Source organism: Xenorhabdus sp. BG5, from assembly GCF_015163665.1.
Classification (GTDB): Bacteria; Pseudomonadota; Gammaproteobacteria; order Enterobacterales; family Enterobacteriaceae; genus Xenorhabdus.
On record NZ_JADEUG010000001.1, the window covers coordinates 173,015 to 230,685 of the forward strand.

Sequence of the window (57,671 nt, forward strand, 5' to 3'; positions counted from 1 at the left end):
CATTTCCCCAATAACGCCAATTCCAATTTCCCTGATCGGGTATAAAATCCTTTGCAGCACCATCCAGATGTAGCTTAAATCTCCCCCAATAGCTGTCTTGTGCCGTCACAATAGCTTGAAGACGGCCGGTAAAGCCATCACGAGTCAAATAAATGCCTGCTAAAGGTAATCTGGCTTCCTTGACAGTCAATGTTTCACTGACCTTCCCCCATGCCCGAAACAGAGCACCTGGACGAAAAGTAATTTTAGGATCAACCAATGGCCCTGTAATAACGGCAGGCAATGACATCGTCATGACCATCCTGCCGCTATTCATTTGCCCGGTAAACTGAAACGGAATATGAGCATTGGTTATATTGATTGGAGTTGGTTCCACGGAAAGAACAACATTGCCTTTACCCTGCTCATTTTGGGTGACCAGATTTATCCGCCCACTGACAAACATACCTGATAGGCCTTTTTTCCATTGTTCAAGTTTAATATTTACTCGTCCAGACAACGCTTGATGACTCTCCAACCATTGCCATTTCCCATTGACAATCTGGAACTGCGATTCGTCGAATGACCAAGGTAATTCTGCCAATAGCTGCTGATTTTTTTCTTTAATAACGGTGAACAACCCGCGCTGTTTCTGCCAATTCAATGCCAGTTGCAACGGTTCGGGATATTGGCTCAGAGATATGTGCGCTATGATTTGGCCTTGTTTTGGTAGCGTTGCAATATTTAAGGGCAATGCAATATTTCCATTCAGGGAAATCACCTGTTCAGGTAACTTCACAAAAAATCGCTGCACAATGAGATCTTGTTTATCGGTAATATGTGCATTGAGTTTTAATTTTTCCCCTTGATAAGAGAACATTTGCCCTTGGGGTGATGAACTCAATTGAAGTTTGCCAGCAAACTCCTGCCAAGGCATAAGAGCCAGCCGATCAACAGTAAGATTAACCGAAGGTATTGCAGATAATATCTCTTGCACAGATAGAGGAGCTGATTGCTCTTTTACTACAGGTAATTGCACCTGGCATTGGCTCTGGCTGTCAATATTGGCGGTATGAATGTTCCAGTGGCGATTTTCACTATTTTCCCCAGATAAATATTCCACAGATAGCCCAGAGACTTTGATCCATTCACACTCTTTTGCTTGCAATGACAATTCATCTAACCACAATCCATTGTTCTTCCATCGAGGTTGGCTCAAAGAAAAAGTGATTCCCTGTGGCAACCAATAACTGGCAATCAATGGTAACCAGTGTGGAAGCGTATACCATCCCATCGACACCAATAACGCCAGCAGCACCATCATCACTGCAAACACGTTGAGTATTTTTGCCATTAAATCCTTATCTCTTCTTGTCAACCTGAGAACAACTTCCTGTTATGATAATCTCATATCAGGCTCTGAGCCGATTTATTATATAAGCTATCCCCATGAATAGCTTATCCGGCGATTTATTCGAGTATAGCGAAAGATAACGCTTAGAACCTTCAGGAGACGTCATGATTGCAGTTAGTTTTGCAGCAAAGTGAATTTAATGAATGGCTCGAATGATTCTATAGTTACTGTATAGTGGAGATGTTGTTATGAAACTGGTTGTTTACAGTACAAAGCAGTATGACCGTAAGCATTTTGAAATGCTCAACCAAAAGCTTGGCTTTGATTATCATATCGAGTTTTTTGATTTTCCTTTAAGTCCACAAACGGCCAAAAATGCCGTTGGTGCAGATGCCGTCTGCATTTTCGTCAACGATGATGGTGGCCGGGAAGTGCTGCAAGAACTGGCAGAGATGAATATCAAAATCCTGGCACTACGCTGTGCCGGATTCAACAATGTCGATTTGGATGCAGCGAAAGAATTAGGCATCCAGATTGTCAGAGTACCTGCTTATTCCCCTGAATCCGTTGCTGAACATACTGTTGGGTTGATGTTATGTCTTAATCGACGTATCCACCGCGCCTACCAACGTACCCGCGATGCCAATTTTTCCCTGGAAGGGTTAACCGGTTTTAACATGTATAAACGCACTGCGGGCATTATCGGAACAGGAAAAATCGGTATTGCTACTTTGCGGATTTTGAAAGGCTTTGGTATGCGTTTACTGGCACATGATCCCTATCCTAATCCTGAAGCCTTGAATATGGGGGTGGAATATGTAGATCTGGATACTTTATATGCTGAATCGGATGTGATCTCCCTACATTGCCCCATGACACCGGAAAACCACCATTTATTGGATGAAACCGCATTCAACAAAATGAAAGATGGCGTGATGATCATTAATACCAGCCGAGGCGCCCTCATTGATTCCGTGGCTGCTATTAATGCACTGAAACAACAAAAAATTGGTGCATTGGGTATGGATGTTTATGAAAACGAAAGAGATTTATTCTTTGAAGATAAATCAAATGACGTTATTCAAGACGATATCTTCCGCCGCTTATCTTCTTGCCATAATGTACTGTTCACCGGACATCAAGCATTCTTAACCGAAGAAGCCTTAACCAGTATCAGTGAAACAACTTTGCAAAACATTCAGCAATTAGTTTCTGGAAAAACCAGTCCAAATCTTGTTGAATAATTTTCAATAATTACTCACAACTGTTCCTATGATTGTGATTACCCAGTTGATACTGGGTAATCAGGCATCAAATAATAATAAAACCTCGCCAAAAGCGAGGCTTATAGTTAATTTTTCTTATGACAATATAATGCCAATTGCCAATGTTACAGTAATCCAAACCCCTACAAACGTTACATAGCTCACCAATCTGTTCTTCATTTTACTTTCCCTCATTATCAAACAAACATCCGTAGCTGCACGGTAGTGGCCCTAACTATCTGACATAAAATATAAACAGCATTTAATATATATTTGGTATGCAGCATAAGTTCCATACTAATATTTATTACAAAGGGTATTAAATTAGCCAGGTTGTTATAGCAATAAGACAATGCTTAGGTAATAAAACTGAATAGAATAAGAAAGTTAGCTCAAAAAAACCACAACACGTGGTTTCTTAACGAATTATTCACCTGAACCGGATTCAGTATGTGGTTTTTCGGGATATAACGATGCACTCCAGTTACTGTAAGTGCAAACAAATATCGCAGGATCTTTGTTTGAAAATGGCGTAGCCATAGATTTGATTTTTTCCGCCAACTGCACGGATTCCATCGTCGAATGACCAATATAAGTTCCACTGGGCAGACGATGCCATTTCCCATTAGGAAAACGGATAGATTGGCTGAATTGATTCGCCGTCATCCTTTTATGTAATTTTTCATAACCCTCAATACCCGTGCCATAAAGCTCCACGCGAATCAAATAACTTGCCATTTCTCTTTCCTTGTTTTTGATTTTTGACCAAACAAGTTATCAGTTTTTCTTTACTGTTTAAAGTCAGAAAAACGGGAGAAAAATCCGATATTAATGCCAATTCCGGTACTTACATTATATGCATTTGATATAAAATCCCTTTTATATCAAACAATAAGGTAATTACATGGGTTTGTTAAGAATATGCTCTTCCCAATCCACCACATCCGCTTCACGCACAGCGATATGCCTGACAGAAATACGCTCCGCATGCATGGCCGATTTTGAACCACTGACCAATGGATGCCAAGGAAGGAGTCTTTGCCCCTCGCCAATCAGACGATAAGCACACGTCTTTGGCAGCCATTCAAAGGTGTTCATATTCTCACGGGTCAATTTGATACAGTCAGGCTCGTATCTGAAACGATCTTCATAATTCTTGCACTGGCAGGTTTTAATATTCAGTTGATTGCAAGCAACATTGGTGAAATAAATTTCATCCGTATCCTCATCCATCAACTTATGCAGGCAGCACTGACCGCAGCCATCACATAGTGCCTCCCACTCTTGATCTGTCATTTGTTCTAAGGTTTTCACCTGCCAGAAAGGTTGAGACATAATTTCTGTCATTCCTCGTAGTTAAATCACTCTGGTTGTCAAAACGTGCTCATTGAGAGAAACATCTAACACATCACCAGATTGCAATGGCCCTACGCCTTCAGGCGTTCCCGTCAAAATAATATCGCCCGGACGTAAGGTAAAAAAACGCGACATGTAGCTAATCAACGGGATGATAGGCGTTCGCATGTCACTCGTATTGCCGTTTTGGCGCAATTCGCCATTGACTGTTAAAGAAAGTTCGGCATTTTGTGGATCACCAAAAGCATTGACAGGAATAAACCCCGATATCGGGCATGACCGATCAAATGCCTTACTTTTTTCCCACGGTTGCCCTGATTGTTTAAATTCACGCTGCAAATCACGTAATGTCAAATCCAGTGCAGCTGCAAAACCTGCAATCGCCTGGCTGACTCGCTCCTCATTGGCATTCTTAAGTGCTGAACCAATCAAAACAGCCAATTCTATTTCATGGTGCACAGCACCTAATTCCTGTGGGATGAAAACAGGCTGGCGCAGATCACACAACGCTGTTTCAGGTTTGATGAATATCACTGGCTCTTCAGTGGATTGGGAGCCCATCTCTTTCATATGCTTGTCATAATTACTACCGACACAAACAACCTTATTAGCAGGAAAATCCAACAATACTCCCTGCCAATCCCGATGCTGGTACATAACATGGTTCCTTTATCTGGTTTTCAGGATTTGATTTTCAGCGAGTGAGAAAATGAGTACGTTGCATAATACCGTCTGCCATCATACCAACACTGAGAGCAAAATAGTAAGAACGATTCCAGTGCATGATAGTGCGGAAATTTTGTGTCACCCAAAATGCCTGTTGGACTGAATCATCAGGGATGACTATCCAACCTTTGGTATTTGCAGGCAACTTAGCAAAATGTGGAGATGAAATTCCCAATGCCTGCCACTGGGCAATGGTTTTTCCCTGTTCGGGTTTGACGCCTTCTAAAGCGATATCAAAGCCTGTAGGTAACGAAATGACATATCCCCAAGGTAATCCTTGTGTCCATCCTTCCTTATGTAAGTAATTGGCAGTCGAGGCAAAAACATCTGCTTTATTGTGCCAAATATCAATTTGATCATCACCATCGCCATCGGCACCATACGTTAAGTAAGAGGTTGGCATAAATTGGTTTTGTCCCATTGCTCCCGCCCAAGAGCCTTTTAGCGCCTGATCTTTATCAATATATTGATTTTCAATTATTTCTAACGCTGCCAGTAACTGTTTGATAAAAAACACTTCTCGGCGTCCTTCAAAAGCCAGCGTAGATAAAGCCGAAATGACATCTTCTTTTCCCTGAAATTTGCCAAAACCACTTTCTAATCCCCACAAAGCAACAATATAAGTTTTAGGTACACCGTATTTGTGGCTGATTCTTTCTAACAGGGGCTTATTATCCTCATATTCCCTTGCACCCTGTTCAATCTTCCAGGCTGGCAAGACACGGTTCAGGTAATCATCCAGAGTCACTTTTTTTTCTGGTTGGTTACGATCGGCTTTAATGACACGTGGAATAAAATGGATATTGGTAAATGCTCGATCCAATGTTTTTTCACTTATCCCCTGCTCTCTGGCTTGCTGTTTTAGCAAGGCCACATAGGCGGGAAACTGTGATGGTTCACGGGAGCTCAATGGAAAATCTTGCTCCAATGCCCTGACTTCGGCTTGGGATCGTGAAGCCAGCACGGATGGAGGGTACAATTGCTTGCCATTTAATGTACCGCACCCTGTCAGCAAAGTTGCTGTCAATAAAGTCAGCCCAGTGATTAATTTCATAAATCGGCTCCTCCTCAATAATTCAGGATCAGGCAGTTACCCGCGATTTTTATTGCTTAGGCGGCTTATTTGGTGCCAGGTGCGCATTGAGCAAACTTTCCACTGGCGGTGGTACTTGCAGGTAAAAACCTTGCTCACTCAACGCGGTTTTTACTTTTTCAATATCAGCATTAGCCAGTTTTTTTCTTTCAGATAATGAAATCATCATTGAATATTGAGGTTCACCAAATGCTTTTAACAACGCTTCAGGAACGCGTGAAAAATTCCCCCTTTTTTCAATATACAGATATGTTTGGTCACGTTTTGGGCTTCTGTAGATTACACAAATCATTGTTATAAACTCTTTTAAATTAACGCTGTGACTTGCTTGAATAATTCACTAACTATAACATGCTTATTATATCTAAGAATATCGTCTCCCAGAGGCTTAGGAAAATGTTTGTGTAAACTACCTTGGGATACTTAACCTTGCTGAGTCAGAATATCGATGTCACAATCGCCAATTGAGCTAAAAGGCAGTAATTTTACGCTTTCGGTCGTTCATTTATATGATGACCAGCCGGAAGTTATTCATAAAGCTATGCAGGAAAAAATGGAGCAAGCGCCCGAATTCCTGAAAAATGCGCCCGTTGTTATTAATATATCTGCTCTCCCTGTTGATGCAGATCTCTCCACACTCCACCGAGCCATCGAGTCAGTAGGATTGCGCATCGTTGGCATCAGTGGTTGTCAAAACGAAGCACAGCGAGAAGTTGTTCTAAAATCTGAACTTCCTTTATTGAAAGAAGGTAAAAGTCAGAAAGTTCTTACTCAAGAAAATAAACCGGCTGAACCTATTTTCAAAAAAACTCGTATAATTAATACACCTGTTCGTTCAGGGCAAAGAATTTATGCACCAAACAGTGATCTTATTGTGACAAATAATGTGAGCGCTGGTGCAGAATTAATCGCTGATGGAAATATTCACATATATGGTGTGCTGCGTGGACGAGTATTGGCAGGCGCATCTGGTGATCAAGAAAGCCAGATTTTCTGCACCCATTTAAACGCTGAACTCACCTCTATTGCAGGTCAATATTGGCTCAGCGAGAAAATCCCAGAAAATTTTGTTGGCAAAGCAGCAAAATTACGTCTGATAAACAATGAATTAACTATTGAAACTTTAGTCTAGCCCTTATAACAAGGAATCGCTTCATGGCACGCATTATTGTTGTTACATCTGGTAAAGGTGGCGTTGGCAAAACCACTTCAAGCGCGGCCATTGCTACCGGTCTCGCCCAAAGAGGAAAAAAAACCGTCGTTATTGATTTTGATATCGGTTTACGGAACCTCGACCTCATTATGGGATGTGAACGCCGTGTGGTTTTTGACTTCGTGAACGTCATTCAAGGTGACGCCAGCTTGAATCAGGCAATTATCAAAGATAAACGCACAGATAATCTCTATATACTGCCCGCTTCCCAGACCCGCGATAAGGAAGCACTCACCCGAGATGGCGTTGAAAAAATTCTGAATGAATTGGATCAACAGGGATTTGAGTTCATTATCTGTGATTCACCTGCCGGTATTGAAAGCGGTGCATTGATGGCGCTCTACTTTGCCGATGAAGCAATTATTACGACAAACCCGGAAGTCTCTTCTGTTCGTGACTCTGATCGCATTTTAGGTATCCTGGCATCCAAATCACGCCGCGCAGAGCAAAGTGACGAACCTATCAAAGAGCACCTTTTGTTGACACGCTATAATCCAGGGCGTGTGAACCGCGGCGATATGTTGAGTATGGAAGATGTACTGGAAATTCTGTGCATTCCTTTGCTTGGTGTTATCCCGGAAGATCAATCTGTTCTCCGTTCATCCAACCAAGGGGAACCGGTCATTTTGGATAAAGACTCTGACGCGGGTAAAGCATACGAAGATACTGTTTCACGTTTACTCGGTGAAGAGCGGCCTTTCCGTTTCATCGAAGAAGAAAAAAAGGGCTTTTTAAAACGCCTGTTTGGGGGGTAACGCATGGCTTTGTTAGATTTCTTCCTGTCGAGAAAAAAACCGACAGCCAATATCGCCAAGGAGCGGCTACAAATCATCGTGGCAGAGCGACGCCGTGGTGACTCTGAGCCTGCCTATTTGCCCGACATGAAACGGGATATTCTGGCTGTAATTTGTAAGTATGTACAAATCGATCCAGATATGCTTTCTGTGCAGTTTGAGCAAAAAAATGATGATATTTCTGTACTAGAATTGAATGTAACATTACCAGAGGCTGAGGAATCGCCAAAATAGCAGTATCAAACGCCGCTATTTAATTTAAGGCGGTGATTTTTTAAAACAATTTGTTATTTAAATAATAGCGCAAGAAGTAAAGACAATATTCCCTGCCTGATATATAGGCAGGGAATAAAATTTACATCTTAAGTACTACATCTCATAAATAAGACCATAATGGTGACTGAATTAACACTATTCCTGAGAATAATTTGCCAATATTTCAGCAACAGGTTCAGCCAGCAACTTGCCTCGCCAGCCTCTGATTAACTCAGGTTGATACTCCGGTGCTTTCAATTTCCAATACCAACAAAGTAATTGATTAATTTGACGGCGAGAAGCCAGCAGTTCAGCACTGAAATGATGGGATTCCCCCACCTGAGTGACCAAAGATTTAATTTCTTTAAACGCCTGACGATAACCAGGATAATCAACCAAATTCACAATTTGAGCCGGACACTCTTCTGCTGGAATATCCCTGCTCTCCGCAACCATCGCCAACAACCGACGACCATGACAACGAATTTCTTGTCCACTCAATCCCAAAGCGTCCAATTCAGCCAAAGAAGTTGGCATATAACGGGCAACCTGCCATAAATTTTCTTCGCGGATCACGAAATTGACTGCCAGATCGCGCTCACGAGCCTGATTTAAACGCCATGCAGCCAGTTTTTTCAAACAGGCCAATTGCCTTGGACGCAATTGCCATGCGTTACCAATATCCTTATAAGCGTATTCCGGCATTAATACTTCTTTACGGCGTTGAGCTATCAAGTTACTTTCATCTTTTGCCGCATCCAAATATCCCACCTGCCCTGTTTTTTCCATCAAAATATCGGCCAATGGTAATAAATAGTAGACATCTGCCGCAGCATATTGACATTGCTTTTCGCTCAACGGTCGAGCCAACCAATCAGTGCGGGATTCACTCTTATCCAATTCGATATGCAAATACTCAGCAACCAATGTCGCAAAGCCACATGACATAGGATGACCAATAAATGCAGCCAGTACCTGAGTATCAATCATGGGTTCTGGCAAGCACTGGAAACTATTACTAAAAACCTCTAAATCTTCACTGCCAGCATGGATAAATTTTAATACGTTCGGATCTGTCAATAGCTCCCTAAAGGGCTGCCATTGCGAAATTTCAAGGGGATCAATCAGAGAAAGTTTTTCACCATCAAACAGTTGTATCAAACCTAATTGGGGATAATACGTCCGTGTACGTACAAATTCAGTATCCAGTGCAATTCTTGCGTGTTTTTTTGCCTGCTCACAGGTTGACTGCAATTGGGCATCGGTAGTAATCAACTGATAATTCAAAACATCATTCTCTTAACCATTCATAAGACATGCACAACAACGCCGGTAAAACCGGCGTTGTTGATGTGCAATGGGATATGGCAATAAATATGCTCAATTTGTAGCAGCATTATCCACTTTTGCCAATTCTTCATTGCGAAGTTCTCTGCGAAGAATTTTACCGACATTCGATTTTGGCAATTCATCGCGAAACTCGATGAGTTTTGGCACCTTATATCCAGTCAGGTAACGACGGCAATGCGTTTTAAGTTCATCCACAGTCAAACTGGGATCTTTGCGTACCACAAATATTTTGACAATTTCTCCTGAGTTCTCACTCGGAACGCCCAATGCTGCTGACTCTAACACTTTAGGATGGGAAGAAACAACATCTTCTACTTCATTTGGATAGACATTAAATCCAGAAACCAGGATCATGTCTTTTTTCCGATCAACAATACTGATAAAGCCTTTTTCATCCACGCTGGCAATATCCCCAGTTGCCAGCCAACCATCTTTCAATACCTCGTCCGTTGCATCAGGGTGATTCCAGTAACCTTTCATTACCTGTGGTCCACGCACCCACATTTCACCTACCTCGCCCGGTGAGACTTCATTGCCATCATTCCCTACCAACTTGATTTCTGTTGAAGCAATGGGGAAGCCAATGCTACCACTGTAATAGGTCAAGTTATGCGGGTTAGCTGAAACTAGAGGTGAACACTCCGTCAATCCATATCCTTCCAGTAGACGACGACCTGTCAGGTTTTGCCATTTTTCAGCCACTACTCGTTGTACGGCCATGCCGCCACCAACAGATAAACGTAATGAGGAAAAATTCAGCTTCTGGAATTCCGCATTATTCAGCCAGGCATTAAATAGCGTATTAACTCCCGATAGCGCCGTGAAGCGATAACGCGATAGTTCCTTGACCGTGCTGTTTATGTCGCGAGGGTTAGTAATCAATAAGTTTTGCCCACCCAATTCAATAAAAAACAGGCAATTTATCGTTAAAGCAAAGATATGGTACAACGGCAATGCAGTTACCACTAACTCTTGCCCAGGCTTTAATAACGGAGAATAACAGGCTTTGGCCTGCTCGAGGTTTGCCAGCATATTACGATGGGTCAGCATTGCACCTTTTGCCACACCTGTGGTTCCCCCTGTATATTGCAGAAAAGCCAAATCCTCGTTTTTCACATCCGGTTTGACATACTGCATACGGTAGCCTTTATGAATCGCACTACGGAACGAAATAGCATCCGGTAAGTGATATTTAGGCACGAGCCGTTTGACATATTTAACGACAAAATCAACAAGGGTTCCTTTGGGACGAGAAAGTTGGTCACCCATGCGTGTTAAAATAACGTTCTTGACTTGCGTATTAAAGACAATCTTTTCTAGGGTATGTGCAAAGTTAGAAACGATAACAATGGCAGATGTGCCACTGTCATTAAGCTGGTGTTCCAATTCACGCGGGGTATAGAGCGGGTTTACATTTACAACAATCATACCTGCACGCAGAATACCAAATAGTGCCACGGGGTATTGCAGTAAATTGGGCATCATCAATGCCACGCGATCCCCTTGTTTCAGCCCCAGACCATTCTGTAAATAGGCAGCAAAGGCACGGCTACGCTCTTCCAATTTACGGAAAGTCATTACCTCGCCCATATTGATAAATGCGACTTGATCGGCATAACGCGCTACAGCATTTTCAAACATTTCAATCAACGACGAATAACGATCGGGATCGATTTCTGCCGGAACATCTGCCGGATAATGTTTTAGCCAAACTTTTTCCAAGTTGAATACTCCTGAAATCTAATTGCGATGTAACCACTGACCATAAAACAAACCTGACTTGTATATTTAACAAATTATTAACTCAGCGTACCAGTTTGCAAAGCAACAATGTTCAGGTTGGCGATACACATCACTAATTTAATACTATCAATGACTGCAAAAAAATAAGGCAGCTTTTGCCGCCTGAATATTTTTTATTATTTATCAAGTAATTAGTTAAATTATTAGCACTTGGATTTATAATTAGTTAATTATACACTGATTTACTAATTTTTGGTTTGGAGTCTTACCATTATTCCAAACAGTTATAAATAAAACATATCAGTTAAAGGATAATTATTAGGAGTTCATGTCACAAAACCACGGAAAGTTATCTCTTTTACAGACAGGATAACCCCAGGTATCCCCAGTGGCAGACAAATACCTGCCACCAGATCCCCTTTGGTTGGCAAGAAGGTTTATTCAGTTAAAATTGTTTCAACTGATACAGGCTGGAGTGGTGAGTAACCGCGCCAAAACGGATCATAAGGGTTGCCATAATAGCCCCATAGATCAGTTCCTACAGCCGGAGGAAAAATCATTCTCTGAGATTCATACCAACGTTTCACCCCTGTTGCATTCATCACAACGTAATTATACGGACTATTGCCTATTTTTCCTTTTTCAAGACCAGTAATCAGACCTACAACAGTCACATAATGATCTTTAAAATCACTGGGTTCTAAAAAAGTATTCACGTAGGCATAAATTCGTCCGAAAGAAGGTGCATCCAAACGAGGGGAAGCATTGCCGGTTAGTGGCATGGCAGATATTTCTAATCGAGTCTGGCTTTTTTCATTCAAGACACTCAATACCTTGCCGCCAAATCTCCCTTCATGCCCAATGTATAACTCAGGCATATTCTGACAGAAAGCAGATTTTCCACAGGTGTTTTAGTCGTTCCTTTAATAACATCAGGAACTGACACACAGCCCGCAAGTACCAGGGTTCCTAATAATGTCACCACTTGCAATATGCTTCGATAGTGTGTCCCATTGAGCATAACGCCTCCAACGTCAAAAAATCTTATTAGATAGACTAACCTCCATCTAGTTAGCCATACTCTAGCCCTTTATACTCCATGGACACCGCTTTCTGCCACAAGTTACATGAATTTTATTGCACCAGGCAAAAGCGCCTTAACGGCCCGGCAATTTTTTCCATGTCACTTCATTACGTAAGTAAACGGGTTCAGCATGTTCAACCGCTGTCGCTTCCCCCGCTTCCCACATCTGAATAGCCAACGGCAGCATATCTTCCGCATGAGGCAAAGTAACATCGCTTGCTGTCAGAATTAAATGGCTGTCTAATAATTGAGGATAGGCTTCCCATCCCGTTCCAGCAATTCCCCATTCTCCTGACAAGGAATTCATAATCTCTTGCACTTGTTCAGGTTTCAAAACTGCTTCCGTTTCATCACCCTGCCATTCACCCTGTGAATTACGCGTGTATTGTCCCCAGTAAACTTCCCCCATCCGCGCATCAATAGCAACTAAAACGTTTGTTGCTCCTTTTAAACGAAAAGCTCCTTGTGCCATTGTTTTCAGTGAGGAAACACCAATCATCGGTAATTCAGCGCCCAATGCCAGCCCTTGGGCGATACCAATACCAATCCGTACACCGGTAAAACTGCCCGGTCCACGGCCAAACGCTAACGCATCCAATTGTTGCAGGTTCACACCACCTTTTGATAAAACCGCTTGAACCATTGGTAAAATACGTTGAGTGTGTTCCCGTGGGGAAATTTCAAACTGTGCCTCGATAGCACCTTCATTCCAAAGCGCAACAGAACAGGCTTCAGTTGCAGTATCAATAGCTAAAATTCGCGTGGACATGCCTTAACTCCGGCAAGATATAGGATTCAAAACAAGGGGCTATACTACCATAGCCCCAACATCATCGCCCTGACATTTTATTACCCAGACCGCGGTGGGCGTGAGTTCAGAAACGCAATTGCTTTTGATAAATCACGGGTACGGGAAGCAGGAGGCAGGCTGTTTAGAAAAACCTCACCGTATGGACGCATCACCAGCCGATTATCACAAATAACCACAACGCCATAATCATCAATATCGCGGATCAGGCGCCCAACGCCCTGCTTCAAATCAATCACGGCATCGGGAAGCTGGACCTCGTGAAAAGCATCTCCGCCCTTAAGTTGGCAATCCTCAATACGGGCCTTAAGCAAAGGATCATCCGGTGCAGTGAACGGCAATTTATCAATAACAACACAGGACAATGCATCACCGCGGACATCCACCCCTTCCCAAAAACTGCCGGTCGCCACCAGCAATGCATTACCCGCAGAGATAAATTGTGTCAGAAGTTGTGTCTTGCTCGTTTCACCCTGTACCAATACTGGTAATGTCATACTGGCACGGAACTCTTCCGCCAAACTGCGCATCATTTGGTGAGAAGTACAGAGGAAAAAACAGCGCCCTTTATTGCTTTCAATTAATGGTTTCAACATACGAGCCAGCCATTTTGCACCACCATTTTGATTCGGTGATGGCAAATGACGCGGAACACATAATAACATTTGACGTTGATAATCAAATGGACTCGACAAGAGTAATGTTTGGGCTTGGTTTAACCCCAAACGTTCAGTGAAATGACTTAGCTGTTCATTAACCGATAATGTTGCCGATGTAAAAATCCAACTACCTGATTGTTCACGGATCATCTCACTAAATTTGTCGGCAACAGATAACGGAGTTAGTGCCAGTAAAAAATGACGCCCATAACTTTCGAACCAATAGCTATAATTAGGTATACTGACATCAATCAGACGCTTAAGACGATGGCGGTAAACCGTTGCCCGTTCAAAAGCCGCATCCAACATGGTTGAACGCCCTAAAGAGAGTTTCATCACGTCGTAACAAAGCTCAAGGGCATCATCCAACCGAACTAATGCACGCTGAACTTGCTGCTGTTGCAAGGTTTCACGAAGATTACCCCGATAACTGTTTTCCCCCAATGACAAACGAAAATCTTGTGCACTTTGGCTGAGACGATCTGCACTTTTTTGCAATTGTGCCTGATCCCGCACTTCAGTACGGTAAGCCATGATGATATCACGCGATAAATCCATCAATTGGCGGCTACTTAACTGCTGACCAAAATATTGGCTGGCAATATCAGGGATCTGGTGAGCCTCATCGAAAATCACCACATCAGCCTGCGGGATTAATTCACCAAATCCGGTATCCTTAACCACCATATCTGCCATAAACAGATGATGGTTAACAATTACCACATCGGCTTCCATCGCTTTTCGACGGGCTTTCAGAACGAAACATTCCTGATAGCATGGGCAATCACTGCCAAGACAATTGTCATTAGTACTCGTGACCAATGGCCAAACCGTGCTATCTTCCGCCACTTGATGACAGGTGCTGATATCACCATCTTTTGTATGGCCTGACCAATGCTTCAATTTGATAACTTCCGCCAAGACTTCAGCTTCTAACTGGGAATTACCGATTGACTGTTGTTCAAGGCGTTCTAGGCATAAATAATTTGAGCGCCCTTTTAATAGCGCCAGATTGCCGGTAAAACCTAACGCATCAACGATAGTGGGTAGATCTCGATTGTAGAGCTGATCCTGCAATGCCTTAGAACCAGTAGAAATAATTACTTTTTTACCCGAGCGCAAAGCAGGTACCAAATAAGCAAATGTTTTACCGGTTCCGGTTCCCGCTTCTACGACCAATTGTTGCTGTTTTTTAATCGCAGCGGTAATAGCCGAAGACATTTCCCGCTGGGCATCGCGTGGCTTGAAACCTGGTATGGCTTTGGCTAGTATGCCATTTTTCGCAAAATCGTCTGACACAAACAGTCTCTTTCAATAAAATGTGGCAGAATTATGCCAATACTGAGTTGTAATAACTACTCAATTCGGCAAAAAACTGGATAAATTAACAGGAGATTTAATGACTATTAAACGCATTGATCCAGATACCCGTTGGTCAGAAGCGGTCGTTCACAATGGCACTATCTATTATACCAGCGTACCAGAACAACTGGACGGTGATATTACAGAGCAAACCGCCGATACTCTGGCAGCCATTGATACCCTGTTACACCGTCTTGGTTCAGATAAGAGCAAAATCCTGGATGCTACGATTTTTCTGGCGGATAAGGCTGATTTTGCAGGCATGAACGCCGCTTGGGGTGCATGGGTTGTTGCTGGAAGTGCGCCAGTCCGCTGTACTGTTCAAGCAGCATTGATGGATCCTAAGTATAAAGTAGAAATCAAAATTATTGCGGCTTTATAATCTGCACTTATCAAACAAACATGACATTGAATGAGTTATTGCTCGTTCAATGTCATGTTTAGAAATAAATTTACAAAATGAAATTTAAGGAATGGAGAGTAAAAATCAAGCCATCTTAATAATGATTATGCCTATCAATAGCAGCACAATACCGCTCCATCCCTTAAAATTCAGTCGTTGATTAAACATTATCCAACCCGCTGCCACTGTAGCAATAATGCCGAATGCACCCCATAAGGCATAAGCAATGGAAAGTTCTATCCCTTTCACTGCCTGGGCCAATGCACTAAATGCGCCCAAAACAGTAACCAGAGACAAAATACCCATCCAGAAGCGCTGAAATCCATTGGATAATTTCAATAAAATATTTGCCACAATTTCCAAAACAACAGCCAAAATCAGGAACGCGCCATGCCACCATTCAAATTGAGTTAGCATATCATGCCTCCCTGATTTGCTTGTTCGAAATATTATTTAATGCTCTTGATGGGTTATTTTGGGATGTACTGCTTTTTGCTGCATTGTTTGAAGCCTGACCTTTGCTCTTTTTCTCTCCCATCTTGATCAAGGCAATTCCAGCCATCAACAATACCAATCCACTCATTTTCATCAATGACAGTGATTCGTTGAACCACATTACACTAAAAGTGGTAATAAACAGGATCCCAATACCTTCCCACAGTGCATAAGCCACGCCTAATGCCACTTTTTTTACAGCAACGGCCAGCAAAATATAAGAAGTTGTGATCATGGTGTACATCACGATCATGCCTGTAAAATCACCCGAAACACTGGCTTGTTTCATTGACAGAGTACCAATCACTTCTGTCACAATCGCCAATACAAGAAACACCCAATAAATCATTTTTTCTCTCCTGAACATACTAATAAGCATGCCAAGATATCCAGCTATAAAGGCCAACAAAGTCGGCGAAATATGCAATTACGCAATATCAGAATCAAACTGACTTTTTAGCGAAATACTTTGGCAAACGAAAATTGCCGGTGAAGAACCGGTTAGCAGGAGAAGGCCCTAAAGAGCGCCGCACCAGTAGTGCTCACTGGATAAGATAGTTGAGAGGAAAAAAACATGGGTACAACGTTGAATTTTATTACTATGTTGAATGTTGACGCTTTTGGCGCTATTCATGATGTTTTTATTCTTTCATCACACGACAATGGTATAACTATCGCACGATATACTACGAACCCTCATATTAGTAAATGAATGATGTATTTCTATCATAGCCCAAAATAAAAAGCAATGGTTTGTATTTGGTTAATCAAACTCTACTTTTAGTAAAAAAGTGTTATAAGTTTTTGTTTATAATTAAATTTACTTATTAAGGCAACAAATTTAGTATCTCGCTTAGGCAAAAATGAAAGTCATTTTCTTCCCCTAAAATTTCGCAAATGCAAAGCATAAATATTTTTATAAACATCAGCCGGACATTAGATCCGGCTGTTATTTTATCAATAAGTAACTTAATGCGCGTTAAAAACACGCAGATTATTCAAATTCATTCCATGAACGACCATCACGTGTAATCATAGCGATAGAAGCCACTGGTCCCCACGTACCTGCCTGATAAGGTTTGGGGGGTTCATTATCCGCCGCCCATGCATCTATAATGGAATCCACCCATTTCCAAGCTTCTTCCACTTCATCACGACGGACAAACAATGCCTGAATGCCACGCATTGCTTCCAACAATAACCTTTCATAAGCATCAGCAAGATGCGTCTGGTTAAATGTCTCAGAGAAACTCAGATCCAGTTTGGTCGTTTGCAACCGGTGTTTATGTTCCAGTCCTGGGGCTTTATTCAGCACTTCAATATCAATACCTTCATCTGGCTGCAAGCGAATTGTCAATTTATTTTGAGGTAATTGCTGGTAGGATTCTGCAAATAGATTCAGAGAAGGTTCTTTGAAATAGACGACAACTTCAGAACATTTAGCTGGCAACCGCTTTCCTGTCCTCAGGTAGAAAGGCACGCCAGACCAGCGCCAGTCATCAATATCGACACGAATCGATACAAAAGTTTCCGTTTTACTGGCTTTATTCGCCCCCTCTTCTTCCAGATAACCGGGAACTTTCTTACCATGTACAAAACCTGCGGTATATTGCCCGCGAACCGTTTTTTCCCTGACATTGGTCTGATCAATCCGGCGCAATGAACGCAGCACTTTCACTTTCTCATCGCGAATGCGATCTGCTGTTAGGTCAGCCGGTGGTGACATGGCAATCATAGTCAGAATTTGCAGAAGATGATTTTGGATCATATCGCGCATCTGCCCCGCCTGATCGAAATAACCCCAACGCCCTTCGATACCAACTTCCTCAGCAACGGTAATTTGCACATGATCAATCGTGTGATGATCCCAATTATTGGCGAAAAGCGAGTTGGCAAAACGCAACGCTAACAAGTTCAATACCGTTTCTTTCCCCAAGTAATGGTCAATACGGTAAATTTGATTCTCATTGAAATATTTTGCAACTTCATCATTAATCGCTCTGGAAGAAGCAAGATCTGTTCCCAGCGGTTTTTCCATCACCACACGGTTAGGTTCCGTATTCAGCCCCGCAGCGCCCAATCCATGGCATACTGCTCCAAATGTACTTGGAGGCATGGCAAAATAGTGAATAGTGGGCAAGTCATCTTTATTAATTATTTTTGCCAATTCGGTAAAATGCCCTGTCTCATTTACGTCCAAATTACAAAATTCCAGACGTGAACTCAGCTTCTTCCACAGTTCTGGATCTGGTTTCTCGGACATAAATGTCACCAATGCTTCTTCAACAACTTTGGTGTAGGCTTTTTTATCCCAGTCAGCTCGACCGACGCCGATAATTCGGGTATCAGGATGGATATAACCCGCTTTTTCCAACTGGTAAAGGGAAGGCATTAATTTCCGGCGTGCTAAGTCTCCTTTCGCCCCAAAAATTACCAAATTACAAGCCTGAGCTGTAGACGTCACCGCCATGTTGCATCTCCTCAATTACGGGATATTGTAATTTTTTTACAGAATCTGTGGGTAATGTACTCTTTTGGTTATATGCAGTAAACACTGATTATTCATGGATTATTCATATAGCTCTTCGTATTTCACGTTACTTCTGAATTAGCGACAAAATGAAATCCATCGGACACAGACTATTAAATAACCGCACATCCGTTTTCTGTACACTGCTTTTACAACCATGGTAATTTTGTATTCACTAACAATGTGGTCAGAATTAATACCAAGCAGTGATTGTAAACTGAAAATTTACAACGATTAAGAAGTAATCTTACCAAGTTGAAAGTTAGACACTTGTCATATTTTCATGAAAAATCCCATGCTATCCGGTTATTGCCACTGCCAGCATTCAATAACAAGTAGTATATTTTCATGAAAATGAAATAGATTTCTCCTGTTAATGAAATCGTTAAAACCGAGGTTGAACTTCGTTTTATGAACACACTGGAACGGCTCCAAAATAGTCTTGATGTTTTGAGTAAGTCAGAGAAAAAGGTTGCGCAGGTCATCCTTGCTTCACCACAAACTGCCATCCATTCAAGCATTGCCACTCTGGCTAAAATGGCGAATGTGAGTGAACCGACGGTTAATCGTTTTTGTCGTCGCCTCAACACCAAAGGGTTTCCTGACTTTAAATTGCATCTGGCACAGAGCCTTGCCAATGGTACACCTTATGTGAACCGCAATGTGGAGGAAAGTGACAGCGTCACCTCTTATACAAACAAAATTTTCGAATCAGTAATGGCAAATCTGGAAACGGTCAAAAGTAATCTGGATATTGTAGCCATTAACCGGGCAGTCGACCTTCTGACACAAGCCAGAAAACTCTCTTTTTTTGGTTTGGGGGCATCAGCCGCTGTAGCCCATGATGCCATGAACAAATTTTTTCGCTTCAGTATTCCAGTAACCTATTTTGACGATATTGTGATGCAACGAATGAGCTGCATTAGCAGCACTGAAGGAGATGTTGTTGTATTAATTTCCCATACTGGAAGAACAAAAAGCCTGGTAGAAATTGCTAAACTGGCCCGTGAGAACGATGCAACAGTGATCGCCATTACCTCGACAGGCTCCCCATTAGCACACGAAGCAACCCTCCCCATTCTGTTGGATGTACCCGAAGATACAGATATCTATATGCCGATGGTCTCAAGAATTGCTCAATTAACCATCATTGATGTGCTGGCAACGGGTTTTACACTGCGCCGCGGTTCAAAATTCAGAGATAATTTGAAGAGGGTCAAAGAAGCGTTGCGTAATTCACGGTTTGATAAGCCTGAATAAACCAGAAAATAGACTGTGTTTTTGTTCACTATTTATCAACTCTCCAGACTGATAGCATATGTAGACTTTTCCCCCACTGCCTATTCGCAGTGCGAGGTTAATAATCAATAAATAAATTAAATGGTTATCCTACGGTAATCAATAACTCATATACCCAATGGATTTCAAGTTTCCCCCAACGACGCGGCAACTTGAAAAACAAAAGGTATACTTCATAGGTCAACGGAGTAATACATGTCGAGACGGCTCAGAAGAACAAAAATCGTCACTACACTTGGCCCAGCTACAGATCGTGACGACAATCTAGAAAAAGTTATCCAAGCGGGGGCCAATGTCGTCCGTCTTAATTTCTCTCATGGCACTGCGGAAGATCATATCCAACGTGCTAATAAAGTGCGCGAAATTGCTGCCCGTTTAGGTTGTCATGTTGCCATCCTCGGTGACCTTCAAGGGCCTAAAATACGCATATCCACCTTTAAGGAAGGAAAAATTTTCCTGAATGTTGGGGATAAATTCCTGCTGGATGCCAATCTAAGTAAAGGGGAGGGAGATAAAGAAAAAGTCGGTATTGACTATAAAGGTTTGCCCTCTGATGTAATGACGGGTGATATCCTGCTATTAGATGATGGACGCGTTCAATTGAAAGTCCTGGAAGTCCAGGGGATGAAAGTCTTCACGGAAGTGACTGTAGGAGGCCCGCTTTCCAACAATAAGGGCATCAATAAATTGGGCGGCGGGTTATCAGCCGAAGCACTGACAGTAAAAGATAAGGAAGATATCATCACAGCAGCCAAAATTAGTGTTGATTATCTTGCTGTTTCTTTCCCTCGTTCAGGTGAAGATTTGAATTATGCGCGCCGTCTCGCACGAGATGCAGGCTGTGAAACCCAAATCGTTGCAAAAGTTGAGCGGGCGGAAGCTGTTAGCAGTGACGAAATTATTGATGAAATTATTCTGGCATCGGATGTTGTCATGGTCGCTCGTGGTGATCTCGGTGTTGAAATTGGCGACCCTGAACTGGTTGGTGTACAGAAGAAACTGATCCGCCGCGCTCGCCAACTGAATCGTGTCGTGATTACAGCCACACAAATGATGGAATCCATGATCACCAACCCAATGCCGACGCGTGCTGAAGTCATGGATGTCGCCAATGCGGTACTGGATGGTACTGATGCTGTTATGCTCTCTGCTGAAACAGCCGCGGGTCAGTATCCTGCGGAAACCGTTGCCGCTATGGCACAAGTCTGTCTTGGCGCGGAAAAAATGCCAAGTGTCAATGTTTCCAAACATCGCCTGGATATTACATTTGATAGCATTGAAGAAGCGATTTCAATGTCTACCATGTACGCAGCCAACCATCTGAAAGGCGTCAAGGCAATTATTGCCATGACTGAATCTGGTCGCACGGCGCGCATGATGTCCCGCATCAGTTCTGGCCTGCCTATCTTCTCTATGTCTCGCCATGAATCAACCTTAAACCGCGCCGCCCTTTATCGTGGTGTGACGCCTGTTTATTGTAGCTCACATACTGACGGGATCGCTGCGGCAAATGAAGCAGTGAATCGCCTGCGCGATAAAGGCTATCTCATCTCTGGGGATTTGGTACTCGTGACTCAAGGTGATCAGATGGGAACTATTGGCAGTACCAATACCTGTCGCGTACTTGAAGTAGAATAATAGGCTCTTGAAGTAGAATAATAGGCTATATATATTACCAATCGCCTTTCAAGATGCGTCTTATATCTCCCCGCTTCGCGGGGAGATATAAACAATCACATTGATTTGCAAGCTGCAACTTGAAGTTTAATGCGTATAAGGGGCAGTATACTCATTTATTAATTGCTCTCACTCACAGCAATCCATTATTCAAATGAAGATAATTACCCTAATAATCACAGATCTTCCCTTTTATAAGGCTCAATATCCCCTGCTTTGCGCGTCTTAAGCAATTTTAAGATCCAAGTGTATTGTTCAGGATTCGGCTTCACCAACTCTTCCAGTTCCTCATTCATCCGACGAGCAATATAAGCATCATCCTGTCCTGCAATATCCTCTATGGGTGGGCGGATATAAATGTCCAACTGATGAGTTTGCCAATTATAAACCGGAAATAACGGAACAATAGCCGCGCGGCAAACTTTCATTAAGCGTCCAAGTGCAGGCAAAGTCGCCTTATAAGTGGCAAAAAAATCGACAAATTCGCTGTGTTCTTCGCCATGATCCTGATCGGGCAAATAGTATCCCCAAAAGCCTTCACGCACTGTAGAGATAAAGGGTTTAATTCCCGCATCACGGGAATGCAAACGACCACCAAAGTGACAGCGCGCTTTATTCCATAAGTAATCAGCCACGGGATTACTTTGATGATGAAACATCGCTGATATTTTTTGGCCACGTGCAGCCAATAACATCGCGGGAATATCAACAGACCAGCCATGTGGAACCATAAAAATCACATTTTTGTCTTGGGCATTTAAGGCTTGAATAATCTCCTCGCCATGCCATTGGGTACGTTTAAGTGTCGATTTTGCTCCCCTGAGACAAAGCTCCGCCAGCATAACAAACGATTGAGGAGCGGTAGCAAACATGCGATCAATCAGCGCTTCATGCTGTTGTTCCGTTAACTCAGGAAAACAGTAAATTAAATTGATTTTTGCCCTGCGACGAGCACTTTTCGCTTTTCTTCCCGCCCAAATACCTATCCTGGCCAGGAATGGATCACGCCATTTTACAGGGACATAAGACAATCCTGCCAATATACCCACGCCAGCCCAAAGCCCCCAATAACGGGGATGTAAATAAGCTCGATGAAACCGAGGGACATATCCCAATTTACTATCTGTATCTTTTTCTTTATTCATGAGCTAACTCTGATGATCCCGATATTTGCTTTCAAGGCGAAAGTTTACAACAAAAAATAAGATAAAAGCGGATGATAGTAATCATCCGCTTTTATCTCTGTCAATAATAGGAAATTGATACACTTAATCTAGCAACAATTGAGGCTTAGTCTCTTGAACCATTGCTACATATTCTGCACGCTCTTTACCACTCAACCCACCAGAACGCGGTAATTTTGCAGTGAGTGGGTTAACCGGTCTCTGGTTGTCCCAGAATTCAAAGTGCAAATGTGGGCCTGTTGAGCGCCCCGTATTCCCTGATAGCGCAATACGTTCGCCCCGTTTCACTTTCTGACCCGGTTTTACCAGTATTTTCCTCAAGTGCATATATCGAGTTGTATATTGACGACCGTGCCGAATAGCAACGAAATTACCGGCTGCACCATCAAATTTAGCGACAACAACTTCACCATCACCGACTGCCAAAACGGGAGTTCCTACTGGCATAGCAAAATCAACCCCTTTGTGTGCTGTAATTCTGCCGGTTACTGGATTTAAGCGGTGAGGATTGAAAGAAGAAGATACTCTGAACTGTTTAGTTGTAGGGAAACGCAGGAAACCACGCTCAAGACCGGAAGCATTGCTATCGTAAAAACGACCATCATTGGACCGGAAGGCATAATAATCATTGCCACCACTCTGTAAGCGAACACCTAATAATTGGCTCTGTTCATTTTTACCATCAAGCATTTCACGGGACATCAGCACAGAAAAACGATCGCCTTTACGCAATTTGCGGAAATCTATCTGCCATTGCAATGCTTTTGTCACTTCTCTGGCTTCACTGCTTGTTAGTCCAGCAACCAGAGCACTATTATTAAAACTGCCATCAACTGTACCTGTGATGACACTGTTTTTCCATTCTCCCTTCTGAAACTCTTGCGTTTGTTTAAAAGTATCCCCTTCGCGAGTATAAACGCGAGTTTCACGGCGTGATATATCCCAAGTCAGCGTTTTTAAATTCCCATTATCGTCAGTAGTCCACGATAATGACTGACCAATACCTAAATTACGCAATGACTTATATTGATTTGCTAACAAAGCAACATCAGAGGAATCAATTCCGAACTGAGTTAAAATCGAACTCAGGGTATCACCACTGGAGACAACATATTGGTGCGGAACATTTACTGCTGTATCAACAGAACTGCCATCATCATCCCCAATGCCCTCATTGGGGAGTTGTTCATTAGCATCCCCAGCGACATCATCCGTTGCTTCTGGAATGCTATCGGGAGTACTGAGAATAATGCTACCTGTCCGTTCTTCTCGTTCATGGTAAACAACAGGTCGCCATATCGCGATAGCCAAAGTGACCAACGTTAGAGATCCAAGCATGATCTTGTGTGGTTTAGGCAGGTTGTTGTATACCAGAACGATAGTTTTAGCTATCTGCTGCACTAATAAAATTCCTTACTGTACTAATTCAGGCAGCTCGCGTATTGTTTTGATAGCTGAGTTATAAATTTCATGTAGCTATCTTTATCCAATACGATACCACTCCCTAAAGGATCAAGTATTCCAATACGTACATCAGTACCTTTTGCTACGGCATGAATAACGGCTGGCTTAAATTGAGGTTCAGCAAAAATACACCTTGCTTTCTGCTCAACCAATTGTGTTCGTATTTTGTGTAACCTCTGCGCCCCAGGCTGTATTTCAGGATTGACCGTAAAAACACCTAGCGGAGCCAATTGGTAGTGTTTTTCAAAATAACCATACGCGTCATGAAAAACAAAATAACCCTGCTTTTGTGCAGTCTTTAAAACATAAGTAATATTCTTATCAGTTTGTGCAAGCTGTCCATTGAATTTACGTAGGTTTACTTCTAATTGCTGTTTTTGTTGAGGATATTGTTCAACAAGCTGATCATATATTGCCTGAGCGGCTTTTTCCGCAATCTCTGGAGAAAGCCAAATATGCATATTATATTCCCCGTGATGATGATGTTCGTGATTTTCCTCATATTTATGCTGATATGATTCAGCATCAGAATCATTACCCTCTTCACTATTTTTCAATAATAGTGGCTTAATAGTCGATAATTCAGCCAGTGACAGTTGTTTATTCCGTTCAATTCTAGCTATCGGTTTCGCCAAAAAGGTCTCCATATCTGGGCCGATCCAAACAACCAAATCGGCCTGATTAATTTTCTGTACATCCAGAGGCCGTAACGCATAATCATGTGGAGAAGCACCATCAGGAAGAAGTACTTGAGTCTTTGTTACACCATCAGCAATGGCAGCAGCAATAAAACCCAATGGCCGAATGGATGTGACAACATCGGCCTTTGCAGAGCCATTCACTCCTGCCACTAACACAGTAGCTAATGCGATTTTATGAAAAAATTTATGCGCGTATTTCTGTGAGTTGTGTAACATAATATGAATATTCCATGCAGAAAATTGAATTATGTTATATTATAACATTCCAATGATTCTGCAAGACACTTTTAATTCACCAACTATGATTACCTTAAAAAATATTACGGTTGAATTTGGTAACCGCAAGGTATTAAACAATATTTCATTCAATCTCAAGCAAGGGAAAATTCTGACGCTGATCGGCCCAAACGGTGCGGGAAAATCAACGCTGGTTCGCGTCGTTCTTGGTTTAGTCCAACCCACTTCGGGCACTATTGAACAGAACCCCGCGGCGAGAATTGGTTATGTCCCGCAAAAACTTAACCTTGATCCCACTCTGCCCCTGACTGTTAAGCGTTTTATGCTGCTAAGGCCCAATGTGAAACCCGCAGATATCATGCCGGTATTAAATCGAGTCAAGGCTGCTCACTTATTGGAGCAACCCATGCAAAAGCTGTCTGGTGGAGAAACTCAGCGAGTACTACTCGCCAGGGCTTTGCTGAACCACCCCCAGCTTTTGGTTCTTGATGAACCAACACAAGGCGTGGATGTCAATGGCCAACTGGCGCTTTATGACTTAATCAACCAAATCAGAACAGAGCTTAATTGCGCTGTACTTATGGTATCCCATGACCTGCACTTGGTAATGGCGAAAACAGACGAAGTTTTATGCCTTAATCAGCACATTTGTTGCTCTGGCACACCAGAAGTGGTGTCAATGCACCCAGAGTTTATTGCAATGTTTGGGCATCATGGCGCAGAGCAACTGGCAGTTTACCGCCATCACCACAATCATCATCACGATCTTAGAGGGAAAGTTATTTTGAAAAATGTTGGGGAATCACGTCGATGATTGAATTATTGCTCCCCGGCTGGCTCGCCGGTATTTTTTTGGCAATTGCCGCAGGGCCTCTTGGTTCTTTTGTCGTTTGGCGCAAAATGTCCTATTTTGGCGATACACTGGCACACGCATCACTGCTTGGTGTTGCATTTGGTTTCTTACTGAATGTGAACCCATTTTATGCGGTGATTGCAGTAACACTTATCTTAGCCACTATTTTGGTTTGGCTAGAAAAACGCCCGCAATTAGCTGTTGATACCTTATTGGGCATTCTGGCTCACAGTGCCTTGTCGCTGGGCTTAGTTGTCGTTAGTTTTATGACCAGTGTCAGGGTCGATCTAATGGCTTATTTGTTTGGCGATTTATTGTCCGTAACTTACGAAGATCTCTGGTTGATTGCGGCCGGTGTCGCGATTGTGACTGGATTACTGACATGGAAATGGCGTGCCCTGCTATCAATGACCGTTAGTCAAGATTTGGCTTTTGTCGATGGCATTAAAATTCAACGTCTGCGTGTTTTACTGATGTTAGTGACAGCATTAACGATTGGGCTGGCAATGAAATTCGTCGGCGCGTTAATTATCACCTCTCTGCTGATCATCCCTGCCGCGACCTCCCGTCGTTTCTCCCGCACACCTGAACAAATGGCCGTTTTTGCAATTATTGTCGGTATGCTTTCTGTTACGGGAGGGTTAACATTATCGGCGTTTTATAACACGCCGGCAGGCCCTTCCGTTGTACTTTGTTCAGCAATGTTATTTGCATTGAGCTTAACGTTCAAGGCAAGAAACTGATTTTTAACGGCAATTCAAATACAACTAACAAGGGTTATATTTAGGTAAGTTATAACCCTTTCCAATAGGCAAAGTGTCACATTGGTGATAATGCAGACAACATAACCTCTATAACCCGCCTTTTATTCTGATCGATAAAAAAATGATCTCCCTGAATATATTGTATCGTTAAATCTTCGCTGGATAATTCTGACCAAGCATAAAGTTCAATTGGTTTAACGTCAGGATCGGAATTACCACTTAAAACAGTGACTGGGCTTTTTAGGACAAATCGTTCTGGCTGATAGGTTTCAGCCATCTTGAAATCAGCCCTTAAAACCGGCAGCAATATATCCATAAGTTCATCATTTAACAATATCTCATCAGTGGCGCCATTAATTTTCTGTAGCTCACGGATAAATTCGTCTTGAGGCAAGTTATGAGTATAAGGATAATTCTCCTTCAAATGAGGGGCTGGACACCCTGACGCAAAGAAGTGGACAGGAACAGGATAAGCACGGGATTGCAATTGACAAGCAAGTTCAAATGCCACACGGCAGCCCAGGCTATGTCCAATAAATACATAAGGGATCTGCGTAATAAATGCAGCATGAGCGATTAACTCATCGACCAGAGAAGGCAAATCTTCATACAAGGTTTCACCCATTCGAGTTGCCCGCCCTGGCGGCTGAACTGCGACTATCTCAATATCATTATTAAAATACGCTGCCCAATCAAGATAAGTTCTCGCAGATCCCCCCGCATAGGGAAAGCAAAAGAGTCTCAACCTCGGGCAGCTGATCGGTTTTGGTATAATAAACAACTTATTATTTTCCAAACTACACTCCTCAAATCACTTGCCGATATGCCTATTATCATGACGTATTCTTTCTTCTACCAACGTAATCAAATTTTTCAAGGATGCTTGTTGATAGAAGGTTTTGAGTTTTACCTCAATAGCGAAATGTGCGTTGATTTTTGCCAGCAAACGCACTGCCATCAAGGAATCCCCCCCTAGCTGAAAGAAATTATCTTCCGGCGAAACAATATGGCGATTTAGCGCCTCGCTAAAATGGCTCAAGACTTGTTTAGCTATATCAGAATCCAAGTCGTATTCCAGATGTTCCTCTGCATCAGGAAAGATTTGGTTCCCCCCTAACGCCAATAAAGCCGCAGTATCGATCTTATTGTTAATTGTATAAGGAATGGCTTCAATTACCCGCAGTTGTGTTGGGATCATGTAATCCGGCAATTGGCCTTGCAGATACTGTTTGACCTTATCAATAAGTTCTTGCGCACTTCCCGTAAACCGCGGAGATGCAACCAAGTAGCCACAAAGCCGTTCATGGAGCTGTTTTTCAATCACGACCACGGCCTTATCAATATCCGGCACCTGCTTAATCCACGACTCAATCTCTTCCGGTTCAATCCTGTAACCACGAAGTTTGATCTGATTATCCTTTCTCCCCAGGCATAAGAGTTTATTATCCATGGTAAAACAAGCCAGATCGCCAGTTTTGTAAAGCCGTTTCCCATTAACTTTTGAGAAGGGATCTTCAATGAATGCAGCGGCTGTTAAATCCGGGCGTTGCCAATATCCTTTAGCTACTCCCTCCCCACCAATGCATAATTCACCAATCACGCCAGAGGGTTGATGGCAACCCCTTTCATTCAATACATACATCTGTGTATTAGCTATGGGAGAACCTATCGGTAACACGCCATGATAACGTTGGTTTGATTCAGCAGCGATATTCAACCGCTCCACGCAACAACCAACGACAGTCTCTGTCGGTCCATATTCATTAAAACACCTACTTTCTGGCGCGATTGTTTTGAGATAGCCCAGATAAGCACGACTCATTTGCTCACCACCGATCACTATGACTTTAACATCCAGCGGAGTCTGCTTCTGCCCCATGCTTAATGCTAAATGCTCCAATTGTGAAGGCGTCGTTTTCATCAATCCTAAAGGCTGATTTAGCTCAAATAAGCGCAATAATGCCTCATTTTGGCTGACCTGCGCAGAAAAAAGTATGACGTATCCTCGTGCAATTAATGGCAGAAGCAAACTCGTAATAGTGGCATCAAACCCGAAGGAAGTGGTCACTGGCACACCCAATCCCCCCAAATCAGACGTACCTGACGGCATATAAGCCTGTGTTGCCCAATTGAGATAGTTGTTAAGGCCCTTGCGATAAATTTCGACACCTTTTGGCTTCCCTGTCGTACCGGAGGTATAAATCATGTAGCAAAGGCAGTCATTTTCTGCAATGAGTTTCCAACGAGGAATCAAAGGGATGCAGCCTATGTGATTATCATCATCTCTTATTTCCCATTCGCTGTTTAATTCAATGACGGGTATATCGAAACGCTCCATTGCCGCCAATAAAGATGCATTTTTGCCCGCGATCTTATCTTCTATCACTATGGCATCGGGGATGGCATCTTGAACAATCAGCAACAGACGGTTGAGGGGTAATTGGCTATCTACCGGTATCCATACAATACCTTCAATCAAGCAAGCAACAATCGTGGCTAGGGACAAGGGGGTGGCGCCAGAGAAAATGACCACCTTAGACTGCCGTGATGAACCTGAAATAATATGACTGCGTAATTCGTCAGCTACCCATTGGCTTAAGTGGTACAGTTTCTTATAACTGAGTCGTCCAGTTCGCGATTCGTCCCAATATTCAACCGCCGTTAGCTCAGGTTCAGCGTCCAATTGACGGAAAAAATGATGACAAAAATCCTCTTGAAAGACAGTGTCAGTCTGGTTGAATGCCAGGACTTGACGTTGGTAATCAGCTTCATTCAACAAAGGTTGCGCCAACACCGTCTGATCAACATCAAAAACCATCGCCGTACACAATTGCTGATAACTGTCGCTTAATATTTCAGCATAATCTGCGGCAACATGTGCGTATTGATATTCAAAACTTAACGCTACGGTATCAGCGTGATTAACCACAAACAACGTCAATGGGAATTTACCCCCAACGGGTATCAACTCATGTTGACGAGATCGGGTTCCGGGCAATGCCCAATCTCCCTGACCAACAAAATAGTTGTACATCACATTGAATAAGGGGGACTGCGGGATTTGCTGGGCATGGCTGACACGACGTACAATATGGCTGTAAGGCAATTGCTGGTGTTCAATACCATTGTAAAGCTGGCGACTAAGCTGGGCTGCAATATCGGCAAAACTGATTTGCGGATGGAATATCACTTTAATCGGCAACACATTGATAAAATAACCTATCGTTTTCTCCAAACGCTGATCATCTCGCAAAGAAGCCGGTACCCCAAACACTATGGCTTGCTGTCCCGTCAGCCGATACAAAAGAGAAGCATATAGGGTAAAATAACCCAGTGCGGGTGAAATACCCAAAGTAGCGGCACAATCATTGAAGGAGGTCACTAAAGAAGGGGCTAGCTGGCACCGGATCATACCACCTTGCTCACTTTTCGATGGAACAGGATTACCAATAGCCAGTTCCAAGCGTCCATCTACTCCTTCAAGTTCTGTCAACCAATATTCTTCATCATTAGCCAGATAATCACCGCGCAGCAATTCATCCTGCCAGCTGGCAAATTCAGCGTATTCAAGGAGATCAGTATCACCGCTCGGTAACGAGCCCCCCGCATACACTGTCGCAATATTATTAAGAATCAATGCCACTGAATCATTGTCGCAAATCAGGTGATGGAGGCAAAAATGCAAAATGTGGCTTTGCTCTCCTAACTTGAACAATAAAAAACGTGCCAAACCGGGTTTTCCCAAAGTAAATGGGGTTTCCAAATTATGCTGACAGTGCATTAATGCCTGTTGCAGACGCTCATCATTATCTGATGCGATGCTTTGCCTAGATAGATCTATCACAGTAACGGGTAAGTCAATCTCAGGATAGATATGCTGAACCAATCCCTGATCGCTTTCGACAAATGCGGTACGGAAAGCTTCACTGTTTTGTACCGTCTGGGCAATCGCATCCAGCAATTTATCCTGATCTAATGAGCCAACTAATTCGTAGGTTACGGGTACGATGTAAAGCTGTTTTGCAGTTAATTGTTCTGCCAACCACAAATCTTGCTGGCCAGCAGAGACCGGCACTTCATCAATCTCAAAATCAGCACGCTCCAGATCTCTTATCTCACTCATACCTTGTTTGCTCCCTTACCACTTTGGTTCAAAATGGCTGCCAAATTGCGATGCAACTGCACAATAAGGGATTCCGCTTCGCCATACAGCAGACTCGGCGCGGTGCATACTTCCAGATTTCTTTGGACTTGCTCAATCGCCTCGTAATCTTCTTCAAGGGCTTCTGCCAGGTATTCCACATCCAGTTGACATACCTCGCTTATCGCCTCATCTGTTTTATGGATAAAGTTGAACGTCTTCGACCAAGTTTGGTTTACCGACACAGGATGATAAAAAGAGACAAAAACATGATAAGGCTGTACCCCGATAATCACATTGGGGAACAGCAAATAAGTGGCTACCATCTCCCGACGTGTCTTATGTGGTGTTTGTCGACGAACCTGAGCCAAATTTTTCAGTGGAGTCAAAATCCGTCCATGCTGGGCAAAAGAATCCAATGAATAAAGCTGACCATTTAATGTGGGAGCCAGGCTGTTTCGGTGCAGAGACTGAACATGATAATATTCAATAAAATTTTCAATCAGTAATTTCCAGTTAGCTTTAATCATCCTTTCACGGGAATTCAACAATTGGTGCTGTTCAAAGCCGATAGCGGAAATTTGATCATCAATGGCAGAAAACCAATGTTCCAGCGAAAAGTCAGGCATAGATTCACCCGGCATTTGCCACAACATACTAAACTTTTGTTGGGTACCAATTGCATTAAGCGAACGATATTGATCGGGTATTTCAGGGAAAGCTTCTCGCCAACGAGCAGCTATTAGATGGCCTTGATGACTGAATGACCAACTGTGATAAGGACAAACAAAGGCTTTTTTGCACCCTTCCTTGTGATGTTCAAGTCTGGCTCCCCGATGAGGGCAGACATTTTCAAATACGGCACAACGATTATCATCGACTTTACTCACGATCATCGGAACACGCCCCTGATAATCGACTGTAATAAAATCCCCTACTTTTTCCAATGATTGGATGGGGGCTATAAACTGGGGAATACTTTTCCACAGTTCTTTCTGTTCGTAATTGAAATAATCCTGGCAAACATAATGCTTAATTTGGCTCTCATATATTCCAACCGGTTCAGTCGCAATATGAGAGTGACGCTGGCCGATCATATCGACGAAATAATCAGCATAAGGAGAAAATACGTTATTCAGAACACCTTCACCACCTTCAGGTAACATGACTGTAGTATCGATTGTAGTATTACTCATTAGGCATCTCCTTCAACCAGAATCGTTTTCGTGAATGTCTGAGATTGGGTTATATATGTGTTATAAAAATCGAAATAACGATAAACAAAATTCAAATTTGGCGTGGCAATGTCTATTCGTTGGCTAAGTTTGACCAAGGAAGCCAGTAAGGTATCTGCCTCTGTTTCCCGGCCATTGATCACATCCAACACCAAAGAAGAATTAAAATCGGGAATTGACATTAAATACTCCACAGACTGACGCCGGAAACTTTCGCTATCTTTGACATATCCGGTTTTTTCGCCAATAGCAGCACACTCGTCAATAATCGATTGAATAACAGATCGGGAAGCATGATTACGCATCGCTGTATATACGCCGATACGAAGTAATCCGCATACAGAGGCCGCCGCATTGAGCGTGTTTTTGGCAAACGCTTTATGTCCGATATCTTCACAACCTTCGAAGGGAATGCCGACTCGGTTGAGTAAACCCAAAACCGCCAAACTATCCGCTTCTGCCTGTTCGGTCAGTTCAATGCATCCAAGATAACTGGTTTTAAGAAACATCAATCTCAGGTGTTGTTTGCGATGCAAAGTCACCGAGAAGTTGAGTACACCACGGATGACCGTGATACCTAATGCTTCGTCAATAAAGGTTTGTTCTGTGGTAAATCCATTTTGGAATATGATAACAGGGCTACGGAGCCGATGTTTATTGCGCGATAATTGCTGACAAATATGCTGATTGGAAACCGTCTTGCTGCACACATACAATTGATCAAAATCTTTAGACAGAAAGTCTGCATAATCAGTGAAATGACCATCAATAACGATACTGCCGAGATCCTTGCTGATTGCCTGCTCATGATTTGTATCATCACTGAGTTGTATGTGACTGATAGGTAATGTCTGGTTTCTTATTCCTCGTGAAGATAATAAAAAAACCTGACATCCTTGTTTCTTGCATTGATGAGCCAAATAACATGCAACCGCGCCTGTACCAATAATGCCTATCCTCAGCATACTATTTCCCCCCTATCGCTAATAACAGTTTTTGTGTCGTGATAAGTAAGGGAGGTAATATCAGTAGGGTGATCCCAATAAAATAAAGATCCATCGGGTTACTTTGCCCCCAAATCGCCCACCCGCCCTCTTGGGCCAGTAATATTTCCAAGACAATCCCAGTGATAAGATAAATAATGAAGCTACTGAATGTCTTAACCAAATTACGTAAGGCAAAAACACGACCGTGATAGATTTTCGGCACAATGGTTTGCCATAACGTTTGCATTTTAATAATGCTTATTCGCATCGTGATAAAGCTGATCGCAATACAAGCCACTGAGACATAAGCATTTTTTATCTGCGTCAATACCACAAAGCCTATCGCAAATAAGAATTCCAATAACAACAATGGCATATGTCGCAATATAGCAGGCTTCCATGCCGACATCAGACTGACGATCACCATAGAAACTCCGCCGATAGACATCATGTAGCCTGCATCTGCGACAGAAAAATAGGTTGTAAAATAAGGAACAATCGTAATTAGCGTTCCACCAACCAAAATTGACTTAAAAAAGGTATACCCGATCATATACGTCATTTCTGGTGATGCTTTAACCAAACGAACACATTCCATATCAGGAAAAATGGCTTTCCAATTCAACTTAGATAATATGCCATCATCGTGCGGCAGAAACTGTACCGCTTTTACCCTAAACAATAATCCTGCGGCGAACGCACTTACCATAAAGGTTAGAAGATCAACCGTCAGCACCATGCCCAGGCCATAGTGAGAGAACAGAAACGCGCCAACAACCGGAGCAAGCATTTGTGGCAATGAATCGCTAAGACTGCCCAACGCATTTGCCCGATTTAATGAAGATTGTGGAACCAGCCGAAAAACCAGAGTGCTGTAACAGTCAATCTGCAACGCGGTCAGCACGCTGGTCAGGGCGATATACAGATAGACTACGATGGAATTGATATAGCCAAAATGATTGCACAAGAGCACAATGGCTAAGGCCAAACCCGCAATCCCTTCGGTTAGTAACAGCACCTTGCGTTTATCGTAGTGATCAATCACATAGCCCACTAACGGCATCAGTAAAAAGGCCGGAAGCACTAATACTAAATACATATTCGTGTAAGCCATGACTGACATTTGTTTCTGAAGCAGCCATAATCCGAAAGCAAATTCCGTCAATTCACTGCCAAATATCGACACAGCTATGCCAATCCAGAGCGGATAGAATCCCTGTATGCCCTTCATCCAACAATTCCCTTTTTGTTACGACGACGAGCCTGTAATACAGGTTTTTCTTTTCGCCCGGCTATCTGCTTATGGCTATCCGGCACGAATGCTTGTGATACAGACTCTTCTTTGTTCACAACCAATGCTGAATCTATCCATTCGATCAGGCTAGCCAATGTTGGACAAGCCATAAACTCCGGCAACTTAAGGGTGACTCCATGCTCTTTTTGCAATGCAGATAAGATCTTGATCGCGGTTAACGAATCCCCGCCCGACGCCACGAAACTTTCGCCCATATCCAGTTCACGTTGCCCAAGATGAGTCATCAACAAACGACCTGCCGAATGGTTAAGATACTGTAAAGGATCATTAGGTACAGTTCGTTCCGGCAAAGGAAACTGCTTTATCGAAACTTTGCCGTTGGCAGTTTTAGGGAATTCAGTCAGATAGACGATGCGATGTGGTTGCATATAATGAGCAAAATTACAGCTAATGAACTGGCGGATCCGTTCACTTAATTCTTTTTGTACAACTTTGTCGGCCTGAGTTTTCACATAACAAAGCAATTTTGTTTCTGCCACAGGAATACGCGAATCAATCACGCTGTTTGTCGTCAGTACAACTTGTTCGATTTCTTCCCACTGACCAATGGCACTTTCCAGCTGGGTTGGCTCAATGCGATAACCTCGCACCTTGATCTGAAAATCTGTTCGACCAAGAAAAGACAGACATCCCTGTTCATCCATGCTGACCAAATCACCGGTTTTGTACATAAGTGGTGCTGTCTGGTTACAAATTTCGGCAGGGATATAAGGATCAACGACATATCTGGTGGCTGTCAGAGTGTCATTGCCGTAGTATCCCTTCGATACCAGCGGGCCACCAATATACAGTTCACCAGGCTCACCGCGGGGCACTGGCTTGCCTGATTCGTCCAGCACATAAAATCCGGTATTGGCTAGCGGCCTCCCAAGCGGCACAGTTTCTCCCACCGGTGTATCCCTAGTAATCACTGAATCCGTAGCGGTAATAGTGGTTTCAGTTTGGGCGTAAGCATTGGAGAAAATTACCCCTTCAGGTACGAATTTCTGCCACTTTTTCAACGTCTGTGGATCAACTTTTTCAGTTCCCACTAAAATACGCCGTAAGTGGGATGGGTAATCTATGGCAGGATCTTCCAAACTATCCACCCATCCTTGCCAATAGGTAGACGGTAAATCGGCCAACGTAATCTGTTGTTCAATCAGCAATTGGTTGAAATCAGCAAACGTATTTGGCGGGGTATCACCGAAAAATACAACCCTGCCTCCTGCGTTCCAAACAGGAAAAAGTTCCTCAAGAACGATATCCCAGCACAAATCGGTAAATTGAAGCATCCGATCTTCCGAACAAATCGCCAGATATTCCCTCATCATCAAACAGTGATGGGCGATAGCCCCATGAGAGTTCATCACGTTGTTAGCATTTTGGGTACTTCCTGAGGTACAGGTAATATAGGCTGTTTGCCCCGCAGGTATTACTTTTCCCGGATTTTGCAGTAACGCGGTATCCCCCGAGGCAACCCCACATTGACGTAGCAATATCCTTTCATCGTAAAAGTTGAAATACCGGACATGAGATAGCGTTTTCAGCAACGAAATATGGGCAGAGTTTCTCACCTCATTACCGTCATTTAAGCCGCCATAATCCCCATCAAGCAGGGCAAATCGCGGAGTAAGTTCTGAGAGCAAGAATTCGACTTGGGTAAACGGTAGCTTCTTATCAATAGGAACGTACACGCCCCCCGCTTTCAGTACTGCTAATACCGAGATGGCTAAGGGTATCCCACGACGTACACTGATAAAAACAGGCTCTTCTGGCTGTAAACCTTGTTGCAGAAAATGATGTGCCAATGCATTTGCCTGTCGGTTCAATTCGGCAAATGAAAGCTGACGCTGTCCTTCTTTCAAACTGGCATCGATTAATGCACATGCCTGTGGATCATCGGCGGCTTGCCGTTCAAACAAGGCATGGATTGGTGCCTTGTACAGAAAATCCCTCCGCAACGGCCCAATGGCAATAGAGGGTGTATCCAGCGAGTTCAGATAAGTGACAATATCAGCCAGTGTCAGTGCATCCCTCTCCGGGGAGTTAATGAGATAATCCAGTAACTGACCCAGTTTACCTGACAGCGTTTTGATTTGCGCCTTGTTGTAGGCTTGTGCTGCATATTCCCAATGTAAATACAGATCGTGCTCGCTCTGAAATACATCCAAAGACAATTGACCAACAATGTAGCGTTTGGGGTTATCCAGTAACAAAGACCAACTGCCACTTTCATTAAACTTAAGTTTACGGGGACTGAAATTGAAGTCGTAATTAAGATAACGGTTTACCATTTCCGAACGATGCCCCAGGCTGCAATTCTGTACCGTCAAATCTTCAATCGTGACATCCTGGTTAGAAAAAATATCCAACAATTGTTCACAAGTAAGGTCAAGATACTCACTGAAACGTTGTTCACCATTGCAAGTATTTACCCGAACGGGCAACATTGCCGTCGTCAAGCCCACCAGATTGTCGAAATTGTCAAAGTTACGCCCGGATACCGAAGTAGACATAACAAACTGGGATTGTTTGAGTATCGTACCCAGAAAAATAGAGTAGACGGTATACATCAGCATGTAAGGAGTCACACGCTGTTCAGCCGCATAAGCCAAAATCTTAGTCGTCAAGTCAGCTGGCAATTTCTCAAGATAAAAACCGCCCGTCGTAAGTACATTCCCTTCTTCTGTCAGCACGACAGGAGCCGATACGGGTAAATTTGCCAAATCCCTCTGCCAGCCAGACAGGTACTTGTGCCAGAATGATTTCTGGTGAATAAAATCCGGGGTCTTTTTGAATGCGGCCAGACGCTCCAAATAATCATGATACTGACAGGCTGGAGGCAAATCGCCAGCGCCATGATAAACAGCCACCAGCTCATCAATTAATACATCCAAAGAGACACCATCAACAATAGCATGGTGGGCAACCAAAAAAATCATATCCACACGGCTGTGGTTAAGTGCATGTTGTGCTAAAGGTGTCTCACTCCATAATGGCAGAGCTAAATCAATCTGTGCTACATGCACCCTAAACATCGGCCCACGATCAAGCGCAAACTCTTCATCCAGACAACTTTGCCGCCATTGTAAAAACTGTTCTGGTGAATCCATGATCGCCGGTTCAGTACGTATTGCGGCATGATGATCAAATTGACCTGTCACCGTTTTAAAGGTTTCAGGACAAAAAACCTGGCGCAATTGTTGGTGACGATTGAACAAATACTCAATGGTGCTGTTTAAACGATGCTGCTGCAATCCGTCTGTGATCACATACTGAACGAATTCATTGTAAGATTTTGATGCCGCCGGATCGTACCAACTGGACATCGCCAAATTCTTCTGCATCCTAAATTCGGGTACGACAACGTTCACTGGCGCTTTTGATTCTACAGGTACGTTCAGCAAGCGGGGTTTGGCAGAAATCTTCTCGATGGTTTTTTCAAAAGCATCGAAACATTCATTTAACACGTTATCATCATGAGCTGTAGAGAGGAAACAGGTACGCCCTTCCCAGGTATAAACCCCATTCATTAACAAGTTATGGAAAAATAGTTCGTGTGTTTTTTTCTGACTGAACTTGAATAATGAGCCAAAGTTCGCAACTTCTATACCGCAATTTGCTGTAGTGAACAGCGCATTGAGCCGCTCAACAAAGCCTGAGGTTCTGTCATTCAAATCAGTTTGTAATGCAGGCCCCATCGTTTTCATATGTAATAACGTTGCCTCAGCTGCGGCCATCGCCAGCGGATGTTTACAAAACGTTCCGGCAAAAAAGGTGGTCTCATTGGGTGGATAAGACGCGTCACCAAATTGCCAGAAACCCCCATCAAGGTAATCCATTATTGCCGCATCGCCAGCCAAAACACCGATAGGCATACCACCCCCGATGACTTTGCCATATGTCACCAAATCAGCCTTGACCTGATAGTAATGTTGCGCTCCTTTTGGGTGATAACGAAAACCAGTAATGATCTCATCGAATAGCAATACCACATTCTGCTGTGCCGTGATTTTTCGTAACGTCTGAATAAAAGATTTGGGCCGTAGGTTGATATTGCGCGATTGGACGGGTTCAACCATGACCATAGCAATTTCATTTCCGTGAGCGGTAATATAGTCTAGGCTTTGTTGTTCGCCATAATTGAGTATCACTATATCCCGCCCTAAATCTTCAGGAATGCCGCTAGATTGAGGGAATATCTCTCCCTCTCTCATTCCTCCCATAAAGAGGATTTCCGTATAGTGACCATGGTAGGCATTATTGAAGATAACGATCTTCCTTTTCCCGCTAGCAGCCCTGGCTACGCGACAGGCAAGCATAATTGCCTCGGTGCCTGAATTGGTGAAAGCCACTCGCTCAACACCCGTGATTTCAGCGATTAAATCCGCGACAACCATACCAGACTCATCAAGCGGCCCGAGATGAAAACCACGTTGAAGCCTTTTTTGTAAAGCCTGTTGGATAAAATCAGGATTATGCCCAAAAAAGTTGACGCCAAACCCCATCGCAATGTCAATAAAGACATTGCCGTTCAGATCAGTAAAATGTGCTCCTTTTGCGGTTTTTCCCACAATCGGATAACACAATTCTTTGAGCTTACTGTTGAACTGAATCGAGTTGCGGTTATCACAGAGCACCCTCCGATATTTCTGGATAGCCGCTTTTGATGCACTGGTTTTCGCGTTGTAATGCTGAATAAATGCCGTCGTTTCAGCATCACACTGTACAGGCTCGGCAGTATCAACGGGTTTGTAGGTAAATTTGGCTTTTTCACCAGATGTCACTAATGGCTCGCTAACAACACTCTCTTTAGATGAAAGGTTGTCTGATGTTGAAATTAAAGTGGGATCTGGCCGCTGAATGGCGGCGGGGGGCTGGTCACCAGTCGTCGGAACAGCGCTTCCTCCCCCAAGATATTGCAACACTGCCAACTGCTGTTGGAATAATTGCTGCATGGCGTTTAATTGGGCAGCCATAATGCCGTGTTTAATCTCCATGCCTGGGCTGTTGCTAATAACAGTCTGATTTTCGCGGCCAGTAACAATCTGTTTGTTAGACATCATCGCCGAAGGCGATACAGAGGGTGATAACGATATTGTTGGCGGCGTTAGAACATGCGCTTGTGGCTCCGGCTCTGCTATTGGCGGTATCGGCACAGATACTGTCTGTGGTTGATTGCTCAAGTTATCAATCGAAGCGGGTTGTGCCTGCCTGCTAACAAAATTAGCAACCTTATCAATAGTCGATAATCCTTTAAAAAACTTTCCAATACCAATATCGACACCATATTGGGATTTAATGTTGTTTTTCAGTCTAATCAATGTGAGAGATTCAATACCCAGTGCCAAAAAGTCAGTATCGGTAGGCACATGTTCACTTGCTAATTCTGACTGTAACCAACTTTGCAGAGAGTGTTTAATTTCATTTGGCAATTGAGTCATTATGTTACATTCCCTTCATAATTTCTGATTGGGCCTGGAAGATAGCGTTCATACAGTCAATTTGTTGTTGCATGATGGCGAGAGGCTCACGCTCAGTCAGGTTGAAATGTTCGTCAGGTTTTTGTTGCCTTGCCCCATTCGATGACGGAGCGATGGTAGTTCCCGTAAACCAGTAGTCTTCTGTCAATAATTTTCTTGCTGGTAATAAGGCGGGTTTAGGCGTGAATGGCGCATACATCGCCAGCCAGTCTCTTGGTGAACCAGATAAATGCTCACTGGCTAACACTGCCACTAAATCACAATAATTGAGCTGCTGGTTTTTCTGAGAAGGACAACACGCTGAGGCCAGATGATATTGTGGAACTTCATCGAGCAACGCGCCGATCATACCTTTGGGGCCAATCTCAATGATCTTCAGCCCTGCCATGGCAGTTAATTTATTCAGGTTATAGCGGAACAGTACACGACCTAACATATGCTGTTGCCAATATTCTGCCGTAGCGAAACAATCCGTTTCCGGTTGCCCCGTCAGATTAGACAAAATGGGTATATCTGCTGCCTTAAGGGGGATATTGGCGAGAAATATTCCAAATTCTTGGGCTGCATCCGTCATCATTGGAGAATGGAATGCCCTATTGGTATTGATAAAGCGAGAATGGAAACCATGCCGCTCTAATTGCGGCTGGAAATGCTCAAGCACACTACGTGAGCCACTAATAATTGTATTGGTTTCACTATTTTCGACAGCAATAGTCAGGCCAGCACACCACTCCGCGCCATTGTCTGTTTTAACAGACTCAATTAAGGTGCCAAGTTGCTCAGCCGAACCGTTCACCATCATCATGGCACCATTGGAATCACTCGCCTCCATCAGTTGGGCGCGTTTAATGATGATCCTAAGCCCCTCTTTCAATGAAAATACATTGGCTATACAGGCCGCAACATATTCGCCAAGACTATGGCCAAGCAGAATATCGACATGCCCGATAGCGGGGCGCAGGCATTGGTACAATGCATACTCGAAAGCAAATAAAATCACCTGTGCAAATTCGGTACGATGGATCGTCTGTTCATCCACCTGCTCAGTCAGCAGATGTTTTACCTCCACCTTTGGCTGCCCGCTTTCATGCGTTATTTCAGAACACAATTGATCGATGTGATCGAGCCACTGTGCAAATTGCCCATTGTGCCGATACAACTGTTCCGCCATTGCCACCGATTGGGTTCCCTGTCCGGCAAAAAACAATGCCAGGGTTGTCGTATTATCCTGGCTGCTGGCTGCACTGGCACGATAACCAACAAGCTCCCCACTGGCTATTGCAGATAACTGGTCAATCAATTGTTCAGTGCTATTTACCCCCAAAGTACAAACAACCGGTAGCACTGTGCGTTGAGCCAGCGCCTGACAGAAATGCATTAGGACAAATTTTTGTTGCATCACTTGCTGTTGCACATAAGTTAATAAACGGGTGGCAACAGCCTGGAGATGAGCTTGATCACATCCACTCAACACACAAGGCAACGTTTCGCTTATTTGTTCCGCATCAGAAAAAGGAGGGTTGCCATTACTTTTAATGACTACATGCGCACCCGTTCCTCCCATACCAAAAGCACTGACAGCCAAACAACTTTTTTCAGCAGGTAACGGTTGTATTGTCGTAGGGATCGCCAGTTGCCCTTCGGCCAGCGAGATTCGGGGATTCAATTGGCTAAATGCTGCCACTGGTGGTGCCATTCTGTGCTGGTCAATCAATAGTAATTTGATCAACCCGGTAATACCTGCTGCGGCTTCAAGGTGACCTATATTGGCTTTAATAGCCCCAAGATAACAGGGAGTCTGCATTTTTTGGTCATGAAAACAAGCGCTAATTCCAGCCAGCTCGATAGGATCCCCCAAGCGCGTGCCGGTGCCATGTGTTTCGAAATAAGCGATATCACTCGCTTTTACACCTGCATTCTTCCAACACTGCTCCAATAACCGTTGTTGTGAAAGCGGATCGGGCGCTGTAATGCCGTTACTACGGCCACCATGATAAACCTCAGAAGCCAGCAGGATTGCCTTGACATCATTTTTATCACGCAGGGCAAGATCATGGCGTTTAAGGATCACGACCCCTGCGCCCTCGCCCAACACGGTTCCGTTCGCCTCGGCATCAAAAGGGCGGCATATTCCATCACTGGACAACACTTCCAACTGGTTCATTTCCCTAAAATGAGCCATATCCAATTGCAGGTGTACTCCTCCGACAATGGCAGTATCACATTCTCCCCGTTCAATACTCAGACGCGCTTGATGCAATGCCACCAATGATGATGAGCACAAGGTATCGACAATTAATGAAGGTCCCCTTAAGTCCAGAAAATATGACAATCGATTGGCGCATATACTATTCTGATTGTTAATTGCACTACTCGGATAACCCTCTTCTCCCGTCTCCGTTTGGTAATCCTGTAACAATTGCCGATAACCATTTTGGCTGATACCGATAAATACACCAGTTCGGCTCTCCTTCAGGTCATCTAAGCTCAGGTTAGCCTGTTCAATGGCTTCCCATGTCACCATCAACAATAACCTGTGTTGGGGATCCATCAATCGGGCGTCTTTGGGATTGATTTGAAAGAAGCTATGGTTAAATTGACGGATATCGTTGCAAAATGCCCCACTTAATTGGATGCCTTTGGCTGCAAATTCTGCCAACAACGTAGCCATAAAGGGGCGATCGTCAGGGCAACGACTAAACATACTTTTGCCTGCAAGCAAGTTTTCCCATAACTGCCCGCAATCCTCTGCGCCGGGAAAACGCCCTGCATAGCCGATAATCGCCACATCGGCCTGATCTTGTCCTGACAGCATTTTTTCTGTGGTATTGGCCTGGCGGAAAATTTCCTCCGTCGTCCGTGTCACTAATCTTTGCCAAAGTTGATGGATTGACGAACTGGAGAACAGCGCTATTTCTGTGACGATTTGACCACTAGCCTGGCTTAAGCTCTCCGCCAATTGAACTATCGTCAATGAATTATAACCAAGGTCAAGCAAGGATCTCTGGGCATCATCACCTGACAGATTTTGTCCCCTGACTTGACCAATGATGTGTATAAACGTTTCCCAATTAATGGGTTCTGCCAAAAGGTTATTCTGGGAGATAATGGAAGAAACAGGGTGATTGGCTGAAATTTTCAGAAATGAATGGCATGCCGGATTTAAATTGAAAGATCTCTCAGTGTCATAGAGTGCATCAAGCACAGCACGGTAATTTTCTCGCACGGTACGCTGGGAGACTTTAAATGATGGCGTGATTTCACCTTTATCAGCAGACAGTGGTGTTTCGGTGATCGCAACCGCTATCAACTTGTGGGAAATTTCCGTTACCTGATGATTGTGCTGCTGCAAGACCTGTAAGATATATTCCCGCAAACGTGGTGAATGCTGGAGTGTACAATCCTCACTTAACGTCTGGCGACGAAGCTCAGGATTGATAAACAATAACGCTGTGACGTATGGCCTTTGCTCAATCTCAATAATGGCATGGCTAATAATATCGGTCTTAGCAAACAAACTTTGTTCGATAGTATCACTGGAAACCTTTTCACCATTGGACAGTTTCCTGACTGCATCTAACCGCCCCAATAGCACCAGTTCTCCATTAACCATTTTGCCGAGATCGCCAGTCCTGAACCATTGTTGCTTGAAACAGCGCTGGGTCGCAGCTTCATCAGCATAATAACCCAACATAACATTCGGCCCTTTAGCCAAAATCTCCCCAGTTTCTTCATCAATACGGAGTGTCACATTAGGTAAAGGACGGCCTACACTGTTCGGTTCTTTACTGTCTAATCCCTTGAGTGTCAGGCAAGGGCTTGTCTCAGTCAGCCCCCAACCCTCAACGACCTGAATGTCACAACGGTTGAAATAATCGTCGATTTCCGCAGGCAGTTTGGACGCAGCAGAAAAGATCATTTGCAATGAAGGAACCACCTCGTGGTAAAAATTCGCTGAATCCTTCATCTTATTGGCAACCGCGGTCAGTATTTTCGGTACACTGAAAAACCGCGTCGGCTTTAGCTGGCTTAGGTTGGCGCATAACCGCGCAATATCCACCCCCCGGCTGTTATCAATATGTAATACGGCCTGACTAAAAATAGCTGTATATTTTTCAAATAAGCCACCAAAACTATGGTGCCACGGTAAATAACTGAGAAAAGATTGCGGGCCATCGAAATGCCATAACGCTTTCAGAGCTTGTTGCTGTGAAAGAATATTGGCCTGACTAAGCAATACTCCCTTAGGTTTCCCGCTGGAGCCTGAAGTGAACATCAAGCAAAAAGCTTGCTCTGCCTGCGTTGCCCGTAAATCTGTAATCAGCGAACTGTGTAATACTGCCCCAATCCCCTTATCACTGACCGTCTTATCCGCGGTAACTTGGTGAATGTCGCTATCAATGGTGGAAAAATCGGTAAAAACATTGGAAGGTTCCAATGTGATGACATGCCACGAAGAATTCCGCGGCAAGGACTGCACATGCTCCGCGGTTTCAGTAATAACTAAAATGGGTTCTGTCAGTGACAGACAATGGGCAATCATTTCTTCAGGATAACTGGCATACAGTGGGGTATAAATCGCCCCTTTAATCTGACAGGCAAATTCAATGGCCAATAACTCCCAGCGATTATGTGAAATTGTCACTACTCGTTGGCCACGTGCAACTTCCAGCTCACATAAGTAACGATAAACGCGAACAATGCTGCACAGTAATTGGCGCCAACTTAGCCGACGCTTAGATTGCATGTCGTTAAACCGTATTGCATCAACATCGCCAAGCGCTTTTTTCAATAACGCCAGAATAAGGATATTATCCGCGTCAAGCCCCTGTAAGCAGGCTTGCCATTGCTCGACAAAACACTCATTCTCTGTATTTTTGTTTTGTTTATGCATAACTATTAAGCCAAATAAAAAAATTACATATATACAATCCATACAGGCTTTTGTTTCATTTTTTAACCTGGCAATTCATGATTAAAGAAAGCAAAAGCCTAATCCTTATGCTTAGATTTAAGGCAATACGTTAATGCGTCCAGGTAGCATCATGTGCTTGAAATCACGCAACCTTGTTAATATTTGGGTACGCTTCAACCAACGGTCAGTTCCGTCGTATTTAGGTTGATACGCCTTGCGGCCATGAGCACAACGATAATTATCAATAAAAGCAACTTCACCCGGACTTAAAACCAAATCAAATACCGCCGCCTCAGTTAATTCTTCCAGTTCGGCTACAGCCTCACGCTCTTCGTCATCCAATGCTTCTTTATCCAGATACAGTGGGTCATAGCGCATATGGATATTATCGCCACTGCCTGTAAGAATGGGACAGATGGTATAATTTTCATCACGCTCTTCCTTCGACAGGCAAGGTCGGTCATTAAAGATACGGAATTTATTTCTTTTGAGGAGGGTGAGCGTTTTCTCACTCAATTTGGAAAAATCCGGTATTGAGATACAAGTTGAGATTCGATAGTTGTTACGGATACACATAAAACCAAGATAATCCGCCCGATAGCCCAGGGAGGAATCTTCAGTATGCAGTAATAGGTTGACAGAGCCTGTCCCAAGTTGCTTACCGGCATCCTTTTTGATTGGGAATATCTCCTGAACCAGTTTTCCTTCCTGCAAATCAGAAAAACCTACCACATCACCACACAGGCTCGACATCAAACAACAATAATAGTCATAGTTGCTATTCGTGTTGTAAACATCCTTCCAATGATTTGGGGTTGGCCCTATGGTCCCTGACATATCAGGGTACCCCTTTATTACAGCCAATGGATAACCCTGGTTACGAAATCTTTTTAATTCAACACGCAATCGGGTTGGTAATGATTCTACCCATTCAGGCAAGGCGCTAACAAAATCTTGATCATCAGTAGAATGATAACGTTTTTGCAATTGCCCGATGAGGGCTTGAATTTCATTAACTTCTGAAGTTGACAATTCAATTGAATATATAGATGGGTTCATGGTTATTAATCCTCATTGTCATAAGTTACCGCAATGCAGTTGCTATCCTTTCAAATCCCTGTTCAATAGCATCCATTGACGCAGCAAAAGAGATACGTATATGTCCATGATAAAGACAGGCTTCTGCGGGGATTAGCGCGACCCCTGCATGAGTGAGCAAATATTCACATAATTGAGTTGCGTCACGATGACGGTCACTGAGGTATTTTTTAACATTCGGGAACAGATAAAATGCGCCATTAGGTAATTCACACTCAAAAAGTTCGCGGGCATATCGGTATGATAGGTCCCGTCGCTGTTTCAATATTTCCAGCCGCTCCTGATATAAATCCTTTGGCATCTCAAGTGCTGCAACAGCGCCATATTGTGCAAACGTACAAACGTTGTCAGTCATGTGGCCGTGCAGGTCAGAGACCCTGCTGACTAACTCAGGATGGGCAACCATATAACCAATGCGGTATCCCGTCATGGCAAAACTTTTGGAAAATGTTTGTACCGTTATAATGTATTCGTTGTCGTCAATTGCAGCTAAACTGTGATGTTCAACATCAAATACAATTTGTTCATAGGCTTCATCAGATAACACGAAAATCTGTTTCTCTTTAACAAATTGACACAATGTTTGTAACGCTGCTTTTGAGTAAACAGCGCCTGTCGGATTATTCGGTGTATTGATAATAATGAGTTTGGTTTTGTCAGTGATTGCCTGTTTGATTTTTTCTACATCCAGATCCACACCCATATTTTCAATTAAAACTGCTTTTCCACCGGCTAATTTCACGGCTTCTAAATAGGTTGCCCAACAAGGAACAGGAATAATGACTTCATCACCTGCTTCAATTACTATCTGTAGTATTTCATAAATAATTTGCTTTGAACCATTGGTCACTATGATATTTTCAGGTATCGCTTGAATTCGGTTATCTTCAAATATTTTCTGGCAAATTCTCTCTTTTAATTGAGGTTCACCATCAAGCCAACTATAACGGGTCTTGCCATCTATCAATGCACGAATAGTTTCATTGACAACAGTGGCACTGGTACTGAAATCCAACTCACCCTCATTCAATCCGATAATATCACGGCCTTCACTTTTTAGTTTAGTAACGATATCTGCCAGCCCTACCGTTACTGAGGCATTAATATTTTTTGATCTACTTGCAATGCGGGTTGAGAAATTTTTCTCTTGCATCATTATGAATATCTCTGTTAATTCACAGTTAAATTAATTAATCGATAGCCTTAAAGGGAATGATTTCGCCATGACTGTGTGCTTCGTCGCCATAATTCAATACAGAGGGGGGTTTAATATATTCAGTAATATCTAAATATTCTTGTTTATAATTCCTCGCAATAATGCGGCCATCTTCATGAGTATTGATATATTTTCGGTTAACAGCCAACTTGCCTAATGTCGTTGTAATCACATACTGAGGTACACTAAAACCTGTTTCGAACCCTACCAGGGCGTCCATAATCTCCTGCCCTTTCTCCAGAGTCGTCATGAAATGAGAAACGCCAGATACATTATCGCAATGGTACAAATAATAAGGACGAACCCTAATTCTCAAGAGAGCCTTAAGCAACGAGCGCATTGTTTCCACATCATCATTGATACCTTTTAACAAAACAGACTGGTTTTGTACTGGGATGCCATGTCGCAGCAATCGATCACAGGCAGCCGCCGCCTCTTCGGTCACTTCTTTAGGATGATTGAAATGTGTGTTAACCCAGATAGGATGATACTTTTCCAACATTTGACAGAATTTTTCTGTCACTCGCTGGGGAGCAAACACGGGATAACGGGTTCCAATACGAATGATGTTAATATGTTTGATGCTTCTTAGTCTCTTAATAATGGCTTCAAGAAATTTATCATAATGTATTAAGGGATCACCGCCAGTCAGGAGAACATCATCAATTTCGGGATGGCTCTCAATATAAGCAAAATCTTCTTCATATGATGCAGCAATATCTGCCCCAAAATAGGTTCCGTTAACATCTGTCGTATGAAACTTACGTGTGCAATGACGACAATAAACAGGGCAAGTATCGGAAACAAGTAAAACAATTCGATTTGGGTATTTATGGATCACTCTGGCTGTTTTAAGGTTTGAAGTATCGCCTACCGGATCATTATCAGAATTGTACTCTATGTTCATCTCTCTTAAGTGAGGAATCGTTTGCAATCGAATGGGGCAATTCTCGTCATACTTATCCATAAGCGAAGCATAATAAGGCGTGCTCTGCCATAAGTATTTTCCTTTCACAGCTTCAATCGCTTTCTTTTCTCCATCAGTTAACGCAATCCATTTACCTAAATCCTCAGATGTTTTAATTAAGTTACGTAATTGAAATTTTGGATCATTCCACTCCTCATGACTGAACGATTCTTTACTTAAGAACATATCATCTTCCTCATATGCTTTTGAATACTCTTTGGGATGTAGGTTCTAACTTATAATTAAAACATGCACATTGATTTACAAGAAGGCATGACACTGTGTATTTCTGCAACCTCTTAATCAATTTCCAGCTAGAATTTATAATAGCTACAGATGGCAATGTAAATAAATTGTACAAATTTGCAACCTTTAAAATAGATACCCTATTAAAAATAAGTATTATTTTAAAAAACAAACCATACAATTTAAAATCAATAAAATCTTTAAAGGTAAATATCACCCTTTAAAATAAACAATAAATTAAAAGGCAAACATCCTTATCAAAAATAAAGGTTAATTTAAAATATTAAATACAATCATTAAAAAATGGCATTCCTTTTAAAAAGAAAATATATTGAATTTTTTTGCAATATAAAAGATATACCAATCCAACTTTAAGATGCGTGTTATATTTCCCCGCTGTGCGGAGAAATATAAGGCCTCGCCTTGCCTTGCGGATTGCAACTTGAAGTTTATTGAGTATACATCCAGCTCCTGGTAATTAACCCGAGCTGGTATGTCAGGATGGTTATTATTCGTCTTCCTTGCTCAAGCCAAAATGCCGGTAAGCATGATGGGTTGCAATTCTTCCGCGTGGCGTTCGTTGGATAAATCCTTGTTGGATCAAGAAAGGCTCTAGTACATCTTCAATCGTTTCTCGTTCTTCACCAATCGCCGCTGCCAGATTATCCAACCCAACGGGACCACCCATAAATTTATCAATAATGGCAATCAACAACTTACGATCAAGGTAATCAAATCCGGCCGAATCTACATTCAGCATATCCAGAGCCTGGGATGCAATATGATTATCAACTGTGCCATTACCTTTCACCTGGGCAAAATCACGTACACGACGTAATAATCGATTCGTAATACGGGGAGTGCCACGAGAACGCATCGCGATTTGTCTTGCACCTTCATCTGAAATGTCTAATCCCATATAACGTGCACTACGGGAAACGATGCTCTGCAAATCATCGACGTTGTAAAATTCAAGGCGCTGTACGATACCAAATCGATCACGTAATGGTGAAGTTAAAGAACCTGCACGAGTGGTCGCACCAATCAAAGTAAATGGAGGAAGATCAATCTTGATGGAGCGGGCGGCTGGCCCTTCGCCAATCATGATATCCAGTTGATAATCTTCCATTGCCGGATAAAGGATCTCTTCCACAACCGGTGATAAACGGTGGATTTCATCAATAAACAAGACATCGTGTGGTTCCAGATTAGTGAGCATAGCGGCAAGATCCCCTGCCTTCTCCAATACCGGCCCAGATGTAGTACGAAGATTAACCCCCATTTCATTTGCCACAATACTTGCCAGCGTGGTCTTACCTAATCCAGGGGGGCCAAAAATCAATAAGTGATCCAGTGCATCACCACGTTGACGTGCCGCCTGGATAAAAATTTCCATCTGTTCACAAACATGGGGTTGCCCAACATATTCAGACAGAAATTTCGGCCGAATAGCACGATCAATGGCTTCATCATCTTGCAGAACGCCTGCTGAAACTAGACGGTCAGCTTCAATCATCACTTAACTCCTGTGATTACAGAGCCGCACGAAGTGCTTCTCGAATAAGGGTTTCACAATCTGAACCTGGTTTAGCGACTTTACTCACCATCCGGCTGGCTTCCTGTGGTTTATATCCCAAAGAAACCAGTGCCGCTGCGGCTTCTGCTTCAATATCGGCAGCGGAATTCGCTTGTTTGCTGACAGCTGGCAAATTAACATCACTGCTTTGGTTAAATAGATCGCCATTAAGCCCTTTAAAGCGATCTTTCATCTCTACAACCAACCTTTCCGCCGTTTTTTTGCCAACACCCGGCAACTTAACCAATGAAACAATAGCTTCTTGTTCTATCGCTGTAACGAATTGCTGGGCAGACATGCCCGAAAGGATTGCCAACGCTAATTTAGGCCCAACGCCATTGACCTTAATCAGTTCACGGAACAGTGCACGCTCTTGTTTATCATTAAAACCGTATAATAATTGAGCATCTTCACGCACAACAAATTGTGTAAATAAAATCGCTTCCTGGCCAATTTCAGGCAGTTCATAAAAACAGGTCATTGGCATATGGATTTCATAACCGACACCGTGAGTTTCCAATAAAACCAACGGTGGCTGTTTTTCCAACACGGTTCCTCTCAAACGCCCTATCACTGTTTACCCCCTGAAAATAAAATAAATCGTTCCGCTAGCTTATAGCACAAAAAAAGCTGGACGTATATCCAGCATCAACTATTTCAGACGACCACGCGTTAAATTTAACCGCACATCACCTACCCGCAGTAAATTTTGACTGAGATGACAATGCGTAATAGCAATAGCCAACGCATCAGCGGCGTCAGCCTGCGGATTAGCAGACAATTTCAACATCGAACGTACCATGTGCTGAATCTGGCTCTTTTCGGCCGCTCCCGTACCGACCACCGTCTGTTTCACCTGGCGAGCTGCATATTCAAATACCGGTATGGATTGGTTAGAGGCCGCGACAATTGCCACACCTCGCGCTTGTCCCAATTTCAAGGCTGAGTCTGCATTTTTTGCCATGAAAACTTGCTCTATTGCAAAAGCATCGGGCTGGAATTGGGTGATGATTTCAGTCACTCCGGCGTAAATCTTCTGCAAACGACTGGGTAAGTCATCGACTTTTGTCCGAATACAACCGCTACCAAGATAGATAAGTTGTCGTCCTTGCTGGCGAATAACGCCATATCCCGTGACTCTGGAGCCAGGGTCAATACCAAGAATAATCGCCATATCGAATTATTCGCTTAAATTCCGCCTAAATCGGTTTGCCTGAGATATGGGATAAAAACGTTAGAGAAAGTGTCCTGATTTAAGGAACACTTTCTCTACGCTGTGAACCCTAATGCTAATTACAGCAGTGCTGCAACCTCATCAGAGATTTCACCATTATGATAAACTTCTTGCACATCGTCAGAATCTTCAAGCATATCGATCAGACGAAGTAATTTAGGCGCAGTTTCTGCATCCAGTTCCGCTTTCGTTGATGGGATCATAGAAACTTCTGCGGAATCTGCCTTGAAGCCTGCTGCATCCAGTGCATCTTTAACTTCGCCAAAAGACTCTGGAGTAGTATAGACGTCAATCGCACCATCATCATAAGTTTCAACATCGTCAGCACCCGCTTCTAATGCGGCTTCCATCACCGCATCTTCGTCCAGGCCTGGTGCGTAGGAAATAACGCCTTTCTTGGTGAACAGATAAGCAACAGAACCGTCAGTTCCTAAGTTACCACCTGTTTTGGTGAACGCATGACGAACTTCGGAAACAGTGCGGTTACGGTTATCACTCAGGCACTCAACCATCACAGCAGTACCACCAGGGCCGTAACCTTCATAAATGATGGTTTCCATGTTATCCGATTCGTCGCTGCCAACACCACGGGCAATTGCACGATTCAACGTATCACGAGTCATGTTGTTGGACAGCGCTTTATCGACGGCAGCTCGCAAACGTGGGTTGGAATCAGGATCACCACCGCCCAATCGCGCCGCCGTTACCAATTCACGGATAATTTTTGTAAAAATCTTACCGCGTTTTGCATCCTGTGCAGCTTTGCGGTGTTTCGTATTGGCCCATTTACTATGACCTGCCATGCAAATATCTCCGATAAAACGTCTTGTAGACTAAATGACAAATTCTTCAATTGCTTGCCGATTGCTCCACGACTTCGTCAATTTGGCCGCTTCTTCCGCAGCCAGCCATTGATAAGCCAGATGTTCGGTCAGCAAAATTTCTCGCTCCTCAGGTAATGCCAGAGAGAACCAATGTTCTTTATTGCGCATTACCCCAGGAGCATATCGATGTCGTAGGTGCGAAAAAATCTCATAATAAAGACAGCGTTGACAATCTTTCAGTTCAAGATTTTCATTGATAATATCAATGCCGACCTCTTCCTGTACTTCACGTAACGCCGCCTCCCACGGTTTTTCGCCCTTTTCAAGGCTACCTGTCACAGATTGCCAAAATTCAGGATCGTCCCGTCGCTGTAGCATCAGCACCCTTTTGCTGTCAACGGCATAAATCATAACCAGTACAGATTCAGGGCGCTTATAAGCCATTATGCGTTCTCTTTTTTAACGACCGAAATAGCCAGTTCTTCCAACGCGGCTGAATTCGCTGGGCTTGGTGCATCCGTCATCAAACATGCCGCTGCCGTTGTTTTCGGGAAAGCGATCACATCACGAATATTATCTGTATCAGTCAGCAACATGACGAGGCGATCTAAACCGAAAGCCAAACCAGCATGTGGCGGTGCACCGTATTTCAGGGCGTTCAGCAAGAAACCAAATTTTTCCTGCTGTTCCTGCTCATTGATTCCCAGAATGCGGAATACCACCTGCTGCATTTCATTACGATGAATACGGACAGAACCACCACCTACTTCATAGCCATTGATCACCATGTCATAAGCATTCGCGATCGCGGATTCTGGATGACTTTCCAACTCAGCCGCCGACATATCACGCGGAGAAGTAAATGGATGATGCATTGCCGTCAAACCACCTTCTCCGTTTTCTTCGAACATAGGGAAATCAATAACCCAAAGCGGTTTCCAGCTTGCCAGATCGGTAATATTCAAGTCGCGGCCCAGTTTCAGGCGCAGCGCTCCCATCGCATCAGTGACAACATTTTTCTTGTCAGCACCAAAGAACAGGATATCACCATCCTGGGCATTGGTACGGGATAACAAGCCCTCAACCACTTCCGCAGACAGGAACTTAGCTATCGGGCTTTGTACGCCTTCTAAGCCGGCAGCACGGTTATTCACTTTCATCCATGCCAAACCCTTCGCGCCATAGATGCCAACAAATTTACCGTACTCATCAATTTGCTTGCGGCTTAACTCTGCCCCGCCGGGAACGCGAATAGCCGCAACACGACCTCTTGGATTATTTGCTGGTTCGGCAAAAACAGAGAATTCCACGTCTTTAACCAGATCGGCAATATCCACCAATTCCAGAGGATTACGTAAGTCTGGCTTATCTGAACCAAAACGGCGCATGGCTTCTTCGAATGTCATCATTGGGAAGCTGCCCAAATTGACACCTTTCACATCCAGCCACAGTTCACGGATCATTTTTTCCATGATTTCACGAACTTGTTCAGCGGTCATAAACGAGGTTTCAACATCGATCTGGGTAAACTCTGGTTGACGATCTGCACGCAGGTCTTCATCACGGAAGCACTTCACAATCTGGTAATAACGGTCGAAGCCAGACATCATCAACAACTGTTTGAAAAGCTGTGGAGACTGCGGCAGCGCATAAAATTCACCTTTATGCACACGGCTTGGCACTAAATAGTCACGCGCACCTTCTGGTGTTGCCTTAGTCAGCATGGGTGTTTCAACATCAATGAAACCCGCAGTATCCATAAAACGACGCACAAAACTGGTGATCTTGGCACGGGTTTTCAGACGCTGCGACATTTCAGTGCGACGCAGATCAAGATAGCGGTATTTCAGACGCTGCTCTTCGCTGTTATTCTGATTGCTGTCCAGGGGCAATGGCTCCGAGCGGTTAAAAACCATCAGGCTTTCTGCGAAAACTTCAATTTCGCCAGTTGCCATATCTTTATTGATTTGGTTATCAGGGCGCGCACGTACAATCCCTGTAATTTGAATACAAAATTCATTACGCAGTTCAGAAGCCTGAGCAAAGACCTCTTTCTGGTCTGGGTCAAAAAATACCTGAACGATACCCTCGCGATCTCGCATATCAATAAAGATCAAGCCACCTAAATCACGGCGACGATTCACCCACCCACAAAGAGTCACTTTCTGGCTTTCATGGGCCAGGTTCAACTGCCCACAATAATTAGTACGCATACAATATCCTTTTACTCAGCTCGTTATGCTTTCTGCTGCGGAAATTTTGGCATTGTTCTTTTACGAAGAATTGCAAAAAAAGGTCACTATTATACTGGAAATTATGACCGGAGATAAGATCATAACGCCGTTCTTGACAAGACAATTTTTTGCTATCCGCGAACATTCATAGAATTTATTATTAAATACTATGATTTATAGCGACAGTTTTCTTTTTGCGGTTTATCATCATTTGGCCGTTTTTTGGTTAGGCAATTGGAGTTAAAAAATGGTTAGCTCGCTTTATATCGTACTGGGCGCACTACTGTTAATTAAGCTGTCTCTGGATGTGGTCAAATTAAGAACGCAATATCGGGTCGCCTATGGCGATGGCGGTTTTTATGAATTGCAAACCGCCATTCGGGTTCATGGTAATGCGGTTGAATACATTCCAATTTCAATGTTGTTATTGATTGTGATGGAAATGAATGGAGCACCCGTTTGGATGCTGCATATTTGTGGATTGGTATTACTGACCGGCAGAATACTACACTACTTTGGCTTGCGTCATCGAGAAATACGCTGGCGGCGTATGGGCATGGCAGCAACCTATATCTCAATGATGATCATGATCCTTAACAACATCTACTATTTACCATGGGAGCAGATCTTTTCTCTCTATACATAATCTATTCCCTCTATGAATAGTTCCCCACATCCTCTGCATATTTTACGTAATCCTGGGGCGGTGTGTTGCCGCCTGAGGGTCTATCTATTGATGATCCCCCTTTCTGCCTTTTCCTGCATTCTGTTAGAATAACCGCTTCTTATTGTTTCCAAAATCAATGCTGTTATGTCAAATCAAGAATCTCATAATCAACGGGATAGCCTGTTCTCTGCCCCCATTGCCAATTTAGGTGACTGGAGTTTCGATGAACGGGTTGCCGAAGTTTTTCCCGATATGGTAAAACGCTCAATTCCCGGTTATTCCAATATCATTTCCATGATAGGTATGCTGGCAGAACGTTTTGTCACGCCAAATAGTCAAATTTATGATCTTGGTTGTTCCCTTGGTGCAGCCACGTTATCAATCCGCCGTGCTATTAGCGCCAAAAATAATAGTGCCCATCCCCGTACAGAGGGTTGCAGTATTATTGCCGTCGATAACTCACCGGCAATGGTCGAGCGCTGCCGCCGCCACATTGACTCTTTCAAGGCCAACATCCCCGTTGAAGTCATCGAACAGGATATTCTTGATACCGACATTCAAAATGCATCAATGGTCGTTTTGAATTTCACCTTACAGTTCCTGCACCCTGATGATCGCCAGAAAATGCTGGATAAAATCTATGCGGGCTTAAAACCTGGAGGCGTTTTGGTGCTATCGGAAAAATTCAATTTCGAAGATGAGCAAATTGGCGAGTTGCTATTCAACATGCACTATGATTTCAAGCGAGCCAATGGTTACAGCGAACTGGAGATCAGCCAAAAACGCAGTATGCTGGAAAATGTCATGCGAACAGATCCTGTTGAAACTCACAAATCACGCCTCAAACAAGCCGGATTCCCGCACGTTGAAGTCTGGTTCCAATGTTTTAACTTTGGCTCCTTATTAGCAATAAAAGGCGCTGAACAATGATTGATTTCAGTAACTTTTATCAATTGATCGCCAAAAACCACTTAAGCCACTGGTTGGAATGCCTGCCTGCACAATTAAGTCATTGGCAGCAAGCCTCATTGCATGGTCAGTTCAGTTCATGGGTCAAAATTCTGGAGAATCTGCCTGACATTAATCCCACCCAACTTGATTTGAAAAATGGTGTCATTGCGAACCATGAACCAGAACTAGCAAACGGTGAAAAAGCTCGTGTTCAAAATATCCTGAAGCTATTGATGCCGTGGCGTAAAGGACCTTTTTCACTGTATGGTGTGGAGATTGATACCGAATGGCGTTCTGACTGGAAATGGGATCGCGTCCTTCCCCATATTTCCTCTTTAGACGGTAGAACGGTCCTTGATGTCGGCTGTGGCAGCGGTTACCACATGTGGCGTATGGTGGGGGAAGGTGCTCAGCTCGTTGTGGGTATTGATCCAACCCAACTTTTTCTTTGCCAATTTGAAGCCATCAGAAAATTACTGGGCAACGACCAACGCGCCCATCTTCTGCCTTTGGGCATTGAACAATTACCAGAACTAAAAGCCTTTGATACGGTGTTTTCAATGGGCGTGCTTTACCATCGCCGCTCTCCCCTCGATCATTTATGGCAACTGAAAAACCAGTTAGTTTCCGGCGGTGAATTAGTTTTGGAAAGCCTGGTTATTGAAGGTGATGAACATCAATGCCTCATTCCTGGTGAACGTTATGCACAAATGCGGAATGTCTACTTTATTCCATCGGCCAAGATGCTGAAAGTTTGGTTAGAAAAATGTGGTTTTATTGATGTCCGAATTGTTGATCATGCGGTCACAACACTGGAGGAACAACGCCAGACAGAATGGATGAAGACTGAATCGCTGATCGATTTTCTTGAGCTAAACGATCATAGTAAAACGATAGAAGGCTATCCAGCACCACTGCGGGCTGTCCTTATTGCCCGCAAACCATAATCTTTCTTTTTTATCTTTTAGGTTGCTTTTTGCTGGCTGATTACCCCAGTTGCATAGTCAACGATGCAACTGGGGATTCAGATGAAATAGAGCGTATTTTATTTTGTCCGTTGAACCAAACTAATCACGCCCTTCATCGATTCAACTAACTGCCCATCAACACAATGGTAAGCATATTCATCTACATCACTGTCGTCAGAACTCATTTTCACGCCTGCTTTCCGATATTTCATGGCAGAAGGCACTATTTTACCTGCTGAACTGTGAACTTCTGTTATCCCAATTTCCAGAAACTTACAGATATTACTCATTCTGACACCCGCCCCAGGCATAATAATCGGCCCCTGGCTGGCCTGTAACAATTCTTTTAACAAAGGTAGTCCCAACCCAGCACTTTGTTGCTGACCTGAAGTTAAAATACGCTGTACACCCAGCTCTGTCAGTTGTTCTAACGCAATATGTGGATTGAAACACATATCAAAGGCACGATGGAAAGTGACTTTCATATTCCCTGACAATGACATCAATTGCCGCATGCGAAGCCGATCGATATGACCTTCTTCATTTAACACGCCAAAAACCACGCCAGGAAATCCCATATCACGGATACGAGCGACATCATTTTTCATTACTTCGAAATCAGTATTGTTGTAACAGAAGTCGCCTCCTCTTGGCCGTACAATGGGATGTACAGGAATTGATAAATGCTGTCGTGCATGCTGCAACGCCCCGAAACTCGGTGTTACCCCTCCTTCCGACGGGCTTGCACACAATTCAATGCGATCAGCTCCTGCCTGTTGTGCAACCAAAGCACAGTTTATGCTATAACAGCAAATTTCTAGTTTTATCATTCAAAGCTCTCCCTCGGGCATATGCTCTGTTTAACACCAACCAGGGTATTGAAGGTGATCGATTAGCCTACACGTTTCACATCTCCTACTCCTACGAGAAAACTCCAGTTTGTTCAAATATTGTGCGCCACAACAAGCCTGTCGCCACACTGAGT

47 protein-coding genes (1 of these 47 cut by a window edge) are annotated in these 57,671 nt (G+C 43.3%); 12 read left to right on the plus strand and 35 right to left on the minus strand.

Going from position 1 to position 57,671, the window contains the following annotated elements; all coding sequences use genetic code 11:
- On the minus strand, positions 1-1,333 hold the 5' portion of the coding sequence (locus tag IQ209_RS00745; protein WP_193848088.1) for a YdbH family protein. The gene continues 1,292 nt to the left of window position 1, outside the view; only the first 1,333 of its 2,625 coding nucleotides appear in the window; it begins with the start codon at positions 1,331-1,333; the stop codon falls past the left edge of the window.
- Positions 1,334-1,581: 248 nt separating this feature from the next.
- Between IQ209_RS00745 and IQ209_RS00750 the strand changes: the two genes are divergently transcribed.
- Positions 1,582-2,577 (plus strand): 2-hydroxyacid dehydrogenase, encoded by a 996-nt coding sequence (locus IQ209_RS00750; RefSeq protein WP_193848090.1) that lies wholly within the window; start codon positions 1,582-1,584, stop codon positions 2,575-2,577.
- Between the two features lie 447 nt (positions 2,578-3,024).
- Here the strand turns inward: IQ209_RS00750 and IQ209_RS00755 are convergent, their stop codons facing one another.
- The 5 genes from IQ209_RS00755 to IQ209_RS00775 form a co-directional block, all read right to left on the minus strand.
- On the minus strand, positions 3,025-3,336 hold the full coding sequence (locus IQ209_RS00755) for a type V toxin-antitoxin system endoribonuclease antitoxin GhoS (RefSeq protein ID WP_193848092.1): 312 nt from the start codon (positions 3,334-3,336) through the stop codon (positions 3,025-3,027).
- A 162-nt stretch (positions 3,337-3,498) separates the two neighbouring features.
- Entirely contained in the window at positions 3,499-3,936 is a 438-nt protein-coding gene (locus IQ209_RS00760) for a YcgN family cysteine cluster protein (RefSeq protein WP_339378859.1), read from the minus strand.
- Between the two features lie 18 nt (positions 3,937-3,954).
- The gene (locus tag IQ209_RS00765; RefSeq protein WP_193848096.1) at positions 3,955-4,611 is read right to left on the minus strand and encodes a fumarylacetoacetate hydrolase family protein; all 657 of its coding nucleotides are present in this window, start codon (positions 4,609-4,611) and stop codon (positions 3,955-3,957) included.
- A 37-nt stretch (positions 4,612-4,648) separates the two neighbouring features.
- Entirely contained in the window at positions 4,649-5,734 is a 1,086-nt protein-coding gene (locus IQ209_RS00770; protein ID WP_193848098.1) for a lytic transglycosylase domain-containing protein, read from the minus strand.
- A gap of 49 nt (positions 5,735-5,783) precedes the next feature.
- A complete protein-coding gene (locus IQ209_RS00775; protein WP_193848100.1) occupies positions 5,784-6,065 on the minus strand; it encodes a YcgL domain-containing protein in 282 nt (93 codons plus the stop codon).
- A gap of 156 nt (positions 6,066-6,221) precedes the next feature.
- On the opposite strand from IQ209_RS00775, the gene minC reads away from it, so the two are divergent.
- The 3 genes from minC to minE are packed head-to-tail and all read left to right on the plus strand — an operon-like array spanning position 6,222 to position 8,014.
- Complete coding sequence (gene minC / locus IQ209_RS00780) at positions 6,222-6,905, plus strand: septum site-determining protein MinC (RefSeq protein WP_193848102.1); 684 nt, start codon at positions 6,222-6,224, stop codon at positions 6,903-6,905.
- Between the two features lie 23 nt (positions 6,906-6,928).
- Positions 6,929-7,741 carry a septum site-determining protein MinD gene (gene minD, locus IQ209_RS00785; protein WP_193848104.1) on the plus strand — a complete coding sequence of 271 codons (813 nt, stop codon included), beginning with the start codon at positions 6,929-6,931 and terminating at the stop codon, positions 7,739-7,741.
- Between the two features lie 3 nt (positions 7,742-7,744).
- Positions 7,745-8,014, plus strand: a complete 270-nt coding sequence (minE, locus tag IQ209_RS00790) for a cell division topological specificity factor MinE (RefSeq protein ID WP_193848106.1) — start codon at positions 7,745-7,747, stop codon at positions 8,012-8,014.
- Positions 8,015-8,191: 177 nt separating this feature from the next.
- On the opposite strand, the gene rnd is transcribed toward minE, so the two are convergent.
- From rnd to IQ209_RS00815, 6 genes are all read right to left on the minus strand, one after another.
- Positions 8,192-9,322 (minus strand): ribonuclease D, encoded by a 1,131-nt coding sequence (rnd, locus tag IQ209_RS00795; protein ID WP_193848108.1) that lies wholly within the window; start codon positions 9,320-9,322, stop codon positions 8,192-8,194.
- A gap of 93 nt (positions 9,323-9,415) precedes the next feature.
- The gene (gene fadD, locus IQ209_RS00800) at positions 9,416-11,107 is read right to left on the minus strand and encodes a long-chain-fatty-acid--CoA ligase FadD (RefSeq protein ID WP_193848110.1); all 1,692 of its coding nucleotides are present in this window, start codon (positions 11,105-11,107) and stop codon (positions 9,416-9,418) included.
- Positions 11,108-11,565: 458 nt separating this feature from the next.
- Positions 11,566-11,958, minus strand: coding sequence for a Slp family lipoprotein (locus IQ209_RS00805; RefSeq protein WP_304952564.1), 393 nt, complete (start codon positions 11,956-11,958; stop codon positions 11,566-11,568).
- Complete coding sequence (locus tag IQ209_RS18645; protein WP_304952565.1) at positions 11,955-12,149, minus strand: hypothetical protein; 195 nt, start codon at positions 12,147-12,149, stop codon at positions 11,955-11,957. Before IQ209_RS18645 ends, IQ209_RS00805 begins: the two co-directional genes overlap by 4 nt.
- A gap of 136 nt (positions 12,150-12,285) precedes the next feature.
- Positions 12,286-12,981 (minus strand): tRNA (adenosine(37)-N6)-threonylcarbamoyltransferase complex dimerization subunit type 1 TsaB, encoded by a 696-nt coding sequence (gene tsaB / locus IQ209_RS00810; protein ID WP_193848112.1) that lies wholly within the window; start codon positions 12,979-12,981, stop codon positions 12,286-12,288.
- 80 nt (positions 12,982-13,061) lie between these two features.
- Positions 13,062-14,978, minus strand: a complete 1,917-nt coding sequence (locus IQ209_RS00815; RefSeq protein ID WP_193848114.1) for an ATP-dependent DNA helicase — start codon at positions 14,976-14,978, stop codon at positions 13,062-13,064.
- 100 nt (positions 14,979-15,078) lie between these two features.
- Between IQ209_RS00815 and IQ209_RS00820 the strand changes: the two genes are divergently transcribed.
- Entirely contained in the window at positions 15,079-15,423 is a 345-nt protein-coding gene (locus IQ209_RS00820; RefSeq protein WP_193848116.1) for a RidA family protein, read from the plus strand.
- A 105-nt stretch (positions 15,424-15,528) separates the two neighbouring features.
- Here the strand turns inward: IQ209_RS00820 and mdtI are convergent, their stop codons facing one another.
- From mdtI to zwf, 3 genes are all read right to left on the minus strand, one after another.
- Entirely contained in the window at positions 15,529-15,861 is a 333-nt protein-coding gene (gene mdtI, locus IQ209_RS00825) for a multidrug/spermidine efflux SMR transporter subunit MdtI (RefSeq protein ID WP_193848118.1), read from the minus strand.
- Position 15,862: 1 nt separating this feature from the next.
- Positions 15,863-16,288: a multidrug/spermidine efflux SMR transporter subunit MdtJ gene (gene mdtJ, locus IQ209_RS00830; RefSeq protein WP_193848120.1), complete on the minus strand. Its 426-nt coding sequence runs from the start codon at positions 16,286-16,288 to the stop codon at positions 15,863-15,865.
- A 645-nt stretch (positions 16,289-16,933) separates the two neighbouring features.
- Entirely contained in the window at positions 16,934-18,409 is a 1,476-nt protein-coding gene (gene zwf / locus IQ209_RS00835) for a glucose-6-phosphate dehydrogenase (protein ID WP_193848122.1), read from the minus strand.
- A 471-nt stretch (positions 18,410-18,880) separates the two neighbouring features.
- On the opposite strand from zwf, the gene IQ209_RS00840 reads away from it, so the two are divergent.
- Together IQ209_RS00840 and pyk are read left to right on the plus strand one after the other, a co-directional pair.
- Positions 18,881-19,729: a MurR/RpiR family transcriptional regulator gene (locus IQ209_RS00840; protein ID WP_193848124.1), complete on the plus strand. Its 849-nt coding sequence runs from the start codon at positions 18,881-18,883 to the stop codon at positions 19,727-19,729.
- A gap of 234 nt (positions 19,730-19,963) precedes the next feature.
- The gene (pyk, locus tag IQ209_RS00845; protein WP_193848126.1) at positions 19,964-21,406 is read left to right on the plus strand and encodes a pyruvate kinase; all 1,443 of its coding nucleotides are present in this window, start codon (positions 19,964-19,966) and stop codon (positions 21,404-21,406) included.
- A gap of 215 nt (positions 21,407-21,621) precedes the next feature.
- Here the strand turns inward: pyk and lpxM are convergent, their stop codons facing one another.
- The 3 genes from lpxM to znuA form a co-directional block, all read right to left on the minus strand.
- On the minus strand, positions 21,622-22,590 hold the full coding sequence (gene lpxM / locus IQ209_RS00850) for a lauroyl-Kdo(2)-lipid IV(A) myristoyltransferase (RefSeq protein ID WP_193848128.1): 969 nt from the start codon (positions 22,588-22,590) through the stop codon (positions 21,622-21,624).
- A gap of 123 nt (positions 22,591-22,713) precedes the next feature.
- A complete protein-coding gene (mepM, locus tag IQ209_RS00855; protein WP_193848130.1) occupies positions 22,714-24,030 on the minus strand; it encodes a murein DD-endopeptidase MepM in 1,317 nt (438 codons plus the stop codon).
- A gap of 20 nt (positions 24,031-24,050) precedes the next feature.
- A complete protein-coding gene (gene znuA, locus IQ209_RS00860) occupies positions 24,051-25,010 on the minus strand; it encodes a zinc ABC transporter substrate-binding protein ZnuA (protein ID WP_193848132.1) in 960 nt (319 codons plus the stop codon).
- A 52-nt stretch (positions 25,011-25,062) separates the two neighbouring features.
- Between znuA and znuC the strand changes: the two genes are divergently transcribed.
- Entirely contained in the window at positions 25,063-25,845 is a 783-nt protein-coding gene (gene znuC / locus IQ209_RS00865; protein ID WP_193848484.1) for a zinc ABC transporter ATP-binding protein ZnuC, read from the plus strand.
- Positions 25,842-26,627, plus strand: coding sequence for a zinc ABC transporter permease subunit ZnuB (gene znuB, locus IQ209_RS00870; protein ID WP_193848134.1), 786 nt, complete (start codon positions 25,842-25,844; stop codon positions 26,625-26,627). Before znuC ends, znuB begins: the two co-directional genes overlap by 4 nt.
- Positions 26,628-26,703: 76 nt before the next feature.
- Here znuB and IQ209_RS00875 read toward each other — a convergent pair whose 3' ends face one another.
- From IQ209_RS00875 to aspS, 16 genes are all read right to left on the minus strand, one after another.
- On the minus strand, positions 26,704-27,444 hold the full coding sequence (locus tag IQ209_RS00875; RefSeq protein WP_193848136.1) for a thioesterase II family protein: 741 nt from the start codon (positions 27,442-27,444) through the stop codon (positions 26,704-26,706).
- A 15-nt stretch (positions 27,445-27,459) separates the two neighbouring features.
- Positions 27,460-30,771, minus strand: coding sequence for a condensation domain-containing protein (locus IQ209_RS00880; protein WP_193848138.1), 3,312 nt, complete (start codon positions 30,769-30,771; stop codon positions 27,460-27,462).
- On the minus strand, positions 30,768-31,985 hold the full coding sequence (locus tag IQ209_RS00885) for an aromatic ring-hydroxylating dioxygenase subunit alpha (protein WP_193848140.1): 1,218 nt from the start codon (positions 31,983-31,985) through the stop codon (positions 30,768-30,770). The genes IQ209_RS00880 and IQ209_RS00885 overlap by 4 nt, the downstream gene beginning before the upstream one ends.
- Complete coding sequence (locus tag IQ209_RS00890; protein WP_193848142.1) at positions 31,985-32,989, minus strand: ketopantoate reductase family protein; 1,005 nt, start codon at positions 32,987-32,989, stop codon at positions 31,985-31,987. Before IQ209_RS00890 ends, IQ209_RS00885 begins: the two co-directional genes overlap by 1 nt.
- A 1-nt stretch (position 32,990) precedes the next feature.
- Positions 32,991-34,241 (minus strand): MFS transporter, encoded by a 1,251-nt coding sequence (locus IQ209_RS00895; RefSeq protein WP_193848144.1) that lies wholly within the window; start codon positions 34,239-34,241, stop codon positions 32,991-32,993.
- The gene (locus IQ209_RS00900; protein WP_193848146.1) at positions 34,238-39,751 is read right to left on the minus strand and encodes an aminotransferase class III-fold pyridoxal phosphate-dependent enzyme; all 5,514 of its coding nucleotides are present in this window, start codon (positions 39,749-39,751) and stop codon (positions 34,238-34,240) included. The genes IQ209_RS00895 and IQ209_RS00900 overlap by 4 nt, the downstream gene beginning before the upstream one ends.
- Before the next feature lie 4 nt (positions 39,752-39,755).
- Positions 39,756-44,684, minus strand: a complete 4,929-nt coding sequence (locus IQ209_RS00905; protein ID WP_193848148.1) for a type I polyketide synthase — start codon at positions 44,682-44,684, stop codon at positions 39,756-39,758.
- A gap of 117 nt (positions 44,685-44,801) precedes the next feature.
- Positions 44,802-45,764, minus strand: coding sequence for a TauD/TfdA family dioxygenase (locus tag IQ209_RS00910; RefSeq protein ID WP_193848150.1), 963 nt, complete (start codon positions 45,762-45,764; stop codon positions 44,802-44,804).
- Between the two features lie 25 nt (positions 45,765-45,789).
- The gene (locus IQ209_RS00915) at positions 45,790-46,959 is read right to left on the minus strand and encodes a pyridoxal phosphate-dependent aminotransferase (RefSeq protein WP_193848152.1); all 1,170 of its coding nucleotides are present in this window, start codon (positions 46,957-46,959) and stop codon (positions 45,790-45,792) included.
- A 34-nt stretch (positions 46,960-46,993) separates the two neighbouring features.
- Positions 46,994-48,172, minus strand: a complete 1,179-nt coding sequence (blsG, locus tag IQ209_RS00920; RefSeq protein WP_193848154.1) for an arginine 2,3-aminomutase — start codon at positions 48,170-48,172, stop codon at positions 46,994-46,996.
- 568 nt (positions 48,173-48,740) lie between these two features.
- Positions 48,741-49,748: a Holliday junction branch migration DNA helicase RuvB gene (ruvB, locus tag IQ209_RS00925; RefSeq protein ID WP_193848156.1), complete on the minus strand. Its 1,008-nt coding sequence runs from the start codon at positions 49,746-49,748 to the stop codon at positions 48,741-48,743.
- A 16-nt stretch (positions 49,749-49,764) separates the two neighbouring features.
- Entirely contained in the window at positions 49,765-50,382 is a 618-nt protein-coding gene (gene ruvA, locus IQ209_RS00930; protein ID WP_193848158.1) for a Holliday junction branch migration protein RuvA, read from the minus strand.
- A gap of 78 nt (positions 50,383-50,460) precedes the next feature.
- Positions 50,461-50,982 (minus strand): crossover junction endodeoxyribonuclease RuvC, encoded by a 522-nt coding sequence (gene ruvC / locus IQ209_RS00935; RefSeq protein ID WP_193848160.1) that lies wholly within the window; start codon positions 50,980-50,982, stop codon positions 50,461-50,463.
- Positions 50,983-51,101: 119 nt separating this feature from the next.
- Entirely contained in the window at positions 51,102-51,845 is a 744-nt protein-coding gene (locus IQ209_RS00940; RefSeq protein ID WP_047770018.1) for a YebC/PmpR family DNA-binding transcriptional regulator, read from the minus strand.
- 30 nt (positions 51,846-51,875) lie between these two features.
- The gene (nudB, locus tag IQ209_RS00945) at positions 51,876-52,310 is read right to left on the minus strand and encodes a dihydroneopterin triphosphate diphosphatase (RefSeq protein WP_193848161.1); all 435 of its coding nucleotides are present in this window, start codon (positions 52,308-52,310) and stop codon (positions 51,876-51,878) included.
- Positions 52,310-54,079 carry an aspartate--tRNA ligase gene (gene aspS / locus IQ209_RS00950; protein WP_193848162.1) on the minus strand — a complete coding sequence of 590 codons (1,770 nt, stop codon included), beginning with the start codon at positions 54,077-54,079 and terminating at the stop codon, positions 52,310-52,312. The genes nudB and aspS overlap by 1 nt, the downstream gene beginning before the upstream one ends.
- Before the next feature lie 268 nt (positions 54,080-54,347).
- Between aspS and IQ209_RS00955 the strand changes: the two genes are divergently transcribed.
- From IQ209_RS00955 to cmoB, 3 genes are all read left to right on the plus strand, one after another.
- Positions 54,348-54,746: an MAPEG family protein gene (locus IQ209_RS00955; RefSeq protein ID WP_193848163.1), complete on the plus strand. Its 399-nt coding sequence runs from the start codon at positions 54,348-54,350 to the stop codon at positions 54,744-54,746.
- Between the two features lie 165 nt (positions 54,747-54,911).
- Entirely contained in the window at positions 54,912-55,697 is a 786-nt protein-coding gene (gene cmoA, locus IQ209_RS00960; RefSeq protein WP_193848164.1) for a carboxy-S-adenosyl-L-methionine synthase CmoA, read from the plus strand.
- Positions 55,694-56,665, plus strand: a complete 972-nt coding sequence (gene cmoB, locus IQ209_RS00965) for a tRNA 5-methoxyuridine(34)/uridine 5-oxyacetic acid(34) synthase CmoB (RefSeq protein WP_193848165.1) — start codon at positions 55,694-55,696, stop codon at positions 56,663-56,665. Before cmoA ends, cmoB begins: the two co-directional genes overlap by 4 nt.
- A gap of 98 nt (positions 56,666-56,763) precedes the next feature.
- Here the strand turns inward: cmoB and cutC are convergent, their stop codons facing one another.
- Positions 56,764-57,516 carry a copper homeostasis protein CutC gene (cutC, locus tag IQ209_RS00970; protein ID WP_193848166.1) on the minus strand — a complete coding sequence of 251 codons (753 nt, stop codon included), beginning with the start codon at positions 57,514-57,516 and terminating at the stop codon, positions 56,764-56,766.
- Positions 57,517-57,671: the final 155 nt, after the last annotated feature.

What these genes read in the sequence shown, in the direction of transcription:
- IQ209_RS00750 (WP_193848090.1), top strand. Translation starts at nt 1,582, where the DNA reads ATGAAACTGGTTGTTTACAGTACAAAGCAGTATGACCGTAAGCATTTT.
- IQ209_RS00755 (WP_193848092.1), bottom strand. Translation starts at nt 3,336, where the DNA reads ATGGCAAGTTATTTGATTCGCGTGGAGCTTTATGGCACGGGTATTGAG.
- IQ209_RS00765 (WP_193848096.1), bottom strand. Translation starts at nt 4,611, where the DNA reads ATGTACCAGCATCGGGATTGGCAGGGAGTATTGTTGGATTTTCCTGCT.
- IQ209_RS00770 (WP_193848098.1), bottom strand. Translation starts at nt 5,734, where the DNA reads ATGAAATTAATCACTGGGCTGACTTTATTGACAGCAACTTTGCTGACA.
- IQ209_RS00775 (WP_193848100.1), bottom strand. Translation starts at nt 6,065, where the DNA reads ATGATTTGTGTAATCTACAGAAGCCCAAAACGTGACCAAACATATCTG.
- minC (WP_193848102.1), top strand. Translation starts at nt 6,222, where the DNA reads ATGTCACAATCGCCAATTGAGCTAAAAGGCAGTAATTTTACGCTTTCG.
- minD (WP_193848104.1), top strand. Translation starts at nt 6,929, where the DNA reads ATGGCACGCATTATTGTTGTTACATCTGGTAAAGGTGGCGTTGGCAAA.
- minE (WP_193848106.1), top strand. Translation starts at nt 7,745, where the DNA reads ATGGCTTTGTTAGATTTCTTCCTGTCGAGAAAAAAACCGACAGCCAAT.
- IQ209_RS18645 (WP_304952565.1), bottom strand. Translation starts at nt 12,149, where the DNA reads ATGCTCAATGGGACACACTATCGAAGCATATTGCAAGTGGTGACATTA.
- tsaB (WP_193848112.1), bottom strand. Translation starts at nt 12,981, where the DNA reads ATGTCCACGCGAATTTTAGCTATTGATACTGCAACTGAAGCCTGTTCT.
- IQ209_RS00820 (WP_193848116.1), top strand. Translation starts at nt 15,079, where the DNA reads ATGACTATTAAACGCATTGATCCAGATACCCGTTGGTCAGAAGCGGTC.
- mdtI (WP_193848118.1), bottom strand. Translation starts at nt 15,861, where the DNA reads ATGCTAACTCAATTTGAATGGTGGCATGGCGCGTTCCTGATTTTGGCT.
- mdtJ (WP_193848120.1), bottom strand. Translation starts at nt 16,288, where the DNA reads ATGATTTATTGGGTGTTTCTTGTATTGGCGATTGTGACAGAAGTGATT.
- zwf (WP_193848122.1), bottom strand. Translation starts at nt 18,409, where the DNA reads ATGGCGGTGACGTCTACAGCTCAGGCTTGTAATTTGGTAATTTTTGGG.
- IQ209_RS00840 (WP_193848124.1), top strand. Translation starts at nt 18,881, where the DNA reads ATGAACACACTGGAACGGCTCCAAAATAGTCTTGATGTTTTGAGTAAG.
- pyk (WP_193848126.1), top strand. Translation starts at nt 19,964, where the DNA reads ATGTCGAGACGGCTCAGAAGAACAAAAATCGTCACTACACTTGGCCCA.
- lpxM (WP_193848128.1), bottom strand. Translation starts at nt 22,590, where the DNA reads ATGAATAAAGAAAAAGATACAGATAGTAAATTGGGATATGTCCCTCGG.
- znuA (WP_193848132.1), bottom strand. Translation starts at nt 25,010, where the DNA reads ATGTTACACAACTCACAGAAATACGCGCATAAATTTTTTCATAAAATC.
- znuC (WP_193848484.1), top strand. Translation starts at nt 25,063, where the DNA reads ATGATTCTGCAAGACACTTTTAATTCACCAACTATGATTACCTTAAAA.
- znuB (WP_193848134.1), top strand. Translation starts at nt 25,842, where the DNA reads ATGATTGAATTATTGCTCCCCGGCTGGCTCGCCGGTATTTTTTTGGCA.
- IQ209_RS00880 (WP_193848138.1), bottom strand. Translation starts at nt 30,771, where the DNA reads ATGAGTGAGATAAGAGATCTGGAGCGTGCTGATTTTGAGATTGATGAA.
- IQ209_RS00885 (WP_193848140.1), bottom strand. Translation starts at nt 31,985, where the DNA reads ATGAGTAATACTACAATCGATACTACAGTCATGTTACCTGAAGGTGGT.
- IQ209_RS00890 (WP_193848142.1), bottom strand. Translation starts at nt 32,989, where the DNA reads ATGCTGAGGATAGGCATTATTGGTACAGGCGCGGTTGCATGTTATTTG.
- IQ209_RS00895 (WP_193848144.1), bottom strand. Translation starts at nt 34,241, where the DNA reads ATGAAGGGCATACAGGGATTCTATCCGCTCTGGATTGGCATAGCTGTG.
- IQ209_RS00900 (WP_193848146.1), bottom strand. Translation starts at nt 39,751, where the DNA reads ATGACTCAATTGCCAAATGAAATTAAACACTCTCTGCAAAGTTGGTTA.
- IQ209_RS00905 (WP_193848148.1), bottom strand. Translation starts at nt 44,684, where the DNA reads ATGCATAAACAAAACAAAAATACAGAGAATGAGTGTTTTGTCGAGCAA.
- IQ209_RS00910 (WP_193848150.1), bottom strand. Translation starts at nt 45,764, where the DNA reads ATGAACCCATCTATATATTCAATTGAATTGTCAACTTCAGAAGTTAAT.
- IQ209_RS00915 (WP_193848152.1), bottom strand. Translation starts at nt 46,959, where the DNA reads ATGATGCAAGAGAAAAATTTCTCAACCCGCATTGCAAGTAGATCAAAA.
- blsG (WP_193848154.1), bottom strand. Translation starts at nt 48,172, where the DNA reads ATGTTCTTAAGTAAAGAATCGTTCAGTCATGAGGAGTGGAATGATCCA.
- ruvB (WP_193848156.1), bottom strand. Translation starts at nt 49,748, where the DNA reads ATGATTGAAGCTGACCGTCTAGTTTCAGCAGGCGTTCTGCAAGATGAT.
- ruvC (WP_193848160.1), bottom strand. Translation starts at nt 50,982, where the DNA reads ATGGCGATTATTCTTGGTATTGACCCTGGCTCCAGAGTCACGGGATAT.
- IQ209_RS00940 (WP_047770018.1), bottom strand. Translation starts at nt 51,845, where the DNA reads ATGGCAGGTCATAGTAAATGGGCCAATACGAAACACCGCAAAGCTGCA.
- nudB (WP_193848161.1), bottom strand. Translation starts at nt 52,310, where the DNA reads ATGGCTTATAAGCGCCCTGAATCTGTACTGGTTATGATTTATGCCGTT.
- aspS (WP_193848162.1), bottom strand. Translation starts at nt 54,079, where the DNA reads ATGCGTACTAATTATTGTGGGCAGTTGAACCTGGCCCATGAAAGCCAG.
- IQ209_RS00955 (WP_193848163.1), top strand. Translation starts at nt 54,348, where the DNA reads ATGGTTAGCTCGCTTTATATCGTACTGGGCGCACTACTGTTAATTAAG.
- cmoA (WP_193848164.1), top strand. Translation starts at nt 54,912, where the DNA reads ATGTCAAATCAAGAATCTCATAATCAACGGGATAGCCTGTTCTCTGCC.
- cmoB (WP_193848165.1), top strand. Translation starts at nt 55,694, where the DNA reads ATGATTGATTTCAGTAACTTTTATCAATTGATCGCCAAAAACCACTTA.
- cutC (WP_193848166.1), bottom strand. Translation starts at nt 57,516, where the DNA reads ATGATAAAACTAGAAATTTGCTGTTATAGCATAAACTGTGCTTTGGTT.